Below are 56,873 nucleotides of genomic sequence, written 5' to 3' on the forward strand. Positions count from 1 at the left end.
AGAGCCTGACAGGTTCATCGTCGATCCGATCCACCAGATGCCGGGACTAAACACCTAGTCCTGTGTGCGGGTCGCAAAATCCGTGGCGTCATGGCGTTCGTGGAGTTGGCTCGCGGGATCGCCCATGACGCGGTTGACCATGCGGCCACGCTGGACCGCGGGGCGTGCGCCGATCGCATCCGCCCAGCGCTTCACGTTCGGATAGTCCTGGACCTGGAGGAACTCACCGGCGTCGTAAAGCTGGCCCTGGACCAGTGCCCCGTACCAGGGCCACGCGGCCATGTCGGCGATCGTATAGGAGGCGCCGGCCAGATACGCGCTGTCGGCGAGACGCCGGTCGAGCACGTCGAGCTGGCGCTTGGCCTCCATCGCGAACCGGTCGATCGCGTACTCGATCTTGACCGGCGCATAGGCGTAGAAATGGCCGAAGCCGCCGCCGACGAACGGGCCGCTGCCGACCTGCCAGAACAGCCAGGACAGGCAGGTCGCGCGCGCCGCGGGTTCGGTCGGCAGGAACGCGCCGAACTTCTCTGCGAGATGCATCAGGATCGCGCCGGATTCGAAGATCGGCAGCGGCGTCGTGCCGCTGCGGTCCATGAGCGCCGGAATCTTGGAATTGGGATTGATCTCGACAAAACCGCTGCCGAACTGGTCGCCTTCGTTGATCCGGATCAGCCAGGCGTCATATTCGGCGCCGGCATGGCCGAGCGCGAGCAGTTCCTCGAGCATGATCGTGACCTTCACCCCGTTCGGCGTGCCGAGCGAATAGAGCTGCAGCGGGTGCCGCCCGACCGGCAGCTCCTTGTCATGCGTCGATCCGGCAACCGGGCGATTGATCGCGGCGAACCGGCCGCCATTGTCGCGGTTCCAGGTCCAGATTGCCGGGGGGGTATAGATCGGGGCGTCGGTCATCGGGCTGCTCCGTGCATCGTAAGGGTGGGCTCGGGGTTCGGTCTTGGCAATCCTAACGCCTAGACGCCGTGATAGTCGCGATACCATCGGATGAAGCGTGGCACGCCCTCGGTGATGCTGGTGGTGGGGGCGAAGCCGAGATCGTTGCCGATCGCGCTGACATCGGCGCAGGTGCGCACGACATCGCCCGCCTGCATCGGCAGGTCCTGGCGGATCGCCTTGCGACCGATCGCCTGCTCGAGCACGTCGATGACCTCGCCGAGCTGTTCGGCGCGGCTGTTGCCGATATTGTAGACGCGGTGCGGCCCCATGCTGCCGCCGGGCTTTGCCTGGCCGTCATCCGCGGGCGGCGCATCGAGCGCGGCGACGATGCCGGCGACGATGTCGTCGATATAGGTGAAGTCGCGCTCCATCCGCCCCGCGTTGAACACCGGAATGGGCTCGCCGGCGAGGATCGCCTTGGTAAAGATCCACATCATCATGTCGGGACGCCCCCAGGGGCCGTAGACGGTAAAAAAGCGCAGCCCGGTCTGCGGAAGGCGATAGAGATGCGCGTAGCTTTCGCTCATCAGTTCGTTCGACTTCTTCGTCGCGGCATAGAGCGACAGCGGGCGGTCGGTGCGATCCTCGACGCGGAAGGGCACGCTGTCATTGCCGCCATAGACCGACGAGGACGAGGCGTAGACCAGGTGCCGGACCTGCCGCGCGCGCGCGAGTTCGAGGATGTTAAGATGCCCGACCAGATTGGCCCGGGCATAGGCCATCGGATTCTCGATCGAATAGCGTACGCCGGCCTGCGCGCCGAGATGGACGATCCGGTCGATGTCGAGGCCTGCCACCGCCGCGTCGAGTGCAGGCGTGTCCGCGAAATCGAGCTTGGCGAAGGTGAAGGCCGCGCCGTGCCGGTCGCGCAGATAGGCGAGCCGCGCCGCCTTGAGCGCGGGGTCGTAATAGGCGTTGCACTCGTCGATGCCGAACACCGTTTCGCCACGTGCCAGCAACGCGTCCGCGACATGCATGCCGATGAAGCCGGCGGCGCCGGTTACGATCACTGTCATCGCTGTTCTTTCCTGATGGGTTCGGCGGCACCGAGAAGCGATGCCGATACCAGTGTCAACCCCAACAATCCCGCATCCCTGCTGTGCCGTGCGAGGCGGCGTGGGCGCGACGTCCATCATCGGGACGGCGGCGGCGATAGCCGGTCTTCAATGTCGAGACCCGGCGAAGAACGGGCAAAGTATTGAAGCCAATCAATACTAAGCCAGATTATAGGACAACTAGCGTTTCGCTGCAAAGCAGTATAGCCATAGGCCGCAAGCGCGCGGATACTTCCGTACAGAAACGAGTAGATTGTATGAATGTAGATCAAGTTTTTGGTGGAACACACTCTCCGGGTGTATCGCCGGAAAAATTTGCGATGCCACCGGGAATGCGGATGCGGTATGACTTGCCCCAGGCAAGCCTTGCCGAATGCCTGACCGGATATGCGATCTATTCGGCCAGTGATCGCAACCCGCTCGTCAACTGGTATCTACCTGCACCGGTTATGATTTCTATCATCGCGGATGCGGGGCCGATCACCGTGGCGATCGGCAATCACCGGTTCGGGCCGCTCGAGCGCGCCAGTCTCTACGGCCCGACCAGCCGCGCGTTTCGCACCGTCACGCATGGCGGCGTCGCGGTCGGGATCGGAATCAGCGCGATCGGCTGGTCGCGGATGACGTCGCGGCTGGCGGGCGATTTCCGCAACCGCATCGTGCCGCTCGAGACGCTGCTCGGTCCGGAGGTGTCGCGCCGGCTGACGACGGGGCTCGACGCGCTGTCCGACGATGCGATGATCAAGCCGTTCCTCGACGACGTGCTGGAGCCGCTGTTCCAGCGCCGGCACCCGCAGGAGGAACTGATCCGTGCGTTCGCCGCGCTGACGGTGACCGACGGGGTGATCGAGATGCAGGATGTCGCCGACCGGCTGGGGATCGAGACGCACGCGCTCAGGCGGCTCGCCACCCGCCATTTCGGCATGCTGCCCAAGATGCTGCTGCGGCGCGCGCGCTTCCTGCGGTCGTTCATCCGGCTGATCCGGCCCGATGGCCATGTCGATTATTCGGCGATCGACAGCAGCTATTTCGATGCGTCGCATTTCCTGCGCGACGCAACGACGTTCCTCGGCACGACGCCGCGGCGTTTCCTCGCATCGGAGACGCTGTTCCTGAAATCCAGCCTGCGTGCCCGCGCGGCGGTGATCGGCACGCCGACGCAGGCGCTGCACATCCCGACGCCCCCGGTCAGCGTCAGCAGCATCATCCGCACCGTCCATGACGGCCGTGGCCGCCGCGACGAGCTGACAAGCTAGCCGCAGCGGGCACATCCGGTTGGCCCTTCGGTCGCCGATATGCGTTATGTCGAGGGGGACGCAGATCGGATACGCGGATGATGCAGGAAGTCGAATTGAAGCTCGTCCTGACGGCGGACGCCGCGGACCGGGTCGCGCGCGAACTGCCGTCGGATGACTCGACCCGTACCACGATGCTCGAGGCGATCTATTTCGACACGCCCGAGCAAACGCTACGGGAGCACGGCGCGTCGCTGCGGATCCGGCGCGCGGGCGATACGCGGATCCAGACGATCAAGATCGACCCGGCAAAGGGCGCGGGGTTGTTCTCGCGCCCCGAATGGGAACGGCCGGTCACGGACGATCGTCCGCGTCTCGACGACACCACGCCGGTCTTCGCGCTGCTCGACGGGACCACCGAACGGCTCGCGCCGGCCTTCACCGTGTCGGTGGAACGACGCAGCTGGGAGATCAGCGAGAACGGGGCGGAGATCGAACTCGTGCTGGACCGAGGGATGGTCCGGGTTGGCGAGCGGCAGTCGCCGGTCTGCGAAGTCGAGATCGAACTCAAGCGCGGCGACCCGATCGCGCTGTTCACGCTGGCCCGCCGGATCGCGGATATGGTGCCGCTGCGGCTGGGCGTCGTGACGAAGTCCGAGCGCGGTTACGGCCTGACCGGGCCAGTGCGTCGCGCCTTCAAGGCCGAGCCGGTGTCGCTCGATGGCGACGCGACGACGATCGAGGCGCTCCGGACAGTTATTGGCGCCTGCCTGCGGCACTACCGGCTGAACGAGACGATCCTGCTCGAGACGCGCGCGCCGGAGGCGCTGCACCAGGCGCGAGTTGCATTGCGGCGGACACGCGCCGCACTCGGGCTGTTCAAGCGCGTGCTGGGACGCGAGCAGACGGCGCATTTCCGGTCCGAGCTGCGCTGGCTGGCCCAGACGCTGGGGCAGGCGCGCGATCTCGACGTATTGGCGGACACGGCGGCGGCGAAGCTGGGCGCGGGCGACGTCTTTGACCGGATCGAGGCGGCGCGCGCTGTGGCTTATGGGGAGGTCGATGTGGCGCTGGAGTCGTCGCGCGTGCGGACGGTAATGCTCGATCTGACGCAGTGGCTCGCGGTTGGCGACTGGTCGACGGGGGACGCGACGCGGGCAGTGCGCGAGGCGCCCGCCCGCGAATTTGCAGCGGCGGCGCTCCGCAAGCGACGCAAGGCGCTCAAGATCGACGCGCCATCGCTCGCGCTGCTGACGGACGACGAACGCCATGCGATCCGCAAGCACGCCAAGACGCTGCGCTATGCGACGGAATTCTTCGCGGACCTGTTCGCCGATGCGGTGCAGCAAAAGCGGCAGGCCAAGTTCGTCTCGACGCTCGAAACGCTGCAGGACCGGCTCGGCACGCTGAACGACGCGGCAACGGTGCCCGCGATCCTCGCCCGGCTGGGGATTGAGGACACTGAAGCGGCGCTGGTCGACGATCGCAAACACGCCAAGCGGCTCGACCGCGCTGCCGCGGCGCACTCGGCGCTGCTCGACCGGAAAGCCTTCTGGCGCTGATCGGGTGCACGACCGGCGCATGTCGATGCAGATCAGCCTGTGCGCGATGGTCGTCGTTGTCGGGGGTGGCCTGGCCCGGCTGATCCTGCCGCCGCCGCTGCAAAGCTATGCCGGGATGCTCGGCTGACGCGTCATTGCGACGTCAGGCCGCGGCCGAATCAGTCCAGTCGCGCTCCGCCAGCGTGCGGGTTTCGGTGACGGGGAGCGCGCGGCCGAACAGATCGCCTTGCGCGTGCGTACAGCCGAGTGCCGCGACGAGCTGACGCTCGTCCTGCGTCTCCACCCCTTCCGCGGTGGTCGCAATGTCGAGGCTTTGCGCCAGCGCGACCACCGCGCGGATGATCGCCAGCGCCTCGCGGCCGCCGCGTGCTGCGGCGCGGACGAAGCTGCCGTCGATCTTGATCGAGGAAAAACGAGTGCGGCTGAGATAGCCCAGCGACGAGTGGCCAATGCCGAAATCGTCGATGCTCAGGCGTACGCCAAGGTCGAGGATACGCGCGAGGGTCGTCGTCGCTCCACGATCCTCGCGCAGGAAGACACCCTCGGTAACCTCGAGCTCGAGCCGGTCGGCCGACAGCCCGCTGTCGGCAAGCACGGTCGCGACGGTCGTGACGAAACCGTCATTCTGCAGCTGGACCGGCGACACGTTGACGGCGATGCGCAGACCCTCCGGCCAGCTCGCGGCTTCGGCGCAGGCGGTGCGCAGGACCCAGGCGCCGATCTGCGCGATGATCCGTGCGTCTTCGGCGAGCGGGATGAAGCGGGACGGCGGGACCATGCCGAACTCCGGGCTTTCCCAGCGCAGCAGCGCCTCGAAGCCGCGCAGCATGCCGCCCTGCGTGTCGATGATCGGCTGATAGGCGAGGGACATCTCACCCCGATCGAGTGCGCCGCGCAGCGCGATCTCAAGCACCCGCCGCTCCTCCGCCTGGACGTAAAGCGCGGGTTCGTAGACGCGATACACACCGCGACCGGCATCCTTGGCGCGATAGAGCGCCAGATCGGCGGACCGGATCAGCATCTCCGACGTGCGCCCGTCGCGCGGCCCGAAGGCAAGCCCGATGCTGGCGCCGATATGCAGCGTATAGTGATCGACGTCGTAGGGCCGCGACAATGCGGTGATGATGCGTCCGGCGAGCTCCTCGACCGCGCCCGTATCGCTGGCGTCGCGGACGACGAGCGCGAACTCGTCGCCGCCAAGCCGCCCGCAGGATTCGTTCGCGCTCATCATATGGCCGAGCCGTTCCGCGACCTGGCACAGCAGCCGGTCGCCGACCGGGTGGCCGAGCGTGTCGTTGACCGCCTTGAACCGGTCGAGATCGAGCATCATGAACGCGCAGCGTCCGCCACAGGCCTCCGCCGCGATCATCGCGTCGGACAGCGTCTCGGTGATCAGCCGGCGGTTGGGCAGCCCGGTCAACGTGTCGAACCGCGCCATGCGGTTGATCTTGTCCGCGGAGGCGCGCTGGTCCGTGACATCGGCGCCGACGCCGCGGAAACCGCAGAATATTCCGCGGTCGTCGTATCGCGGGGCGGCGGCCAGCTGCCACCAGCGCTCCTGTTCGGTGAAGCGGATCGGCAGTCTCAGGTTGACGAAGCTGTCCCGGTTGCGCAGCTTTTCGGCAAGCGCGCGCAGGCCGGCCGCGAACGTGCCGCTGTCCCAGGATGGTCCGGCCAGCAGTTGGAGGATCGGCATGCCGTCGATATCCGCCGGCGCGCGACCGCAAGCCCGCGCGAAGCGGGCGCTGGGCCGGATGACGCGTCGTGTCGCGTCGGTCTCCCACAGCCATTCGGCTGCGCTTTCCTCGAACTCGAGCAGGAGCACGCTGATCGTCTCGTCGCGTTCGTCGAGCACCGCCTGCGCATTGTGGATCGTGACCAGCGCGCGCGTCCGGCTGAGGCAGGCTGTCATCAGCAACAGGGTGAAGGCGAGCACCCCCCCGGCGATCGCACCCGCGTGCATCAGCATGAGCTGGACGAACGATACGAAACCGAGCGTGCCGATGAACATGAGCGTGGCGAGCGGCAGCGGTGCCATCGCGAAGGCTGCCCCCGTCATCACGATCATCAGCGTGAGCCCGAGCCCGATGCTGGTCGCGACCGGGACCTGCGGGCAGAAGAACACCGGGATGACCGACCAGGCCAAAGCGAGGCTACCCCCCTCCCACAAGGTTGCGCGGATATCCGTCCTGCCGCCATGCCCGGCAGCGCGCGAGGGAGCGAGGCGGCGGCGGACGGTCACCCACACGGTGCCGGCGATCAGGAGCGTCGACCATGACGCGACCTGCCAGAACGGCATCCGGGGATAGAGCAATGCGGCACAGACGGCTGTCGCGAGCAGGTTGGCGGCGAGGGCGAACCAGGCGAGTTGCCGGCCGGCGTCGAGCTGCGCCGCGCGAAGCCGGCCCCATTCCCTGGGATCGCACCCTTCCGACAGCGCGAGCAGCGCGCGCATGTCGATGGGCATGTGATGCGTCGACATTCGTGTACGCGCCGGCATGGTCGGCGGGGGCGTATCGGATCCGGAAGGCGACTGGCTGTTCACACCGCCGGGCTTAATGCACGTTGGTTATCGCAACGTTCCCATCCCCCGCGTTGTGAAAAATAACCGGGTTGGGGGCAGGGGCCGCGACTGTCCCGCCGCACTGGCGGGACGGTGCGGCGGGGCAGGCGTCGTCAGGCGGCGATGTCATAGGGCTTGATGTCGCCGCTCAGGTACAGGTTGCGCGCCTTGGCGCGGCTGAGCTTGCCCGACGAGGTGCGCGGCAGCGTGCGGGGAGGGATCAGTTCGATCACGCAATTCATGCCCGTCACCGAGCGGACGCGTTCGCGGATCTCGTCGCGCAGGCGCAGGCGTTCACCCTCGTCGGAGCTGCGGCACTGGACGAGGACGGCGGGGGTTTCCTCGCCCCCCGGGGTCGTGATCGCGAATGCGGCGATGTCGCCCGCCTTGAACCCGGGCAGCTGCTCGACCGCCCATTCGATATCCTGCGGCCAGTGATTCTTGCCGTTGACGATGATCATGTCCTTCGCCCGGCCGACGATGTAGATATAGCCATCCGACATATAGCCCATATCGCCGGTATCGAGCCAGCCGTCGGACATGCACGCCGCGGTGGCGGCATCGTCGCGGAAATAGCCGACCATCACCGACTTGCCCTTGCACCAGACCTTGCCGATCGCGCGCTCGGGGAGGGGGGTGCCGTCCTCTTCGCGGATCTCGATCGTCATGTCGCGCACCGGCTTGCCGCAATTGACGATCGCCCGGTAGCGCTGCGGACGATCCTCACCACGCGCGCCGCCCGACAACTGAGTTTCCTCGACCAGCTCGACGCGGATCCCCTCGCCCGGCGGCATCAGCGATACCGCCAGCGTCGCCTCGGCAAGGCCGTAGCTGGGCAGGAAGGCGGAGGCCTGGAACCCGGCATCGGCGAAGGCGTCGACGAACGACTGCATCACGTCGGGACGGATCATGTCGGCACCATTGCCCGCGACGCGCCAGCGCGACAGGTCGAACCTGTCGCTGGCTTTGGTCTGCGACGACATGCGGCGCGCGCAGATGTCATAGCCGAAGGTCGGCGAATAGCTGAGCGTGGTGCCGGTGTTGCGGCTGATGAGATCGAGCCAGGCGAGCGGACGGCGCGCGAAATCCTCGGTCTTGAGGTAATCGGTCGAGACTTGGTTGGCGATCGGCGACAGGAAGCAGCCGACCAGCCCCATGTCGTGATACCAGGGCAGCCATGACACGCAGCGATCGGTGTCGCAGACTTCCATGCCGTGGCTGTGCGCAGCGAGATTGTTCAGCAACGCCTCGTGCGTGATGACGACGCCGTGCGGGAACCGCGTCGAGCCGCTCGAATATTGCAGATAGGCGATGTCGTCGGGACGCGCCTCGGGCAACGTGGCGGCGGGGGCTTCGCGGGTCGCGAATTCGGACCAGTCGATCCCGTGCGTGCCCGCCAGACGCGCCGCCTCGCTCGCCATCTGCGCGAGCTCGGGCGGGAAGATCAGCATCTTGGGATCGCAGCTCGAAAGCTGGACGCGGAGCTGTTCGATATAGGAGTCGCGGCCGCCGAACGACGTCGGCAGGGGCAGCGGCACCGGCCAGGCGCCCGCATAGACGACACCGAAGAACAGCGCCGCGAATTCTGGGCCGGTCTCGGCGACTAGCGCGATGCGGTCGGCAGGCGCGACGCCGGCGGCGATCAGGCGGTCGGCCATCGCCAGCGCGTCACGACGCAGCGTCGCATAGGGATAGGGCTGGCTGAGCGTACCGCGCGCGTCATGGAAGTTGAGGCCGCGCTGCCCCGTCGCCGCATAGTCGAGCGCCTCGCCAAGTGTCGCGAAGTCGGCGAAGCGGCGCGGCAGCGTGTCCGCGGTGGGGGTCGCCGTGCGCTGCGCCGGCATGGGATCGGCCGACGGTGCGACCGCAGGCTTTATCAGCCCGTTCGTCGCCGTCGTCTGAAAGGTGTCGATCGTCATGTGCGTCCTGTCTTCCACGTCGCGGCCTGTCCGGGGACATTCGCCGCTTGAGACCGTGCAAAGGCCAGCCATGCACGGTCGTGGCGTTCAAAATCCTATCCCAGTGTGGCACAATGATGGCGTGACCCAGGATCGCCGCCGAGAAAGACAGGAGAAACGCCCGCCAAAACCGCTGGATGCCGCGGGACTGGAGGGGTTAGCGCTGCGCTATGTCGAGCGATTCGCGACCACGCGCGGCCGCCTGAGCGACTATCTGCGGCGCAAGGTACGCGAGCGCGGCTGGGTCGAGGCGCCCGAAACCGGCCCCGCTGTGCCGCCCGCCGATCCCGAAGGGCTGGCACAGAAACTGGCGGATCTCGGCTATATCGACGATCGCGGCTTTGCCGAGGCGCGGGCGGCAGCGATGCAGCGCCGCGGCCTGGGTGCGCGGCGTGTCGCGGGGGCGTTTCGCGAGGCGGGGATTGACGAGGCCGATGCCGATGCGCTCGCCCCCGAAATCGCGGCGCGCGACGTCGATGCGGCGCTGGCCTATGCGAAGCGCAAGCGGCTGGGCCCGTATGCCCGGTCGGAGAATAGCGACGGGGGTGGGGCCGAGAATCGTGCGCTGCGGCAAAAGCAGCTCAGTGCGATGGTGCGCGCCGGCCACGGTTTCGATCTGGCACGCAAAATTCTTGCCGCGTCCCCGTCTGAGACGATCGATACGACAGATTTTGACTGAAGACGCATTGCAGGTTGTTGCGGCTGCGACGAAGCGTGCTAGCAAGGTGCAGGGGTGCGTAACGATGCGTAGTGAAGCGCAATATGATGGGGACAGGCCGGCCACGGTACCGGACGCGGTAGCGGCTGCCGGACCGCGCGCAGTGCCGGACCTCGATCAAGGCGTCGATCAGCCCGCTTTACAAGCGACTGCACAGTCTATCGCGGAGCCGTCCGTGTTCGGCGGGGTCATCAAATGGTTCGATGTGACGCGCGGTTTCGGCTTCGCGGTCGCTGACGATACGGCGATCGGCGATATCCTGATCCATTTCTCGGTGCTCCAGCCGCATGGCCGGCGCAGCCTGCCAGAGGGCGCGCGGGTCGACGTGGTCGCGGTGCAGCGCGGGCGTGGGTTCCAGGCGCGCGAGGTCCTGTCGATCGATCTGAGCGGCGCAGTCGAGGAGACGGCGGTACGACCGGGCACGGCGGCGCCGGTCGACCGGATCGATCCGGTCGCGCTGATCGATGCCGCAGGCCCGTTCGAACCCGTCGTCGTCAAGTGGTTCAACCGGCTCAAGGGCTATGGCTTCCTGGTACGGGCAAGCGACGACAGTGACGTGTTCATCCATATGGAAACGCTGCGGCGGGCGGGGATCGACGTGGTCGAGCCCGATCAGCCGTTGCAGGCCCGAATCGTGACCGGTCGCAAGGGGCCGCTGGCCGTCACGGTGGAGCGATCCGCGCCGGCGTGGTAATCGGCCCGCCGCAACCGGGGATATATGTAATGAGTAAAACCGTCTTAGCCGCGCTTCTGGCGCTCGGCCTCTACGCGTGTTCGAACGGCGACGCTCGGGCGGGCGACGCCGCCGCCCCAGACGCTACCGTCGCGGACACGGCGACCGGCACGGGCACCGGTGCTGCACCGGGTCAGGCTGCCGCGACGCTGGCCGTGACGATCCACAGCGCGAACGGCGCGCATGTGTTCACCGTCGAGAGCGCCAAGACGGAGGCGGAGCAGGCCCGCGGGCTGATGTACCGGACCGACCTCAAGCCGAATCGGGGCATGCTGTTCTGGCCCTATCCGACCGACGGCAGCGGGCCGCGCGAGGCGAGTTTCTGGATGAAGAACACGCCGAGCCCGCTCGACATCATCTATATCCGCGCCGACCGGACGATCGCGCGGATCGCCGAGAACACGATCCCCTTCTCCGAAACGCCGATCCCGTCGGGCGAACCCGTCGGCGCGGTCCTCGAGATCATGGGCGGGCGTGCCGGGGAACTCGGCATTGCCGAGGGCGACCGCGTCGAATGGCCGGGCGCGCCGGGCTGAACCGCCATATCCGCCGCAAAGTGCCGTCTCGCGACGGCGCAGGCACTGCGTTCGAGGTTGATGGCGCGGCGTGCACCCGCTAAGCGGCGGCTATGGGATTTCTCGCATCGACCTTCACCTGGTGGAACGGCGCCACGCTCGGCACCAAATTCGGGCTTCGCGGCAAGACGCGGATGGGCGAGGACGCGCTCGGCAACGTCTATTATGAAGGCGGCAAGGATACCGCGGGTAATCCGCGTCGCTGGGTGATCTATCAGGGTGCGACCGACGCCAGCCGGGTACCGCCCGCCTGGTTCAGCTGGCTGCACCATCAGGTCGCCGACGTGCCCGATCGTGCCCTGCCGCCGGTTCGCCCCTGGCAGAAGCCCGCCCTGCCCAACCTGACGGGTACTGCACTCGCCTACCGCCCGACGGGCGCGATGGAAAAGGGTGGCCAGCGCGCTGCGGCGACCGGCGATTACGAAGCGTGGGTGCCTGAGTGATGCAGCGCCGGATCGCTGCGGCGATCCTGGTCGTGGTTCTCGCGGTCGGTGGCTGGTTCGGCTATCGCGCGTGGACGAACCGCAAGGCCGATACGACGGTCGTGGTCCAGCAGGATCTACCGGGCGGCGATCAGGGTGGTGACGGGTCGGTCGAGACGATCGACACGGGCGGCGCGGCGCTCGCCAATGGCGGGACGCCGATGGCAGAGCGCGTCGCGGTAATCGGCCTGCTCAACAAGCGGAACGGCGTGACGCGCGACGTCACGTTGAAGCCAGGACAGGCGACCCGGATGGGCGACGTCGTCCTCCGCCTGCGCGCCTGCGAACAAACCGCACCCTGGGAGCCCGAACAGCTGACGGGGGCCTTTGTCCAGGTGATCGTCCGCGGCGTCGACAAGAAATGGCGGCGGACCTTTTCGGGCTGGCTGTACAAGGAGCGCCCCGCGCTGAACGCGGTGCAGCATCCGATCTACGACGTCTGGACCAAAAGCTGCGCGATGACTTTCCCCGCGACCGGGCCGGATACGGCATCGTCGGGCGCACCTGCGGCGGCGCGGTCGAGCGCGAAGAAATCCCCGGTGGCGGCCAATGATGCAGCCGCACCGGACGAGCCGGTCGAGCCGACCACCCCATCGAGCGCTGCGGCGAGCAACGCGATATAATCGGCACGCTCGATCTCGATCGCGCCGAGCGATTCGAGATGCGAGGTCTGGAACTGGCAATCAAGCAGATCGAAGCCGCCGGCCTTCAGCCGCGCGACGAGATGCGCCAGTGCGACCTTCGACGCGTCGGTCGCGCGGCTGACCATGCTTTCGCCGAAAAAGGCCCGCCCGAGCGCCAGCCCGTATAGCCCGCCGACCAGCCGGTCGCCGTCCCAGCATTCGACCGAATGCGCAAAGCCCATCAGATGCAGCGTGTGGAAGACCCGCTCGATCCCCGCGTTGATCCACGTCTCTGGCCGGCCCTCGACGCTTTCGGCGCAGAGCGCGAGGATCTGGCCGAACGCCGTGTCGACGGTGACGCGGAAACGGTCTGCGACGATGGTCTTGCGCAGCGAGCGTGAGAGCCGGAACCCGTCGAGCGGCAGGACTGCGCGCTGGCGCGGCTCGACCCAGTAGACGTCGATCGCGTCGCGGCTGTCGGCCATCGGGAAGACGCCGGCCGCATAGCCGCCAAGCACGAGGCGCGGATCGAGAATGTCCATCGGTCGCGCCTTAGTCCGCTGCCGACCCCGCCGCCAGCCGGTGTTCGATCGTCCGCCACAGCTGATCGAACGCCGCCGCGGCGGTCGAGCGCGGTGCGAAGGCCCCGACCGCCGCGCGTTGTACGGTCATCGCCTCGATCACACTGCTCATCGGAATGACCGGCCAGTCGGGGTTGGTGGCCAGCGCGTCGGCATGCAGGCGCCGTCGGCGATCGACCATCGCATGGACGGGCAGCACGGGCACCTTGCCGCCGAGATGGCGGATCACCTCCTCATAGGCGCGTTGCGACAGCGGCGAGGGGATGACGGGGACGACGATCAGATCGGCGGCGCGCATCACCTGATCGGCGGTTTCGGTAAGACCCGGCGGGCAGTCGAGCAGGACGCGATCATAATCGGTCAGCGCGCCGATCAGCTTGCCGAGCCGCTTTTTCTTGTCGAGCGTGTGAAACAGCTGGTCGAGACCGCGGAGCGAGGCGTCGGCGGTGATCAGATCGAGCTTCGCAACCGGCGTCGGCTGGGCGCGCTTGGCGACGCTGATATCGCGGGAGAACATCGCCTGGGCCTGATCCCGCCCGGCGGTACCGTGCAGCAGGAAACTGCTCGCGGCCTGCGGGTCGAGGTCCCAGAGAATCGTGCGGCGTGCCGACCGGGTTGCCGAACACCAGGCGAGATTGACTGCCAGCGTGGTCTTCCCGACGCCGCCCTTCAGGCTGTAGATCGCGATGGTTGCCATGCCGGCCAGCGTGCCGTCGCGCGACGCCGATGGCAAGGCGTCGCGGCATAACAACGCCCCGGGCGACGCTGGCGGTCGTCCGGGGCGCGGGATCATCCGGCCGTGGCCGGCTGAACGATCAGGTGTGGCAGGTCTGGCCGGGCTTGCCCGGCTGGGTCAGTTCGATCGACTTCTCGGTGCCCGTCATCGACCAGCCGCCGTCGGCGACCAGTGGCTCACCCTCGGCAGCCGCCTTGAGCGTCGTGGCCGGACCGCCTTCCTTGAGACGAACCACGGCCTGCTTGCCCCCCTGGAAGAAGGTCACATAGGCCAGGCTGTTGTCCTTGCAGCGCATCGTCTGCTCCGACTTGATCGACGGCGGCAGCTCGACCGGCGCCGCATTGGCGAGCTGGTTCGCCATCGGATCGGGATTGCTGTCGACCACCTCAGGTGCAGCCGGTTTGGAGTTGCAGGCAGCCAGCGCAAGCAGCGCAGCCACGGCGGTGAGGGGGAGCGTCTTCTTCATATCGTCGGGGCTTCGCGCATGCAGCAAATCGCGTCAAGCCGTAGCGACCGCGATGCGCGCGCGGCGGGACGGGTCATCCCCGGGATGCGCCGGTTCGTCGCATTGGCGATGGCGCCCGGCAGTGTTGCGCCACCACATTCGGGCAGTGGCGACGCGGGAATAAAGGCACCGGGGGCGTCCGATGTCACGCATTTGCCACTATATTTCACGGAACCGTTGTAAGAGGACGTTGCATGCCGGGCCAAATTCCTGTCGCCGAGCGCCTGTCGGCGATATCGACGCTCATCACCCAGGCGCTCTGCCTGGCCGACGAGGGGGGCGAATTGCTGCTCGGCGCCAAATTGTCCGACGCACTGGATTGCGTTCAGGCCCGCATCGAAACGGTGAGGAGCGACGCGGCGTGAAAGGGGCGGCCTGACGGGGCTTGGTGCGCCGGCTTGTCCGGTGGATAGTTTTAGCGCGCTTGTGGCGGACCGGCAGTGGCGCCATCTACAGCCGATGCAGATGAGATCCGATACGCTGACCGCCCCCGATACGCTTGCCCTGATCGGGAATACGCCGCTGGTGCGACTGAAGGGCCCGAGCGACGCGACGGGGTGCGATATCTTCGGCAAGTGCGAATTCACCAATCCGGGCGCGTCGATCAAGGATCGCGCCGCGCTGTTCATCGTCGAGGACGCCGAGGCGCGCGGCCTGCTTCACCCGGGCGGGACGATCGTCGAGGGGACCGCGGGCAATACCGGGATCGGCCTGGCGCTGGTCGCCAATGCCAAGGGCTACAAGACGATCATCGTGATGCCCGAGACGCAAAGTCGCGAGAAGATGGACACGCTGCGTGCGCTGGGTGCCGAACTCGTGCTCGTGCCCGCCGCCGCCTTTTCCAACCCGTGTCATTTCGTGCACACGTCGCGGCGCATCGCCGAGGAGACGCCGGGCGCGATCTGGGCGAACCAGTTCGACAACACCGCCAATCGCCACGCGCACATCATCGGTACCGCCGAAGAGTTGTGGCGGCAGATGGACGAGCGGATCGATGGCTTCACCTGCGCGGCGGGGACGGGCGGGACGATCGCTGGCGTCGGCCTGGGTCTGAAGGCGAAGGACGAGGCGATCTGCATCGCGCTGACCGATCCGCACGGCGCTGCGCTGTATAACTATTATGCGCATGGCGAGCTGAAGTCCGAAGGGTCCTCGGTTGCGGAAGGCATCGGGCAGGGGCGGATCACCGCCAATCTCGATGGCGCGCCGATCGACACGCAGTTCCGGATCTCGGACGCGGAAGGCTATGCCTGGACCCGGCAGTTGCTCGACGAGGAGGGGCTGTGCCTCGGCCTGTCGTCGGGGATCAACGTAGCTGGCGCGGTCGCGCTGGCGCGGCAGCTCGGACCGGGCAAGCGGATCGCGACGATCCTGTGCGATACGGGGTTCCGCTACCTCTCGACGCTGTACAATCCTGAATGGCGCGCGGCGAAGGGCTTGGTGTGAGCGAGGGCGGCGCCGCGCCGCGGGATGGTGAAATTCGACAAGTGCGCGATGATCGGGTAGATGCGCGCGACAAGATGCAGACGCAACGCGCACCTTCGCAAACCATGCAGCGGATAAAGGTCGGCATGATCGGGCTCGCCGCAGTGGTGATCTTCATCGGGCTCGCCAGCGCGATCATCGGGTCGGCGACACGCGAACGACCCGTGGTCGCCGCCGGCTCGGCACAGGCCGATGTCGTCGCGAACATGGCCGTGTCGAACACGACCGCTGCCGCCGACGGTGCCGACGAGCCACTGGCGGAAATGGGCCTCGCACCCAGCGTCAATGCACAGGCACCCGCTACTCCGAACTGATCCGGGCTTCCCGCCGCTGCCGCGCCGGGGAAATCACGGGACCACGCTGACGTGCAGCGCGTCCGCATGCCAGGTGCGACTCGACCTTGCTGTGGATCAATGTGCGCGCCGCGTCGTCCCGGCAGCGCACATGGTCCCGGATCAAGGGCAATACAGCGCTTGATTCCCGGAAATCCCCAAATATCCCGTTGCGTCCCCGTTCCGCTGTGATAGACGGAGATTAACACAGGGGCACGTTCACCGTTCGCGATTGCGCGGCCGGGCCGCGGCGAAGGCTGCGGTTCGAGGCGGGAAGACGTGCGCGCCATTCGCGGGATATTGGCGTGTCGGATCGAGGGCGATATCAAGGAGATGGCATCGGCCTTGTCGACGACAAGGGCCGGGTAGCCATCCCTTCCGCCCTTCGGACGATCTTGTCGGCAAATGCCCCCAAGGCGAACGGCAAGGACGGCGGAACCATCATCATCGGCGCACACCAGAAGAACCGCTGCCTGGTCGCCTATGATCCGGGTTATGTCGCGCTGCTCGCCGAAAAGCTCGACCGCCGCGAGGCCGAGAATACCCGTGAAGACGGCGAATATGACTATAACATCAAGCGTCGCGCGGCGTCGGGCGAGGCCGTGCCGTTCGATGGCTCGGGGCGCTTCATCATGCCCGCCTTCCCGCGCTTCTATGCCGGGATCAAGGGCCACGCGTTCTTCTACGGCGTCCTAGACTATATCGAGATCTGGGACCCCGCGGCGCTGGTCGCGACCGACGACATGCCCCCCGTCGTCAAGGAAATGGCGCGCTTCTACATGGCCGAAAAGGGGGTTTCGCTGTGAGCGACACGATCCCCGCCGCCCCGCACATCCCGGTCCTGCTCGACGAGGTGATCGCCGCACTGGCCCCCGCGCCCGGCGAGACGATCGTCGACGGGACGTTCGGCGCGGGCGGCTATACGCGTGCGCTGCTGTCGCGTGGCGCTTGCGTCATCGCGTTTGACCGCGACCCCGACGCGATTGCGGCGGGTCAGGACTGGGCCGATGGCGAGGAGCGGCTGACGCTGGTTGCCGCCGACTTTTCCGCGATGGTCGCCGAACTTGAGGCACGCGACGCGTTGCCCGTCGACGGCATCACGCTCGACATCGGCGTCTCGTCGATGCAGCTCGACCAGGCCGAGCGCGGTTTTTCCTTCCAGTCGGACGGACCGCTCGACATGCGGATGGCGCAGGCGGGCATGACCGCCGCCGATTTCGTCAACGAGGCCGACGAGGACGAGATCGCCGACGTCCTCTATCATTTTGGCGACGAGCCCAAGTCGCGTCGCGTCGCGCGGGCGATCGTTGCCGCACGACCGATGACGCGCACCGGCGAGCTCGCGCATGTCGTCCGTCGCGCGCTGGGGTACAAGGCGCACGACAAGAAGGACCCCGCAACGCGCGCGTTCCAGGCGATCCGGATCCATATCAACCGCGAACTCGGCGAGCTCGCCGATGGGCTGCTGGCGGCGGAGCGGGCGCTCAAGCCCGGCGGGCGGCTCGCCATCGTGACCTTCCACAGCCTGGAGGATCGTATGGTGAAGCGCTTCCTGCGCACGCGGTCGGGTAGTGCGCCTTCAGGTTCCCGTCATCTTCCACAGGCAAAAACCGTGGTAGAACCGAGTTTTACCGATGTCGGCCGCCCCGTGCGCGCCGGCGAGGACGAGCTGGCGCGGAATCCGCGCGCACGCTCTGCGACTTTACGAACGGCGCGGCGGACCTCCGCGCAACCTTGGACGGAAGAGGTGACGACATGACGGCGGCGTATCGGTTGAAGGGTGTGGGCTGGTTCGGTGGCTGCGTTGCCGTCGTACTCGGCTTTTACCTCGTTTCGCTGCAGGTGGCCGCTGAGCGCAAGAAGCTTGAGACCGTCAACGGCCAGATCCGCTCGGCCGAGCGCGATATCCGCGCGCTCGAGACCGAGTTCGACACGCGCGCGAACCTCGCGCAGCTCGAGCGCTGGAACGGCGATACGCTGGCGCTGTCCGCGCCGACCGCTGGGCAGTTCGTCGCCAGCGAATCGGCCCTCGCCAGCCTCGACGTGAATCAGATCGGCGGGCCCGCGGGCGCCACCGTCCAGACCGCGCAGCTGCTCGTGCCGTCGCTGCCGGTTGCCGCCGCCGCCGCGGCACCGCAGGCGGTCGACGTCGCCGTGCAGGCAGTCGCTGCCGCAGCGCCGCTCAAGCCCGTCACTGTCCGCGCCACCGTCCAGACCGCCCGTGCCACCGACACGGCGATCGTCCGCGCGGCCGCCCCCGAGCGCCTCGCCGCGGTCGCCAAGGTCCGTCCGCAGGCAGTCGCGATGCTCGACCGCAAGCTGCTGTCCGACAACACGCTGGGTTCGATCCTGAGCGGCGCCCGGGCCGAGGCAGGGCGTCTGCGTTGACCACCCTCGTCGCCCGGCCGGTTTCCGAGCGGCGTACCGCAACGCAGCGCCACGCGCTGGTCGCGACCGCGCACACGCGCCTGATGATGTTGATGTTCCTGTTCGGGGCCGCGGTGCTGGTCGTGATCGGCCGGCTCGGCGTGCTCGCGATCCAGTCGTCGCTGAGCGATCCCGGTGCCCGCGCCGCGGCGATCGCCGCGCGCGGCGATATCGTCGATCGCAACGGCGCGCCGCTGGCCAGGACGATCGATGCGTGGACGATCGCGGTGCATCCCAAGAAGATGATCGGCGATCCGACCGAGATCGCCGCGCGGCTGGCAGCGCTTATGCCCGATCGCGGCAATCAGGCCTTCTTCTACGGTCTGCTGACCAAGGATGTGAATTTCAGCTACCTGCAACGCCGCGCGTCGCCTGCGCTGGTCGAGCAGGTCAACGCGATCGGCGAACCCGCGATCGTGTTCGCGCGCGAGACGCAGCGCCTGTATCCGCAATCGACCATGGCGGCGCATGCGCTGGGGTTCCTGTCGACCGACGGCCACGGCATGTCGGGGATGGAGCGCGTCCTCGACGAGCGGCTGACCAACCCCGCGCTGAACGGCGCGCCGGTCGCGCTGTCGATCGACACGCGCGTCCAGGCGGCGATGGAAAGCGAACTCGCGCGGGCGGTCGCGTCGTTCCAGGCCAAGAGCGCGGCCGGCATCGTCCTCGACGTCGACACCGGCGAAGTGATCGCGATGACGTCGATGCCGGTCTTCAACCCCAACCGGGTCGGCATGGCGGGGACCGAGCAGCTGCGCAACATGGGTACGCAGAGCGTGTACGAGCTGGGGTCGGTGTTCAAGCCGATCGCGATGGCGGCGGCGATCGACTCGGGCGCCGTCACCTCGATGGCGCGGCGCTTCGACGCGACCGTCCCGCTGCGCGTTGGCGGCTACACGATCCACGACGATCCGGGCGATGAAGAAAAGCGCTGGTTGAACATCCCCGAGACGCTGATCTATTCGTCGAACATCGCGACCGCGCGGATCGCCGACCAGATTGGTGCGGCCGGGATGCAGAACATGTTCCGCAAGCTCGGCTTCGACACCAAGCCCGATATCGAACTGCGCGAGAAGGGCCGGCCGATCTGGCCGACCTTCTGGGCCCGCACGACCCTGATGACGTCGGCCTATGGGCACGGGATCGCAGTCACGCCGCTGCATCTCGCCAACGCCTATGCGACGTTGGTGAATGGCGGGATCTGGCGCCCGACGACGCTGCTGAAGATCGATCCGGCGCATATCCCCGCCGGGCGACGCGTGATCAGCACGACGACGAGCGCCCGGATGCGGCAGCTGCTACGCCTGGTCGTGCAATACGGCACGGGCCGCAAGGGCGAGGCGCCCGGCTACCGCGTTGGCGGCAAGACCGGTACGGCCGAGATCGCGCAGGCGGGTGGCTATAACAAGCACACCAACGTCTCGACCTTTGCCGCCGCGTTTCCGATGGACGCGCCGCGCTATGTCGTCGTGGTGACGCTTGATTCCGCCAAGGGTAACAAGGAATCCTATGGCTTCACCACTGCGGCCTGGACCGCGGCGCCGGTGGTATCGCGCGTGATCAGCCGGACCGGATCGATGCTCGGCGTCATTCCCGACGCGAACCGCGACATTGACGAAAGCGACTTGTTGCCGCTGTTGTGGCATGCGCCGGGCACGCCGGCCTTTGGCGCAAAGCCGACGTCCGGTGCGGAATGAGGGGCGATACATGAGGATCGGTGCATGAAACTGGCAACGCTGATCGGTAAGGGCCCCGTCAGCGATGGCGGGGCATCAGTGCACGGATCTGCACCGCGCGACGCGTATGACGGCAACGTCACGGGCTTCGCGATCGACCATCGCAAGGTCGCACCGGGGACGATCTTCGGGGCATTCGAGGGCGCGCGCGTCAATGGCGAGGATTATATCGCCGACGCGATCCGCGCGGGCGCGATCGGCATCGTCGCGCGGCCGGGCCTCGCCGTCGAGGGTGCAGCGTACATCGCCGACGAGACCCCCCGCGAACGGTTCGCCCAGCTGGCGGCAGCATTCTTTGCACCCTTTCCCGCGACGACGGTCGCGATCACGGGCACCAACGGCAAGACGAGCTGTGTCGAGATGACCCGCCAATTGTGGCGGATGGCCGGCCATCACGCCGCATCGATCGGGACGCTGGGCGTCACGACCGCCGACGAACGCGTCACCACCGGCCTCACGACGCCCGACGTCGTCACCTTCCTGTCGAACGTCGCCGGGCTCGAGCGCGAAGGCGTGACGCATCTCGCCTTCGAGGCGTCGAGCCACGGGCTGACCCAGTATCGCACCGAGGGACTGCCCGTATCGGCGGCCGCCTTCACCAATCTCAGCCGCGACCATCTCGATTATCACGGTGACATGGCGGCCTATTTCACCGCCAAGATCCGGCTGTTTTCGGAAGTATTGGGCCCGGATGGGGCGGCGGTGGTGTGGGCCGATGATCCGCAGGCGGCGCGCGTCATCGACCTCGCGCGGGAGCGGGGCAATCGGCTCGTGACCGTCGGCACGCGCGGGGATACGCTGCGGCTGGTCGATCGCGATCCGACATTGCTGGGGCAGGGGCTGACGATCGAGGCGGCGGGCCAGACCTACCGCGTGACGCTGCCGCTGATCGGCGGATATCAGGCCGCCAATGCGCTGGTCTCTGCGGGGCTGGTGATCGCAACCGGGGGCGATATCGCGACGACCATCGCCAATCTCGCGCGGTTGCAGCCCGTGCGCGGGCGGCTCGAGCGTGCGGTCATCGCGCGCTCGGGTGCGCCGGTCTATGTCGATTATGCGCATACCCCGGACGCACTGGAGGCGGCGATCGCCGCGCTCAAGTCGCATGCGGGCGGCCGGCTGATCGTCGTGTTCGGCGCGGGCGGCGACCGCGATACCGGCAAGCGCGAGACGATGGGGCAGGTCGCGATGCATTATGCCGACCGCGTGATCGTCACCGACGACAATCCGCGTACCGAGGATCCCGCCGCGATCCGCCGCGACGTGCTGAAGGGCGCGCCCGGCGCGATCGAGATCGGCGACCGGCGCGCGGCGATCCAGGCGGCGATCGACGAGGCGGGCAGCGACGACATCGTGCTGATCGCGGGCAAGGGCCACGAACAGGGCCAGATCGTCGGCGACATGGTGTTGCCGTTCGACGATGTCGGCGTCGCACGCGAGTGTGCGGCATGAACAATGCGGTGCCCCTGTGGACGTCTGCCGAGATCGCCGCCGCGACCGGCGGGGTGGCATCGGCCGAGTTTGCCGTGACGGGCGTGGCATTCGATTCGCGCGAGGTCGGTCCGGGCGACCTGTTCGTCGCGATGAAGGGCGAGGCGAGCGACGGCCATCTGTATCTCGACCAGGCGTTCGCGCAGGGCGCCGCGGGGGCGATCGTCTCCGAACCCTGCGCGCATCCGCATGTGCTGGTCGCCGACAGCTTCACCGCGTTGCAGATGCTCGGGCGCGCGAGCCGGGCGCGCAGCGGCGCGACGATCATCGGCGTTACCGGATCGGTCGGCAAGACGAGCGCGAAGGAGGCGCTGTTCGCGGCGCTCGATCGCGGCGCGCCGGGGGCGGTGCATCGTTCGGTCAAGAGCTACAACAACCATACCGGCGTCCCGCTGAGCCTCGCGCGGATGCCGCGCGACGCGCGTTTCGGCGTGTTCGAGATGGGGATGAACCATGCGGGTGAGCTGGCCGAGCTGACGCAGATCGTCCGTCCGCATATCGCGGTCGTCACCGCGATCGCGCCGGCGCATACCGAATTCTTCCGCGACGAAAGCGCGATCGCCGACGCCAAGGGCGAGATCTTTGCCGGGCTCGAGCCGGACGGCGTCGCAATTGTCCCCTTCGACAGCCCGCATCGCGAAAGGCTGACCGCGGCGGCGGCGCCGCATGCGTCGCGGATCGTGACCTTCGGCATCGCGAAGGGTGCCGATGTCCGCGCGATCGAGACGGTTCGGCTGGCGACCGGCGCGACGTTCGTGACGGTCCAGCAGGACGGCCGTGAACTGAGCTTCACGATGGCGCAGCCGGGGATGCACTGGGTTTCGAACGCGCTGGCGGTGATCGCGTGCGTCGAGGCAGCGGGCGCGGATCTCGGGCTGGCGGGACTGGCGCTCGCCGAACTCGGCGGGCTGCAGGGACGCGGTGCGCGGTTCATGACGACGCTGGCGGACGGGCAGGCGCTCGTGATCGACGAAAGCTACAATGCGAACCCTGCGTCGATGCGTGCGACGCTGGCCGTGCTGGCCAAGGAGCCGGGGCGGCATGTCGCGCTGCTCGGCGAGATGCGCGAGCTGGGCGAGGCGTCGGCCGACTATCATGCCGGGCTTGCCGAGCCGATCCTCGCGGCAAACGTCGAAATGGCGCTGCTGGTCGGTGAAGCGATGGCGCCGCTTGCGCAAGCGCTTGAGGGTAAAGTCGAAACCGTCCATGTGGGCGACGCTGCGGCCGCGCTGACGTCGTTACGGACGATCCTGGCGCCGGGCGATGCGGTTCTCATCAAGGGATCGAACGGTGTAGGGCTCGCGCGGGTCGTGACGAGTCTCGGGGGCGGGAAGACGTAAATGCTGTACTGGATCGCCGCACATCTGGGTTTCCCGGGAATATTGAACCTGCTCCGCTATCAGTCGACGCGGACGGGCGGGGCGGTCGCGACTGCGCTGATCATCGGCCTGATCATCGGGCCACGCTTCATCGGCTGGCTGCGCGTGCGTCAGGGCAAGGGCCAGCCGATCCGCGCCGACGGCCCGCAGACGCATCTCGCCAAGCGCGGCACGCCGACGATGGGCGGGCTGATGATCCTCACCAGCATGACGCTGGCGATCCTGCTCTGGATGGACCTGAGCAATCCCTATGTCTGGTCGTGCCTGTTCGTGACGCTGGGCTTTGGCACGATCGGGTTCATGGATGATTACGACAAGGTGCGGAAGGCGAGCACCGCGGGCATTTCGGGTCGCACGCGACTGCTGCTCGAATTCGCGATCGCCGGGATCGCCGCGACGATCATCATGTCGCAGAACGGCCCGCATCTGTACCTGCCGTTCACGTCGCGCATGTATATCGATCTCGGCTGGTTCTTCCCCGTCTTCGCCGCCTTCACGATCGTGTCGTTCGGCAATGCCGTGAACCTGACCGACGGGCTCGACGGGCTGGCGACGATGCCGGTGATCATCGCGAGCGTCGCGTTCATGGTGATCGTCTATCTCGCGGGCAATGTGAAGTTCGCCGACTATCTCGGCATCCCGCACGTTCCTGGCGCGGGCGAGCTCGCGATCTTCTGCGGCGCGGTTGTCGGCGGCGGTCTGGCGTTCCTGTGGTTCAATGCGCCGCCCGCCGCGGTGTTCATGGGCGACACCGGCAGCCTCGCGCTCGGTGGCGCGCTCGGCACCATCGCCGTCGTCGCGCATCACGAGATCGTGCTCGGGATCATCGGCGGGCTGTTCGTCGCCGAGGCGATGAGCGTGATCATCCAGGTGTTCTTCTACAAGCGGACCGGCAAGCGGGTGTTCCGGATGGCGCCGATCCACCATCATTTCGAACAGCTCGGCTGGAGCGAGCCGACCGTCGTGATCCGCTTCTGGATCATCGCACTGGTCCTGGCGCTGGTCGGCCTGTCGACGTTGAAGCTGCGGTGATCGTCGCTGAGGCCTGGCGCGGAAAACGCTTTGCGGTGCTGGGGCTGGCGCGGTCGGGTGCGGCGACGGTGCAAGCGCTGGTGGCCGGCGGCGCGAGCGTTGTCGCGTGGGACTCCGACGAAACGAAGCGCGAGGCTCTGGCGGACAGCATTCAAGACCTGTCGGTCACCCTCGATGACGTCGATCTTCGGTTTGATCCGCTGGACGATCTGGCGGGGTTCGACGCACTGATCGTGTCGCCAGGGGTGCCGCTCAACACGCATCCGCTCGCCGCGGACGCGCGTGCGGCGGGCGTTCCCGTCATCGGCGACATCGAGCTCTTTGCGCAAGCCCGCGCCGACCTGCCGCGCCACAAGGTCGTCGGGATCACGGGCACGAACGGCAAGTCGACCACCACGGCGCTCGTGCATCATATCCTGCGGACCGCGGGCGTGCCGACGCTGATGGGGGGCAATATCGGGCTGCCGATCCTCGGGCAGGATTCACTGCCCGAGGGCGGGGTCTATGTGCTCGAGCTGTCGAGCTATCAGATCGACCTGACGCAGACGCTCGACTGCGACGTCGCGGTGCTGCTCAACATTACCCCCGACCATCTCGATCGCTATGACGGCTTTGCCGGCTATGCGGCGTCGAAGGCGCGGCTGTTCGCGATGCAGACGACGCCGCATCTCGCGATCGTCGATCACGGCGCAGAGGCCGACCATCGTCTTCTGGGTGATGCGCCCGCTGACCTTCCGATCCAGTTCATCGACCGTATCGACATCGGCGACCAGGCCGGCTGGCCGTCGCTCCAGGGGCCGCACAATGCTTTGAACGCACGTGCCGCCGTGGGGGTCGCGCGCGCGCTGGGCGTGAGCGAGGTCGATATCGATCGCGGGCTGGTCAGCTTTACCGGCCTGCCGCATCGCATGCAGCAGATCGCCTCCTATGACGGCGTCGCCTATGTCGACGACAGCAAGGCGACCAATCCGGAGAGCGCGGCGCCCGCGCTGGCCGCGTTCGAGCGGGTCCACTGGATCGTCGGCGGGCGCGCCAAGGGGGATGACCTCGATGCGTGCAGGCCCGGCTTCGGCCATGTCGTTCACGCCTATACGATCGGCGAGGCCGGGCCGCGGTTCGCCGAGATCCTGGCCGGGTCGATGCCGGTCGACCATGTCGGCACGCTCGACGCGGCCGTCCGCAGCGCGGCTGCCAATGCCCGGCCCGGCGACACGATACTGTTGTCGCCAGCCTGTGCGAGCTTCGACCAGTTCGCCGATTACGAAGCGCGCGGCGCGGCCTTCCGCGCGGCGGTCGAGTCGCTGGCATGAGCGATATGCGGACACCGATGATGAGCGCAGGGCAGAAGACCGGGATCGTCGCGAAGATGAAGCGGCGCGGCGGGCGTGGCGATCAGTCGCCGCTCGGCACGTGGTTCTGGGATATCGACCGGATGCTGCTGTTGCTGACGCTGTTCCTGATCGCGATCGGGCTGATTGCGGTCGCCGCGGCGTCGCCCGCGACCGCGGTGCGCTATTCGGGCGAGCATCACAAGCTGACGCCGCTCTATTATTTCTGGCGTCAGCTGATGTGGGTCGGCGTCTCGATGCCGGTGCTGTTCGGGGTGTCGATGATGCCCGTCGCGATGGCGCGGCGCATGGCGCTGACCGCGGCGGCGGTGCTGCTGCTGATCCTCGCGGTGACGCCGTTCGTCGGATCCGAAGTCAACGGTGCGCGCCGCTGGATCGGCTATGGCTTCGCCCAATTCCAGCCGTCCGAGTTCTTGAAGCCGGTCTTCATTGTTACCGTCGCCTGGCTCCTGTCGCTGCGCGCGAAGGATCCCGAACTGCCGACCGTGCTGATCACGGGCGGGCTGACCGGCACGATCGCGGTGATGCTGATGCTGCAGCCCGATTTCGGCCAGACGATCATCTACTGCACCGTGTGGATGGCGTTGTTGATGATCGCGGGAACGCCGATGCGCGTGATGGCGGGGCTGGTCGGCTGCGTGCCGGTCGGGCTGGTGGCCGCCTATATGTTCTACGGCACGGCGCGGTCGCGGATCGACGCGTTCCTGTTCCCGGGAATCGAAGGCGAGGGCGCATCGGATCATTTCCAGACCAATGCGGCCCACAACACGCTGACCGCGGGCGGCTGGACCGGCACGGGGCCCGGCGGCGGCATCGCCAAGTTCGGGCTGCCCGAGGCGCATACCGATTACATCTTCTCGGTGATCGGCGAGGAATTCGGGCTGATCGCCTGTTCGGTGATCGCGGTGATCTTCCTTGCGATCGTCGTGCGCGTGTTCGTCAAGCTGCTGGACGAACAGGATGAATTCAAACTGCTGGCCTCGGCCGGGCTGGCGACGCAGTTCGGCGCACAGGCGCTGGTCAGCATGGCGGTGAACACCGGTCTCGCACCGTCCAAGGGCATGACGCTGCCGTTCATCAGCTATGGCGGGTCGTCGATGATCGCCTTGTCGGTCGGCATGGGGTTGCTGCTGGCGTTTACCCGGCGCAATCCGTTTCTCACGCGGAGCCCCTATGTCGTCCGCTGGAGTGGTGAATGACTGTGAATCAACGTCCCCGGCATTTCGTGCTCGCGGCAGGCGGGACCGGCGGACACATGGTGCCCGCGGCGGCGCTTGCCGCTGAGCTGACGAGGCGTGGCCACCGTGTCGCGCTGGTCAGCGACGAGCGCGGCGTGCGCTTCCCCGGATTGTTCGAGGGAATCCAGACGCATGTCCTGCCCGCCGGGCGTTTTACCGGGGGTCCCCTGGGCTGGGCCAAGGCGACGCGATCGATGTGGCGCGGGCGGATGATGGCACGCGAACTCTATCGCACGTTCAAGCCGGCGGCGGTGATTGGCTTTGGCGGCTATCCCGCGCTGCCCGCGCTACTGGCGGCGTTCGCGAATCGGATCCCGACCGCAGTGCACGAGCAGAATGCGGTGCTGGGGCGGGTGAACCGGCTCGTGGCGCGCCACGTCGACGCGATCGCGACCTCGTCCGAACCGACCGAACGGCTCGCGTCCGGGCTCCTCGCCAAGACGCATCTCGTCGGCAATCCGGTGCGCGAGGCGGTACTCGCGCTACGCGCCAGGCCCTATCCGCTGCTCGAGGAGGATGGCATCTTCCGTGTGCTGGTGACCGGTGGCAGCCAAGGCGCGAGCATCCTGTCTCAGGTCGTCCCCGATGGTCTGGCAATGCTGCCGGTGACGTTCCGGCGGCGGCTGCAGGTCACGCACCAGGCGCGGATCGAGGATATTGACGCCGTGCGCGCGCAATATGCCGAGCATCACATCCCGGCCGAGCTCGCCACCTATCTGCCCGACATGCCCGAACAGCTCGCCTGGGCGCATCTGGTGATCGCGCGCGCGGGCGCCTCGACGATCGCGGAGCTGACCGCGGCGGGGCGGCCGGCGATCCTGGTGCCGCTGCCGGGCGCGACCGACGATCACCAGACCGTCAACGCGCGCGAGATCACCCGCGCGGGCGGCGCGCGGACGATCCGGCAGGGCGACTTCACTGCGGTCGAACTCGCCAAGCAGATGCAGAAGCTCGGGCTAGACCCGGCCGCATTGCAGAACGCCGCGGGACGCGCGCGCAGTTGCGGCCGGCCCAATGCGGCAAGCGATCTGGCCGACCTGGTCGAAAGCCTCGATGCGCCGGTGTCGCGACTGCCGGTCGGGCGCCCATCCAAGCCAAAGGTACAATTTGCATGAAGGGTGTAGCGACCGATATCGGCACGATCCATTTCGTCGGGATCGGCGGGATCGGCATGTCGGGCATCGCCGAGGTTATGAAGAATCTCGGCTACCGCGTGCAGGGCTCGGACGTGGCCGAGGGCTATGTCGTGCAGGGCCTGCGCGACAAGGGCATTCCAGTCGCGATCGGCCATGCCGCGGAGAATATCGGTGACGCGGCGGTCGTGGTCGTCTCGACCGCGATCGTGCGCTCGAACCCAGAGGTCGAGGCGGCGCTCAACGCGCGCGTGCCCGTGGTGCGGCGCGCGGAGATGCTCGCCGAACTGATGCGGCTGAAGTCGACCGTCGCGGTTGCCGGCACCCACGGCAAGACGACGACGACGTCGATGGTGGCGGCGTTGCTCGATGCCGGCGGCGTGGATCCGACCGTCATCAATGGCGGGATCATCAACAGCTACGGCTCGAACGCGCGGCTGGGTGCGAGCGACTGGATGGTGGTCGAGGCGGACGAGAGCGACGGCAGCTTCCTGCGGCTCGACGGGACGATCGCGGTCGTCACCAACATCGATCCCGAGCATCTCGATCATTACGGATCGTTCGACGCGGTAAAGGATGCGTTCGTCGAGTTCGTCGAGAACGTGCCCTTTTACGGCGCGGCGTTGCTGTGCCTTGATCATCCCGAGGTGCAGGGGATCCTGCCGCGCGTGCGCGACCGGCGGATCGTGACCTATGGCTTCTCGGCGCAGGCGGACGTCCGCGGGGTCGAGGTGACGCCGATCCCGGGCGGCAACCGCTTCGACTGCGTGGTGCGGACGCGCGACGGCGCGACGCGGACGATTGCGGGAATCGAGATGCCGATGCCCGGCCGGCACAACGTCCAGAACGCGCTGGCCGCGATCGGCGTCGCGCTCGAGCTGGGGATCGAGGATGCGACGATCCAGCAGGGCTTTGCCAAGTTCGGCGGCGTGAAGCGGCGCTTTACCAAGGTGGGCGAGGTTCCGGTCGAGGGTGGCGGTGTCGCGATCATCGACGATTACGGACATCATCCGGTCGAGATCCGCGCGGTGCTGGCCGCTGCGCGCGAGGGCGCGAAGGGGCGCGTGATCGCGGTCGTGCAGCCGCATCGCTATTCACGGCTCGGCAATCTGATGGAGGATTTCCAGACCGCGTTCAACGACGCGGACCGGGTGCTGGTCACGCCGGTCTATGCGGCGGGCGAGGCGCCGGTCGAGGGCGTTGATGCGGCAGCTTTGGTCGAGGGACTGAAGCGGCGCGGCCACCGGTTTGCAGGCGTGGTCGCGGATGCGGATGCGCTGGCGGCCGAGCTGGCGGCGACGATCGAGGCGGATGACATGGTCGTCTGCCTCGGCGCGGGCGACATTACCAAATGGGCGGCTGGGCTCGCCGACGCGATCGCGGTCGAGCGTTCGAAGGTGCCAGCGTGAGCTCTGCATCTCCTTGTGTCCCCGCGGAGGCGGCGACCCAGACTGGGCTTCCGCCTTCGCGGGAGACCATCAGGGGGAGCGTTGAGGCTGGCGGGTCGCTTGCGGACTTCATCTGGTTTCGGACCGGCGGGCCTGCCGAATGGCTGGTGCGGCCGGCGGATGTCGAGGATCTGGCCGGGTTGTTGAAGACCCTCGATCCGTCGACGCCGGTCCTGCCGGTCGGCGTCGGCTCCAACCTGATCGTGCGAGACGGCGGTGTGCCCGGGGTCGTGGTGCGGCTGCCCAAGGCGATGGCGAAGGTGTCGGTTGAGGACGGTCGGGTTCGCGCCGGGGCGGGGGCGATGGGGATCACGGTCGCCAGCGCTGCACGCGATGCGGGGATCGCCGGGCTCGAATTCCTGCGCGGGATCCCGGGGACGGTCGGCGGCGCAGTGCGGATGAACGCGGGGGCCTATGGACGCGACGTCAGCGATATCCTGATCGAGGCGACCGTCGTCACGCGCGACGGCGCGGTCGAGACCTGGCCCGCGGCGCAGTTCGGCTATGTATACCGGCATTCGGACCTGCCGGCGGGCGCGGTGGTGGTCGAGGCCGTGTTCTCGGGCACGCCCGGCGAGCCGGCGGTCATCGGGGCCGAGATGGACCGGATCGCCGCCGAGCGCGAGGCGTCGCAGCCACTGCGGTCGCGCACCGGCGGATCGACCTTCAAAAATCCTGAGGGGCACAAGGCCTGGGCGCTGATCGACGCCGCCGGGTGCCGCGGGCTGACGCGCGGCGACGCACAGGTCAGCGAGAAGCATTGCAATTTTCTGCTGAACCTCGGGTCCGCGTCGAGCGCGGAGATCGAGGCGCTGGGTGAAGAGGTACGGACCAAGGTGAAGGCGCATTCTGGAGTGACGTTGGAATGGGAAATCCAGCGGGTCGGGGTGGCGAAATGAGCGGTCCGCTTCACATCGCCGTGCTGATGGGCGGCTGGTCGGCGGAGCGTGATGTCTCGCTGATGTCTGGCAATGGCTGCGCCGATGCGCTCGAATCGCTTGGCCACCGCGTCACGCGGATCGACATGGGACGCGACGTCGCCGCCCGGCTAGCCGACGCCAGGCCCGATCTCGTGTTCAACGCGCTGCACGGGACGCCCGGCGAGGATGGCTCGGTGCAGGGGCTGCTCGACCTGATGGGGCTGCGCTATACGCATTCGGGGCTTGCGACCTCGGTGATCGCGATCGACAAGGTGCTGACCAAGCTGCTGCTCGTGCCCGCCGGTGTACCGATGCCGGGCGGGCGGATCGTCCGCTCGGTCGACCTGTTCGAGGGGGATCCGATGGCACGTCCCTATGTGCTCAAGCCCGTCAACGAGGGGTCGTCGGTCGGCGTGGCGATCGTCACCGACAGCGGCAATTACGGCAATCCGATCGCCCGCGACGCGGTCGGGCCGTGGATCGACTTCGACGAGCTGCTCGCCGAACCGTATATCCGCGGGCGCGAGCTGACGACCGCGGTGCTGGGCGGTCGCGCGCTCGGCGTCACCGAACTCAAGCCCAAGAGCGGCTGGTATGATTACGACGCGAAATATACCGACGGGATGACCGAGCATGTCTGCCCGGCGGACATTCCCGACGAGATCGCCGACGCCTGCAAGAGCTTGGCGCTCGAGGCGCACCGGCTGCTCGGCTGCAACGGCGCATCGCGCTCCGATTTTCGCTGGGACGACGAGCGCGGCGTCGACGGGCTGTTCCTGCTCGAGGTGAACACGCAGCCGGGCATGACCCCGCTCAGCCTCGTGCCTGAACAGGCGCGGCATATCGGCATGAGCTATGCCGAGCTCGTCCAGGCGATCGTCGACGAGGCGCTGTCGGATCACCCGCTGGCGCCGGGCGGGGCGCCATGAGCCGGACGATCAAGCGCGGCCCGCCCCCCAAGCGGCCTGCCCCGCGGCGCAAGGTCGCGGTCAAGAAGGTGTCGGTGCTCGACCGGCTGGTCGGGATGCTCCCGGTCAGCGAGGAGACGCTGAAGAAGATTGCGACTTGGTCGATCCTGGGCGCGGGCGGCGCGGTGGTGATCGCGGCGGCGACCTGGATCGGCATCCCCGGCATGATCGGCGGCGCGATGGCGGAAGGCGCCGGGCGCGCGGGGTTCAAGGTCGACCAGATCGAGGTCACCGGGCTGAAGCGGATGGACCGCATGTCGGTCTATGCGGTCGCGCTCGATCAGCAGAGCCGCGCGATGCCGCTCGTCGATCTCGAGGCGGTGCGCCAGAAATTGCTGCGCTATGGCTGGATCGCGGACGCGCATGTGTCGCGGCGGCTGCCCGATACCTTGCTGGTCGACATCGTCGAGCGGACCCCCGCGGCGGTGTGGCAGGACAATGGCAATCTGACGCTGATCGATGCGTCGGGCGTGCTGCTCGAACCGGTGCAGCCCGATGCGATCCCGAACCTGCCGCTGGTGATCGGACCCGGCGCGGACCGGCAGGAAGCGTCCTATCAGGCGCTGCTTGCCGCCGCCCCCGCGCTCAAGCCGCGCGTGAAGGCGGCGACCTGGGTCGGCAACCGGCGCTGGGACCTGACCTTCGAGAGCGGCGAGACGCTGGCATTGCCCGAGGACGGGGCGCCGCGTGCGCTGGTGAAGTTTGCCGAGCTCGATGGCGCACGGCCGCTGCTCGGCCGTGGCTGGATCCGCTTCGACATGCGCGACCCGACCAAGCTGGTCGCGCGCAAGCCGGGTGCGAGCCTGGCGCACAGCGTCGACGTGCCCGCGCCGGTATCCAGCGAGCCACAGACGACTATACCGTCGCAGACGGCGGACGCGAACGTAACGGGCGGGGAGGGATGACATGGCGAAGGTGGCACCGGAAGGGCTGATCACGGCGCTCGATATCGGGTCGTCGAAGGTTTCGGCGATGATCGCGCAAAAGGGGGACGGCGGCGAGTTGATCGTGCTGGGCACCGGCCAGCGCGAGAGCCGCGGCGTCAAGCGTGGCTATATCGCCGACATGGCGACGACCGAGGCCGCGGTGCGCGAAGCGGTCGAGCAGGCCGAACGGATCGCCGGGATCAACATCGAGAATGTCTGGGTCGGCTTCTCGGCCGGCGGGCTCGTGTCCGACGTCGCCGAGGTCGAGTTCGAACTGGGCGGCCACCGCGTCGAGCAGCAGGATATCGATGCGTTGCTCGCGGCGGGCCGCAACTCGATCGATCCGCAGGGGCGGATGGTGCTGCACGCGCAGCCTGCGCTCTACACGCTCGACGGGCTGACGGGGGTCAAGACACCGCTCGGGCTGCATGCCGACCGGCTTGGCGTGCATATCCATGTCGTCGCGGCGGACGGATCGCCGGTCCGCAATCTCGATCTGTGCGTGCGTTCGGCGCATCTCGAGGTGAAATCGATCATCGCCTCACCGGTCGCGACCGGGCTTGCGTGCCTAAGCGACGAGGAGCGCGAGCTGGGCGTCGCGCTGGTCGAGATGGGGGCTGGGATCACCAACGTGTCGCTGTTCGCGGGCGGCATGCTCGTCGGGCTGACCTCGATTCCGATCGGCGCGCAGGACATCACCGACGACATCGCCAGCGCGTTCGGCACGCGGCGGCAGAATGCCGAGCGGATGAAGTGCTTCCATGGTTCGGCCAATGCCTCCCCGCGCGACAATCACGACATGATCCCGGTCATGCCGATCTCGGCCGAGGATGGTGCGGGCGAGGGCGCGCAGATCACCAAGGCGCAGCTGATCAGCGTCATCCGCCAGCGGCTCGAACATCAGATGGGCGAGGTGCGCAATGCGCTGAGCACGCTCAAGTTCGAGGGGCCGGTGGGGCGCCAGGTCGTGCTGACCGGCGGCGGCGCGGAGCTGAAGGGCATTGCCGATTATGCGCAACAGGCGCTGGGGCGGTCGGTCCGGATCGGCCGACCGCGCGGATTGACCGCTCTGCCCGAGGCGCATGGCGGACCGGCCTTTGCGACGCTAGCGGGGTTGGCCTTCTATGCGGCGACCGATCCGATCGACCTGCGCGGTATTGCACCGCAGCGGACGATCGTTCACCGGCCGAAGGGAATCGGCATGGTCCGCAAGTTGATTCAGGCGGCACGCGCGAATTATTGAGAGTTTCGAAACGGCTGACGCTATTTCGGCTGGAACAGCCGGTAGCGTTGGTGCACACAGGTTAATCAGGGGCCCGGCCGTAGCGTATCACCGGGATGGGCGGAGAAGCAGGCGATGAGCATCGAATTTCTGAGTCCCGAAGTGGACGAGCTGGCCCCCCGCATCGCGGTGATCGGGGTCGGTGGCGCGGGCGGTAACGCGATCGCGAACATGATGAGGGCCGACGTCCAGGGCGTCGACTTCCTCGTCGCCAATACCGACGCGCAGGCGCTCAAGCAGTCGACCGCGCCGCAGCGGATCCAGCTGGGCACCAAGATCACGCAGGGCCTCGGTGCCGGCAGCCGTCCCGAGATCGGCCGCGCGGCCGCCGAGGAGACGATCGACCAGCTCGCCAAGATGCTCGAAGGCGCGCACATGTGCTTCATCACCGCCGGCATGGGCGGCGGCACCGGCACGGGTGCCGCCCCGGTCATCGCCAAGGCGGCGCGCGACATGGGCATCCTGACCGTCGGCGTGGTCACCAAGCCGTTCGCGTTCGAGGGCAATCGTCGCGCCAAGTCGGCGGATGGCGGCATCGAGGAACTGCAGAAGTACGTCGATACGCTGATCGTCATTCCGAACCAGAATCTGTTCCTGATCGCCAACGCGAACACGACCTTCAAGGAAGCGTTCTCGATGGCGGATGAGGTCCTCCAGCAGGGCGTGCGCAGCATCACCGACCTGATGGTCATGCCCGGCCTCATCAACCTCGACTTTGCCGACGTCCGCTCGGTGATGCAGGAGATGGGCAAGGCGATGATGGGCACCGGCGAGGCGAGCGGCGACAACCGCGCGCTCGAGGCAGCGCAGAAGGCGATCTCGAACCCGCTGCTCGACGGCGTCAGCATGCAGGGTGCCAAGGGCGTAATCATCTCGATCACCGGCGGCGACGACATGCGCCTGCTCGAAGTCGACGAAGCCGCGAATCACATTCGCGACCTGGTCGATCCCGATGCCAACATCATCTGGGGTTCGGCGTTCAACCAGGAGCTGGAAGGCAAGATCCGCGTCTCGGTCGTCGCGACCGGGATCGATGCGGACGCCAAGCCCGCCGTCGCGCCCGAGCCGACGCGCTCGTTCAGCTTCGGCATGGGCCGCAAGAACGACGAATCGACGTCGTTCCGTCCGAGCGAGCCCGCAGCACCGACCGGCACGACTGGCACGGGCGACGAGCCGCTCGACCTGTCGAGCGCGGACGCGGTACAGTCCGGCACCACCGACGAGGAGCTCGTTCTGGGCCAGGACAAGATGGTCCCCGCCGCACCGACCGCACCGCAGTCCTATGCCCCCGCGCCGACACAGGCGGCACCCGCACCCGCCCCGGTGCAGCCGCCGGTTCAGGCTCAGCCTGCGCCGCAGCCGACCGCGCGCACGCCACAGGCGCCTGCCTATCAGGCTCCGCCGCGCTCCTACGCGGACGATCGTTATGCCGCTCCCACGCCCGCGGCCCCGGCGCCGATGCCGGCTGCGGACGAGGGTGGTGCACGCCGTCGCTGGCTCGCTCCGGGTGCGGAAGCTGCGCCCGAGGCCGCCACGCCGGCGACGCCGCGCGTCAAGCTCGGTGGTACGCTGTTCGAGCGCATGTCGAATGCGGCGCGCGGCGCGGCCAAGGAAGACGGCGAGGCGGCTCCGACCGATCCGCTCGACATTCCGCGCTTCCTGCACCGCCAGAACAACCAGTAACGGCCTGCACAAAGGGGCGCGCCGGTTCGTCGCCGGCGCGCCCCGTCCTGGCGCGTAGCGCGCCGCGACATGTTGCCCGTTCCCGCGCGCTCGGGTCTAGCTACGGGCACCCATGATCTTCCCGACCCATCATCTCCTGACTGCCGCGCTCGCGCTGGTCCTGGTCACCGCACCGAGCGGCGCGCGGGCGCAGGAAGTCGTCCAGCCCCTGCCCGGAACGACCGACGCGGATCGTCTCGGCGACACGATGCGGCAGCTCGCGTCAAACCCCCGCAATGTCGATGCACTGGTACGCGCGGGGGATCTGTCGATCGGGCTCGGTGATCTGAGCGGTGCCGCGGCGCTGTTCGCGCGCGCCGAGAAGGTCGATCCGCGCAACGGCCGGGTGAAGGCCGGCATGGCCTCTATCCTGGTCCGCTCCGAGCGACCGGGCGAGGCGCTCCGCTATTTCGCGCAGGCCGAGGCGTACGGGCTCCAGCCGCGCTATTATGCCGCGGATCGCGGGCTAGCCTATGACCTGATCGGCGAACAGGACCGGGCGCAGCGCGACTATCGTGTCGCGTTGCGCGATGCCCCCGATGACGAGACTGTCCGGCGTTACGCCCTGTCGCTCGGCATATCGGGCAAGCGTGATCTGGCGCTGCAGCAGCTCGACCCGCTGGTCCTCAAGAAGGACCGCGGGGCGTGGCGCGCGCGTGCGTTCATCCTGGCGATGAACAATGACGTGCGCGGCGCCGAGACGATCGTCACGACGATGATGCCCGGGGCTGCGGCCCGCGGTCTGCAGCCCTTTTTCCAGCGTCTGCCATTGCTTGCGCCCGCAGACCGCGCCTTTGCGGTGCATTTCGGCGAAGTGCATGCGACGCCGCAGCGGATCGCCGATGCGCGGATGACGCCCGTCCTGCCGCAACTGGGTGCAGATCCCACCGCGCCGGTGATGCTCGCGGCGGCCGAGCCGCAGCCCGCACCACAGCCGACGGGCCGTGCCAAGGCGGCCGCCGATCGATCGGCTACCCGCCGCGACAAGACCGCACGGTCGAGTCGCGTCGAAGTCGCCGCTGTGACGCCGACACCTGCGTCAACGGCGACACCGTCGCCAACGCCTTCGCCCATCCGCCCGACTGCAACCGTGCAGGCGTCTGCGCCGATGGTCATGGTCCAGCCGCTGCCTAAGCCCCCGGTGGTGCTGGCATCGACGCAGGCGGTCCAGCGGCCGACCGATCCTGCAGCCGCCACGACGCTCGCACCGTCCGCGCCGACGTCGACCTTTGTCCAGCCCTTGCCGGCCCGGACGACGACTGTTGCGGCGGCGGACGCGAACCGGGTCTCGCAGGCGAGCGTGGCCGCGTCTTCGCCGGCCCGCGCGCCCGATACGCCCGGTGCGCTGCCCTCTGCGATCGTTGCGCAGATGGCGGCGCTGCCGACCGCTCCGGCGACGACGGCTGGAACGACGCCGCCGGTAATCCCGCGCACCACGACGGCCCCGGTGTCGTCGGCTGTCCCGACCACGCCAGCGGCGGCGGGTGTTGCCGCTACAACGGTTCCGGCGACGCCCGCCGCCGTCGCGCCCGGCATCGGGTCGACCCCGACGCAGGTCGCGGTCGCCGCCACGCCTGCTGTGACCGGGCGGACCATCCCCGTCAGCGAGGGCTCGATCCTCGCACGGATCATTGCCGGGCTGTCGATCCCGGCATCCGAACTCGGCGTCGCACCGATCGCCCGGGCAGCTCCCGTGGTGCCGGCAACGACCGCCGGGGTCGGCGCGGGCGACGACGCCGGCGCACGGGCGCTTGCCGACGCGAAGGCCAAGGCGGAGCGCGATACCGCAGCCGAGGCGGAGGCGCTTGCCGCGACCCGGCTCGCCGAGGCGAAGGCGGCACGCGCGAAGCTGGCGGCGGACAAGAAGATCGCCGACCGCAAGGCGATTGCCGACAAGAAGCTCGCCGCCGAGAAGAAGGCCGCCGCCGAGAAGAAGGCGATCGCCGACAAGGCAGCGGCAGAAGAGAAGCGGATCGCGCGCGCCAACCCCGAGCGCATCTGGGTCCAGGTGTCGACCGGCGCGACCGAGGGTGACCTGCCCAAGGCGTGGAAGGGCGTGAAGGCGAAGGCGCCGACCGTTGTCGGAACGCGTGGCGGCTGGACGGCGCCGTGGGGCGCGACGAACCGCGTGCTGGCAGGGCCGTTCAAGACCGCCGCGGAGGCGCGGACCTTCGTCAATGCGCTCGCCAAGGAGGGCGTCTCGACCTTCTCCTTCACCAGCGATGCCGGTCAGGTCGTCACGAAGTTGCCCGTCAAGTGAGCGCGCGTGCGCCCTGGGCCTCGGACCCGGCGCGGAGCAAAGGTCGGCTTCACGAGGAACAGAACGGGACCGTCCGCGGCCCGCGTGACGCATTCCAGCGTGACCGTGACCGGATCATCCACTCGATCAGCTTCCGCCGGCTGCGCCACAAGACGCAGGTCTTCATGGCGCCCGATGGCGATCACTTTCGCGTCAGGTTGACCCATAGTCTCGAGGTCGCGCAGATCGGCCGTGCGGTCGCCCGCACGCTCGCGCTCAACGAGGATCTGACCGAGGCGCTGTGCCTCGCGCATGACATTGGCCATCCGCCTTTCGGTCATGCCGGCGAGGATGCGCTGAAGATCGCGCTGACCGGGCAGGGCGGGTTTGACCATAATGGCCACACGCTGCGCACGCTTACAGAGATCGAGCGCCCGTATCCGCGATGGAACGGGCTGAACCTGACCTGGGAAACGCTCGAGGGACTGGCCAAGCATAACGGGCCGGTGCGGCACCCCGGCTGGGCGCTGCGCACCGCGGATTCGGCCTTCGATCTTGCGCTCGCGAGCTTCTCGTCGCTCGAGGCGCAGGTCGCGGCAATTGCCGACGACATCGCCTATGACAATCACGACATTGACGACGGGCTGCGCGCAGGATTGCTGACGCTCGATCAGTTGATGGCGGTCCCGCTGATCGCGCGCGGCTGGGACGATACCTGCGCGCGGTTCCCCGATGTCGAGCCGAAGCGGCTGATGGGTGAACTGGTGCGCTCGCAGATCGGCACGATGGCCAACGACCTGATCGCCGAGACGCGTCGCCGGATCGCGGCAAGCGGTGTCACCAGCGTCGAGGACGTGCGCGACGCGGGCGAATGCCTTGTCGGGTTTTCCGATGCGATGCGTGAGGAAGAGCGCGATCTGAAGCGGTTCATGTACGCGAACCTCTATCATCATCCGCGCCAGATCGCCGCGGCGGATGCCGCACACGGGATCGTGACCGGGCTGTTCGCGATCTATCGCGACGATCCCGGCACGATCCCCGAGGAATGGCGCGACCGCCTGCCCGAGTCGGACCCGGATCGCAGCCGGCACATCGCCGACTTCATCGCCGGCATGACCGATCGCTATGCCATCTCGCGCTACCGCGAGCTGGTCGGGCCTATCGATCTGCCCGAGGGGTTCTGAAGCCCGGCCGATTTCGCGGGATCAATGTCCGCGCGAAATCGGCTGAGCCGTCAGCGTCTTAGCGTGCGACGGCGGCGATACCGCCGGCCGCGCCCGATGCTTCGGTCGTCGCGAAGGCGACCGGCACGCCGCCTGCCGTACCCGACACGCGGTCGCCGCGCACGATCAGGTGAAATGCCTGGCCCGACGGGAATCGGCGGCCGTTGATGACCTGGCGGCCGTTCTCGACGCTGCTGGTGTAGACATAGGTGCTGCCTTCATACTCGAAGGACTGCTTGGCTTCCTTGGCCATGCCGATCGTCGAGGTGAGGGCGGCCGCCGCGGCGGCGAGGATGTATACGGTCTTGCGCATGATATGTGCTCCGCAGTGAAAGATCGTACCGGGCGCAATCGCGTGGTCACCCAGCTTTGATGCCCTGAAGATATTGCGGTGCAGCATAAGCAGCAATTGCAAAGGAGTCCGTCGCACTTGCACGGCGTGCACGGCAACCGTTGGTGCCGCGACTGGCATAATCCTGCGACACTCCCGGGCTAGGGCCAGACCGCAGGAGATGACGGATGACGCAGGCGAGCATCGCATTGAACCGGTTCGGAATTGGTGCGCGACCCGACGACGTGGTCGGTAACGGCAGGGACTGGCTATCGGCGCAGCTGCCGGCATTTGCGATCCGCCCGCCGGCGATCGTGGCCGCCCCTGAGAGCGCGCGCGTTGCCGCCGATCTTGCCAGTTATCAACAGGCGCAGCGCGCGGCTCGCGCGGCAGCACCGCCGCCGGATGGCAGCCGCACCGCGGCCGCGACACCGCCGGTGCGGAGCGACGCGGTGCGGGCCGCACGACAGGCGATGGGGAAGCAGGCGCGGGACGATTATGGCGCTGCGGTCGCCGCCCGCGCGATCGCCGCGCTCACCACGCAGACCCCCTTCGTCGAGCGGCTCGTGCATTTCTGGGCTAATCACTTTGCGGTGTCGGCCGACCGGCTGACGGTGGTGGGACTGGCGGGGACGCTCGAGTTCGAGGCGATCCGGCCGCACGTGCTGGGCCGGTTCGGCGACATGCTGGCGGCGGTCGAACGGCACCCGGCCATGCTGCTCTATCTCGACCAGGCGGTGTCGGTCGGCCCGAACAGCGCGCTCGGCATGCGGGTCGCGGCGCGGGGCGGGCGCAAGGTCGGGCTGAACGAGAACCTCGCCCGCGAAATCCTTGAACTGCACACATTGGGGGTGCGCACCGGCTATGGGCAGGGCGACGTCACCGAACTCGCGCGGGCGATGACGGGGTGGACGGTGGCGGGCCTGGGGCGTGGCGGCGGACGGGATCAGGGCCCGGCGGGGCGGTTCCGGTTCGCGGCGGCGGTCCACGAACCCGGCGTGCGGACCGTGCTAGGAAAACATTATGCCGAGGATGGCGAGGATCAGGCGCGGGCTGTCTTGCGCGACCTCGCGGTGAACCCGGCGACCGCGACGCACGTCGCGACCAAGCTTGCCCGGCATTTCGCCGGTGACGTGCCGCCGCCGGCGATGGTCGCGCGCTTGCGGGCCGTCTTCCTCGAGACCGGCGGCGACCTGCCGAGCGTATACCGCGCGCTGATCGCATCGCCCGAGGCCTGGATCGAGACGCCGGTGAAATTCAAGACGCCCTGGGAATGGTCGATCGCGGCGATGCGCGCGCTGGGCATGAACAGTGTTCAGCCGGGGGCGATCGCCGGCCTGCTGACGCAGCTTGGCCAGCCGGTGTGGAAGCCCGGGCAGCCGGCCGGCTATGACGATATCGCCGCGAGCTGGGCGGGGCCCGATGCGATAATGCGCCGGGTCGAGGCGGCGGAGCGGTTCGCCTCGCGCGCGGGCGGGGCGATCGATGCCCGCAGGCTGGCGGCGACGCTGTTCCCCGGATCGGTGAGCGCCGCCACGACCGCGGCGCTGGCGCGCGCCGAAAGCCCCGGGCAGGCGCTCGCGCTGCTGCTCGTCGCACCCGAATCGATGCGGAGATAAGCCATGCTCGACCGTCGTCACGTCATCACCTCCGCCATGCTCGGCGGCCTCGTCAGCGCCTTTGCACCGCGCATGGCCTTTGCCCGCGCCGCCACCGCCAAGCGGTTCGTCTTCATCATCCAGCGCGGCGCGGCCGACGGACTGGGGACGATTGGTGCGGCCGGCGACCCGGCCTTCGCGGGCGCCCGCGGCGATCTCGCCGCCGACTTCGCGTCGGGCGCCAGGCTCGACGGCTTGTTCACATTGCATCCCGCGCTTGCGACGACCGCGGGCCTCTATGCGCGCAAGCAGGCGGTATTCGCGCATGCGATCGCGTCCCCCTATCGCGATCGATCGCATTTCGATGGGCAGAATGTCCTCGAGACGGGCGGCGCCACCGCCTATCAGGTCAAGGACGGGTGGCTCAATCGCCTGCTCGACCTGCTGCCCGCCGATTCCGCGCGCGGCATCGCGGTCGCCGCGACCGTGCCGATGGCGCTGCGCGGCCGCCGGGAGGTCGCCTCCTATGCGCCGTCGAACCTGCCCGATGCGTCCGACGACCTGCTCCAGCGTGTCGCGATGCTGTATCAGGGCGACGCGCAGCTCCACGGCCTGTGGAGCGAGGCGATGGCGACGCGAACCCTGACCAGCGACCTCGCCGCGGCGAACGGCCAGAATGCGGCGGCGACGGGTACGCTCGCCGCGCGGTTGATCGCACCGGCGAACGGCGCCCGCATCGCGATGATCGAGACGGGCGGCTGGGACACGCATGCCGGCCAGCGCGGACGTCTCGCGGCTCAATTGAAGGGTCTCGATGCGATGATCGGCGCGTTGCAGGTGGGGCTCGGACCGCTCTGGGCGCAGACGATGGTGCTGGTCGCGACCGAGTTCGGGCGGACCGTCGCGGTCAACGGGACCGGCGGCACCGATCACGGGACGGGCGCGTCGGCGATGGTGCTGGGCGGCGGGGTCGCGGGCGGGCGCGTGATCGCCGACTGGCCGGGGCTGGGGGCAGGGGCGCTTTACGAGGGGCGCGGCCTCAGACCGACCATGGCGCTCGACGCGTTCATCGGCGGTGCGGTCGCGGCGCATTTCGGCGTCGAGCCCGGGCACGCGATGGCGACGCTGTTCCCGGCCAGCGCCCGGACCCTGGCGATCGAGGGGCTGGTCCGCACCTCACCGGGCCGGTGCGGGATGAATTGAGCCCGGCCCTGCTTTGGGCTAGAGCCCCCGCTTCCTTACGATACCGGAATTGTCATGACGCTCTATACCCGCTTCGCCGCGCATATCGATGCGGCGCTCGACACGCTGACCGAGGCGGGGTTGTTGCCGGCCGGGCTCGACCGCAAGAACGTGACGGTCGAGCCGCCGCGCGATGCAAGCCACGGCGATCTTGCGACCAACGCGGCGATGGTGCTGGCCAAGCCCGCCAAGACCAACCCGCGCGTGCTGGCGGATGCGCTGGTCGTCGAACTCGGCAAGATCGAGTCCGTCGACAGCGCGAGCGTGGCGGGACCGGGCTTCATCAACATGAAGCTGACCGACGATGCCTGGCGCGGCGAGCTGGCCGCGGTGCCGGTCGCAGGCGCCGATTACGGGCGCTCGACGCTGGGCGACGGGATCACCGTCAACATCGAATATGTGTCGGCGAACCCGACCGGACCGATGCACATGGGGCATTGCCGGGGCGCGGTGGTCGGCGACGCGCTGGCCAGCCTGCTCGAATTTGCCGGCCACCGGGTGATCCGCGAATATTATGTCAACGATGCCGGCGGGCAGGTCGACGTGCTCGCACGCTCGGTCCATCTGCGGTACCGTGAGGCGTTGGGCGAGACGGTGACGATCCCCGAGGGCCTGTATCCCGGCGATTACCTCGTGCCGATCGGGCAGGCGCTGGCGAGCGAATATGGCGACCGGTTCGTCGGCGCGCCTGAAAGCGACTGGCTGGCGACGTTCCGGACGCGTGCGGTCGCGGCGATGATGGTGATGATCCGCGCCGATCTCGCGCTGCTCGGGATCGAGCATGAGGTGTTCTCCTCGGAGGCGGAACTGCAGGCGCTCGGCAAGCCCGAGGCGGCGGAGGCCGAATTGCGGTCGCGCGACCTCGTCTATGACGGCGTGCTCGAGGCGCCCAAGGGCGAGATGGCGGACGACTGGGAACCGGTCGAGCTGCCGCTGTTCCGCTCGACGCAGTTCGGCGACGACCAGGATCGGCCGATCAAGAAGTCGAACGGGTCGTGGACCTATTTCGGTGCCGATCTCGCCTATCATTTCCAGAAGAGCCAGACCGCCGACCAGCTGATCGACATCTGGGGTGCGGATCACGGCGGTACGGTCAAGCGGATCGTCGCGGGTGTGGCCGCGCTGACCGGCGGCAAGACGCGGTTCGACGTGAAGCTGGTCCAGATGGTCCGGCTGCTGCGCAATGGCGAGCCGGTGAAGATGTCCAAGCGGTCGGGTAATTTCGTCACGCTCGCCGATGTCGTGAACGAGGTCGGCAAGGATGTCGTGCGCTTCACGATGCTGACCCGGCGGTCGGACGCGCAGATGGATTTCGACTTCGCCAAGGTGGTCGAGGCATCGAAGGACAATCCGGTCTTCTACGTCCAATATGCGCATGCACGGATCGCCTCGCTGCACCGGCGCGCGGACGAGGCGGGAATCGCCGCGATCGAGGCGGACCTGTCCCGGCTTGATACGGACGAGCTCGCGCTGATGAAGCTCGCCAGCCAGTTTCCGCGAATCGTCGAAACCGCCGCTACGGCGCGCGAGCCGCACCGGATCGCGTTCTATCTCTACGACTTGGCCGCAGCGTTCCATGCGCTGTGGAACGTCGGCAACGATCGGCCCGAGCGGCGCTTCCTGGTGGTCGAGGATCCCGGCGCGACTGCGGCGCGGCTTTTCTTGGCGGACGCAATCGGGCAGATCATCCGCAACGGCCTTGCCATCATGGGCGTCGAGGCGGTTTCGGAGTTGAACTGATGGCCGACGAGATGAACCTGCGCGAGGAAGATCGACTGCCTTGGCTGGAGACGATCGAGTCGGACGATCGTGACGGCCCGCCGATCGCGCGTGTCGTCGCGCTGGTCGTGCTGGGGCTGGGTCTTCTCGCGGCGATCATCTTCGGGGTTTACACGCTGCAGAACCGCGTGCCGTCGGGCGACGGCCAGCTGATCGCCGCGCCTGCTACGCCGTACAAGGTCAAGCCGGATGCGGTCGGCGGCCTCAAGGTCAATGGCGAAGGCGACAGCGCGATCGCGACCAGCGCGGGCAAGGGCGCGGGCAATGGTGCGATCGACCTGACGGGCGTGCCCGAGGCGCCGGTTGCCGGACGCCGTGCAGTAGCGACGTCGACGGGGGCGGACGATCCTGCCGGCCGCAACGCGGTGGCGCAGGTGCCGGCATCGGGCGGCCGGCTGGTCGCGGCACCCCCGCTGCAGGCGCGGCCGGCAGCGGCGGGCCCAGTCGCGAGCGGATCGCTCGTCCAGCTCGGTGCCTTTCCGAGTGCTGCGGTGGCCAATTCGGCATGGACCAACTTCGCCAAGCGCTTCAGCTATCTCGCGCCGCTGAACAAGTTCGTCGAGCCGGTCGCACGCGGTGGCAACACGCTGTACCGGTTGCGCGTCGATGCGGGCAGCGCGAACCAGGCCGCCGATATTTGCGGACGGTTGCGTGTCGCCGGCGAAACCTGCTTCGTAGCCAGCTGATCGTCACGCTGCGGCAGGTTGAACGTGACGACGCAGGGGCGGTTCGCTAGGCGAGGCGCATGAAGCCCGTCATCTTCGGCCTGTCCGGCCCCGTGCTCACCCCGCAGGAACGCGCATTCTTTGCCGAGTGCGTGCCGGCGGGATATATCCTGTTCAAACGTAACGTCGTCGATCGTGCCCAGTTGCGCGCGCTGACGGAGTCGCTGCGCGCGATGTCGGGGCGCGACGACGTGGCAATCCTGATCGATCAGGAGGGCGGACGCGTCGCCCGGATGGGGCCGCCCGAATGGCCGAGCTTTCCCGCCGGACCGGTGTTCGACGCGGCCTATGACCGCGCGCCGATGACCGCGATCCAGGCGGCGCGCGCGAACGCCCAGGCGCTCGGGGTGATGCTGAGCGAGGTCGGGATCACGGTCGACTGCCTGCCGCTGCTCGACGTCGCGCAACCCGACACGACCGAAGCGGTTGCCTCGCGTGCGTTCGGGTCCGATCCGATGCGGGTCGCAGCGCTCGGACGCGCCACGCTGGAGGGGCTGGCCGCGGGCGGTGTCGTCGGGGTCGTCAAGCACATGCCCGGCCATGGCCGCGCGCGCGTCGATACGCATCATCACCTCCCCACCGTCACCGCCACCGATGCCGAGCTCGAGGTCGATCTCGAGCCCTTCCGCACGCTCAACCAGGCGCCGATGGGCATGACGTCGCATATCGTCTTCGACGCGTGGGACGCGGATCGCCCGGCGACGCTGTCACCAATCGTGATCGACCGGATCATCCGCGACCGCATCGGCTTCGACGGGCTGCTGATGACCGACGACATCGACATGAAGGCGCTGTCGGGCACCGCGGGCGACAAGGCAGCCGGTGCGATCGCGGCAGGATGTGATCTGGTCCTCGACTGCTGGGCGCGCATGGACGAGATGGTCGAGATTGCCGGCCGGCTGGGTCCGATCTCCGCGGTTGCGCGGGCTCGTCTCGATCGTGCGATGGCGTCGGTAGGGCCCGCAGAAGGTGTGTTCGACGATCTGATCGCGACCCGGGATGCGCTGCTCGGCCGGGCCATGCAGGACCCCGCCCAAGTCTAATCGGCTCACGAGCGGGCTGCGACGGATGCGCGGATGCTGTACGCAGCGCGGATGGACGATGCACAGCTGACGCTGGATCTGGATGGATGGGAGGGACCGCTCGACCTGCTGCTGTCGCTCGCGCGCGCGCAGCGGGTCGATCTGCGGACGATCTCGATCCTGTCGCTGGTCGAGCAATATCTCGCCTATGTCGATGACGCGCACACGCTCAAACTCGAACTCGCCGCGAATTATCTCGTGATGGCGGCGTGGCTGGCCTATCTGAAATCGGCATTGCTGTTGCCCCGCGATCCGTCGGTCGAGCCCGATCCGGATGACCTCGCACGGCGGCTCCAGCACCGGATCGAGCGGCTCGACGCGATGCGCGAGGCGGGGGCGCGGTTGATGGCGTGCGACCGGACGGGGCGCGACGTCTTCGTGCGCGGCGCACCCGAGGGGCTGCGGACGATCCGCAAGGCGGTCTGGACGGCGGAGATCTTCGACCTGATTGCGGCCTACGGGCGGGTATCGGGGCGCACCCGGCCGGTGATGCACGTGGTGGTGGACCGCGCGGTCATGACGCTGGAGGCGGCGCTCGAGCGCGTGTCGATAATGGTCGGCGAGCGGCTCGACTGGAGCAGGATTGAGGCGTTCCTGCCTGCGTCCGCGGTCGCGCCCGGCGCGGAGCGGTTTCGTCGGTCGGCCCTGGCGTCGAGTTTCGTCGCGGCACTCGAATTGGCGCGGCAGGGGCGTGTCGAGCTGCGACAGGCGGCGCCCTTTGCCCCGCTCTATCTGCGCGCCACGCCGGCATGACGCGGCCCGATGCGCTCGTCCGCGCGGTCGAGGCGGTGCTGTTCGCCGCCGACGCCCCGCTCACGCTCGACGCGATCCGCGCGCATGTCGGGGCGATCGCGACGGCGCGCGACGTCCGCGCCGCGATCGAGGTGCTGGTCGAGGACTATGCGGGGCGCGGCTTCAATATCGTCCGGCGCGGCGATCGCTGGCAGTTCCAGACCGCGCCCGACCTTGCCCATGTGCTGCGTCGCGAATCCGAAGAGCCGCGGCGGTTGAGCCGCGCGGGGATCGAGACGCTGGCGATCATCGCCTATCACGAGCCCGTCACCCGCGCCGAGATCGAGGCGATCCGCGGCGTGCAGATCTCCAAGGGCGTGCTCGACGTGCTGATGGAGGCGGACTGGGTCCGGCCCGCGGGGCGGCGCGAGGTCCCGGGGCGGCCGCTGCTCTATGCAACGACCGCCGCCTTCCTAGTGCATTTCGGGCTCAAAACCCGGCGCGACCTGCCGGGGATCGACGATCTGCGCGCTGCGGGGCTGCTCGATCCGGTCGATGTCGACGTCGAGGACCGTACAGATCGCGGCAGCCATGAAAGCACTGTGGCAAAGCGTGACGATGACGCCTAGATAGAGGCAGGTTTTCAGGAGAATTGTCATGGGCGGATTCAGCCCGATCCATCTGCTCGTTCTTGCGGTCGTCGCGATCCTCCTTCTGGGCGGCGGTCGGTTTTCCAGCCTGATGGGCGACGTTGCCAAGGGCGTTAAGAACTTCAAGAAGGGCATGGCCGAGCCTGACGACGAGACGCCGGCCAAGCCATCCGCGCGTATCGAAGCTCAGAAGACCGCCGATCCGGCGTTCGATCGCGATGGCAATCGCGTCCGCGAAGACCGCTGAGCCGCGCTTGACGTTCCCAGACTCGACGGGTCCAGATAGGCGCGCCTGAATGTTCGATATCGCTCCGTCCGAATTCCTGCTCGTGGCGTTCGTCGCGCTTGTCGTGATCGGTCCGAAGGACCTGCCCAAGGCGATGCGCGTCGTCGGCTATTGGGTCGGCAAGGCGCGCGGCGTCGCGCGGCAATTCCGGTCGGGCTTCGACTCGATGGTCCGCGAGGCGGAGCTCGAGGAAATGGAAAAGCGCTGGGCGTCGGAGAATGAGCGGATCATGCGTGAGCACCCGCCGACCGACACCGCGCAGATCGTCCATTCGCCCGAACCCGACATCCATCACGATCTGCCGTCGTCCGAACCCGTGATGGTCGAGAAGCCCGTCGTGCTCCCGGCTTCCGGGCCCTCGGGTGATAAGCCGGCGCCGGCCGGCCTTGATATCGAAGCGCCGGCCCCGGATCACCGGGCAAGCGTCGACGCGACACCCGGGCAGGATCGGCACGAACACGCCGTGCCAGCTGCCACGCCGTCCGACGCGCGGACGGGCAAGTCCGACGTAGCGTCGTCGTGACCGACTTCCAGATTGCCGAGAGCATAGCGTCATGAGTGAGATCGACGAGAGCCGGGCCCCCTTGCTCGACCATCTGATCGAGTTGCGGCGGCGGCTGCTCTATTGCATCGCCGCGCTGGTCGTGACGTTCGCCGTGGCGATGTATTTTGCCGAGGATATCTTCGGCTTCCTCGTCCACCCGCTGCTGGCGGCGGGGCAGGACACGGTGATCTACACCGAGGTGTTCGAGGCGTTCTTCGTCCAGGTGAAGGTCGCGTTCTTCGCGGCGATGATGCTGTCCTTCCCGGTCATCGCCAACCAGCTCTGGCAGTTCGTCGCCCCCGGTCTGTACAAGAAGGAGAAGAACGCGCTCCTGCCGTTCATCCTCGCGACCCCCGTCCTGTTCCTCACGGGCGCGGCCATGGCCTATTATGTCGCGATCCCGATGGCGCTCCACTTCCTGCTGGGGTTCGACGGCGTGGTCGGCGGCGTGAAGCGCGAGGCGCTGCCGGCGATCGGCAACTACCTGTCGTTCACGATGCAGTTCCTGTTCGGCTTTGGGATCGCTTTCCTGCTGCCCGTGCTGCTGATGCTGCTCGAGCGCGCCGGGATCGTCACGCGCAAGCAGCTGGTCGGCGCGCGGCGCTACGCCATCGTCGCCGCGTTCGCGATTGCCGCGGTCCTGACGCCCCCGGATATCGGGTCGCAGCTGCTGCTCGCGATCCCGCTGACGATCCTTTACGAATTCGCGCTGATCGGCATCTGGTTCACCGAGCGCAGCCGGGCGAAGGCCAAGGCGCAGGATGAGACGTCGGACTCCACCGATATCGCCGAAACGCACTGAGCGAACGGCGCCAGACGTAAAAACGGGGCCCGGTGCAGCTGCACCGGGCCCCGTTTTCGTATCTCAAGCGCAAAGGCTTACTTGGCGTCGCCCGCGGTCTTCGCCACGGTACGGCCGGCCGAGCTCACGTCCTTGCCGGCGCCTTCGACCGTGTTGCATGCCGACACGATGAGCGCGCTGGCCACAACGGCCAATCCAACCAACTTACGCATAATACTTCCTCCTAGAAGGGCTTGAATGCCACCGAGGGGAGAAATGTACGGGCGCGGGTTTCGTTCCGTTGGTGCAACCAGGCACGCATCTGATTTGGAATGATAAAGGCCCGGAAGCGTCACCGGGGGGGGGAGGGTGATGCTTCCAGGCCTGTCACTTGGATAGCGAGAGCGGGGGGGCATAAAGTCGCTATCCGAACTATAGAACGGCGCTCGGGAAGGGTAGTTCCTGCCATTTACAAGTTTTTTTCGATGAGGTGTTTCGTCGTGTTCAATCGCGCCCGATGACGGCAAATGCGATCTCATAGGCGCCAACCAGCGGGTCATGATGGAGCGCTGAGCGCAACTGGCGTGAAAGGCCTTCCATTACACGGCCATAGCGCGTTGCTGCCTCGCGGAGCGCGTCGCTCTCGATCAGCGCCCGTGAGACGACGCGGAGCACTGCGCGGTCGGGCGTGGCGCCGGGCTGGATCGATACGCGGATCTGTGCCGAGGGATCGCAGGTCATTGCCAACTCGATCGTTTCGGTCGCTAGGAACGCGACCGCGACGGCGACGTCCTGATTGACGAGGAACGGAGCGACGTCGAGCGTGATGCCCAGACCGTGCGAGCGATCGGGGGCGGTGGCGCGGATGTTGGCGGACAGCTCGCCGAGCATCGTGCGCATGTTGAGCCCGCGATTTTCCTCGAGCTCGGCAAAGTGGTTGCGGTGCACGACCGCCAGCGCGTCGACCCGGCGCTGGATCGACGAATAGGCCTCGGTCGCGTCGGCGCTGCGTGCACTGCGGGCGTGGAAGTTGATCAGGCTGGAGATCACCTGGAGATTGTTCTTCACCCGGTGATGCACTTCGCGCGTTAGCTTGGTCTGTCGCACGAGTCCGGCCGCCAGGCCCGCTTCGTGTGCCGCCACGGTCCGGCTGATGACCTGGAACGTGTCGCCGAGCTCGCGGATCTCCTGCGCGGGTATGGTGCGGACGGTGCCGGTATCAATGACCTCGCCCGGCGTGAACGCAGCGACCGCGGCGCGCAATTGCCGCAAGGGACGGATCAGCAGGCGGTCGACGACGAACCACCCGATCCCCGCTGCCGCCGCCCACATCAGCAGCGGCAACAGCAGCGCGATGATCAGCGACGAGGTGATCGGTGCGCTGCGGATGCTCGTGCGCAGCGCAAGGCCCGCGACGCCAAGGTCGGTGCGCATCGTTTCCAGCCGGTCGAGCGGTGCCTCGTCGTCGATCGATTCGAGGAGCAGCGCGTCCTGTCCGAGCATCAGCGCACTGTTGAATTCCAGGGTCTGGTTGGACGGCCGGCCGATCCGTTCGATGAAGGGTTGTGGGAAATAGGCGCGTGCCGACGTCTCGCCGCCGGGGCCGGTGATCGCGAGGACCAGGCCGCGGTTCGGGACGATCGCGGCGGCAACGGGATTGCTGGTCGAATCCAGCGCGACGGCTTCGGGCAGCGCGCGCCCGCACAACACGCGGCCGGCGCGGTCGGTGATGACAAATCGCGTACCCGAGGAGGCCTGCTGCGCGAACACGCCCTGTGCGCGGGCGCAGCTCGGCGCATCGGCCGGGTCGAAGCCCAGCGCGTTCACCGCGACGCGCAACGCGGTCATGTCACCGATCAGTTCGATGGCGATCGATCGTGCGCTTTCTGCCGCAGCGACCCGCAACCGTGCACGGGCTTCCGCATCGGCGACACGCGTCGTTTGCAGGGTCGCGAAGATCGCGATCAGCGCGAGCGGCAGAAGCGCTGCGCTGAGGATCAGGAAAAGCTTGGCCCCGGTGGGGAGACGCCCGATCGCGGTGGCGATCTTCGACGGTGGACGAGCCGCTGTCGCATCGGCGTCAACAGAGCTGGTGTCGGTCGGGGTCTCTGTGGAGCCCGGGGCGGCAGGTGACGGGGTGCCGGATTTGCTCACGGAACCGGTTGGCGAGGCCATGCGGCCCGCCCTCAGTCCAGCTTGCCGAGCAGCGCCAGAAACTCGTCAGGAACGGCTTCCTCGACGGTCTGCTGATAGACCGACCGCAATGCCGTTCCCATCTGCCGATCGCGGGCCGTGTCGCGCGGCTTGCCGGTGCCCTTGCCGGCGGGAGTGCCAGCGGGAGTTTCGTTCTGCGTGTCGTGGCCCAAACTCAAAATTTCCCCCTGCACGACGCACGTAAGATGATGTTTACCATAGGCCGCGGGCGGCACATGACACAGCTAGACCTGCGTCATACACTCGCGGTGATTGTCCGTGAAACCAAATAGCCTCTCGTTAGTTCCCTGTTCGAGCGAAAAATCGATATTGTCGTGGGCGTCGGGCCAAAAGGTTCCGAGGGTCTGGCAATCGGTCGGTCGCGTCATATTCTAGTATCGTCGTCCTCACCGGGCCGGCGTAACGATCAGGGAGTTACCAATACCCATGTCGCTTGGACAGCAACTCGCACCGCATCTTCCCTTTCTGCGGCGCTACGGCCGGGCCCTGACCGGCAGCCAGAGTCATGGCGACAAATATGTTCGCGCGACGCTCGAGGCGATCGTCGCGGCGCCCGATGAATTCCCGAAGGACGTCGATCCACGTCTCGGTCTCTATCGGATGTTCCAGGCGATCTGGTCGTCGGCGAATTATGACGAAATGGGCGACGAGGGTGTCGGCGATACCGACGGTCACGCCGCGGTCGCGCGGGCGCGGATGTCGCGGATGACTCCGCTGTCGCGTCAGGCGCTGCTGCTGACCGCGATGGAGGGTTTCACGCCCGAGGACGCGGCCTATCTGATCGACGTCGATGCGAACGAGGTCGAAGAGCTCGTCGCCGCAGCACTGGCGGAAATCGAAGGTCAGACCCGCGCGCGCGTCCTGATTATCGAGGACGAGCCGATCATCGCGATGGATATCGAGACGATCGTGCGCGACCTGGGTCACGACGTGACCGGTGTCGCAGTGACTCGCGACGAGGCCGTGGCCCTTGCGATGGAAGAGCGTCCGGGTCTCGTGCTCGCTGATATTCAGCTGGCTGACGACAGTTCGGGTATCGACGCGGTCAAGGACATCCTTGCCGAATTCGAGGTTCCCGTGATCTTCATCACCGCGTTCCCCGAACGACTCCTGACCGGTGAGCGCCCCGAGCCGACCTTCCTGATCACCAAGCCGTTCCAGCGTTCGACAGTGAAGGCGGCAATCAGCCAAGCACTGTTCTTCGATCAGACGACCGTTCCCGGCGCCTGATCCGCTGTTAGACTTGGGCCGGGGTTGCCGTCGACGATATCGTCAGCAACCCCGGCATCAAGTTTTTGATAGTTACGGACCCAAAACGGCGTTCGGGGGTTTCAGTCTCATGGTTGACCCAAAAGAGCAGATTCACGTCGCCGGCGAAGACGCCCGCGCTGGCGCAACACCGCATATGACCCGCTATATCCTTGTGATATCACTGGTCCTGGTTATCGCCATTTTTGCATTTCTCGTCATTCGATAGCATATGCGTGGCGTGGCGGAGCGGCTGATGCCGATCCGTATGCTCAAGATCGCCGTCCTCTGGGCGGCGGTCGTCATTCGGGAACGATCGGAATTTCATGGTACAGCCCGCCCAGCGTGACGACGAAGTCGACGGCGCCGAGCCTCAGGTCGCGCCCGTTGAGCACGTCTCGCTTTCCGATGCCGAGTTCAAGGTCCAGCTTGCCCAGGTGATCCCGCACCTCCGTGCGTTCGGGCGTTCGCTGTCTGGCAGCCGCGACCTTGCGGATGACCTGGTGCAGGAGACCCTGCTGAAGGCGTGGGCCGCACGCCTGCGCTTCCAAGCTGGTACGAACATGCGCGCCTGGACGTTCATCATCCTGCGCAACCTCTATCTGTCGCAGATGCGTCGCGCCCGCTTCAAGGGCGAGTGGGACGATCTGGTGGCGGATCGCATCCTTGCGGCACCCGCGAGTCAGGACCGGCATGTCGAGCTGGGCGATATGCAGCGCGCATTGATGCACCTGCCGCAGCCGCAGCGTGAGGCGTTGATCCTCGTCGGCGCGGGCGGGTTTGCGTATGAAGAGGCAGCGGAGATCTGCAACGTGGCGGTCGGCACGATTAAGAGCCGGGTTGCGCGTGGCCGTGTTGCGCTCGAAACCATTCTGACGGATGGATCGCTGCCGTCGCGTCGCGATCATGAAACCGACACGACCAAGACGGCACTCGACTCGATCATGGGCGATGTCGAGGAACTGAGCCGCGGGCGTTGAAGTAGACGCTCGCCGCGGCTGGCGTTTGGATCAGTGTGGTCGCGAGGATACAGTGTCGAGTTCTCGCAGCAGCGACATGAACTCGTCGGGCATTCCAGGATCGCGATCGAACGCACCGCGCAGCGACTGGCCGATCGCATCCGTCTTGCGAGGCGCGCGAACGACCAGATGATCGGTCTGGTCACGGCGAATAGTCGGGTGCAGATGGGTCATGCAGGGTCAACGAGCCTCAAGAGCTTTTGTTGCTACCCCGGCTTGACTTTATAAAAGAATTGTGGGGTGTGGCATGGATAACGCGCATCGGGCGTCGGACATCATCGCCGCGACGCAGCGCGCGCGACGCTGGTCCCCCTTCCTCGCCATGCTCCTCGACCGCGAGCCTGTCCTTGCCGCCGCGCTGGCGGAGGGGCGACTGGATCCGGACCCGGCGCCACTCGACCTCGACATGCCGGTCGCACGACGCCTACGCCTTGAACGGCGTGCGCTCGCGCTGAGAGTTGCGATCGGTGACCTGGCCGGCGTGTTCGATCTCACCGCCGTAACGCAGCAGCTCACCCGGTTTGCCGACCACGCACTCGACACCGCGATCCGCACCGCGATCGAAGAACGCACGCCCGGCGCCGAGGCGCGCGGGTTCGCCGCGATCGCGCTCGGCAAACAGGGCAGTGGCGAACTCAATTACTCGTCGGATATCGATCCGATCCTGATCTACGATCCGGCAACTCTGCCGCTGCGGCCACGCGAGGAACCCGAAGCCGCCGCCGTGCGGATCGGCAAGCGCGTCGTCGAACTGCTCCAGGCACGCGACGGCGACGGCTATGTGCTGCGCGTCGACCTCCGCCTGCGGCCGTCTCCCGAGATCACGCCGATCGCGCTGCCGATCGATGCGGCGATCAGCTATTACGAGGCGCAGGCGCTCCCCTGGGAGCGCGCCGCCTTCATCCGGGCGCGCGCCGCGGCGGGCGACATCGCACTCGGCAGGCAGTTCCTCAACACGGTCCGCCCGTTCGTCTGGCGGCGCGCGCTCGATTTCGGCGCGATCGGCGAGATTCGCGGCATCTCGCGACGGATCCGTGATCATCATGCGCAGGGTCAGGCCTTCGGGCCGGGTTACGACCTGAAGCGCGGCCGCGGCGGGATACGCGAAGCCGAATTCTTCGCGCAGATCCATCAGTTGATCCATGGCGGTCGCGACCCCGCGCTTCGCGCGCCGGCCACCCGCGTCGCGCTTGCGCGGCTGGCGGAGGCGGGGTGGATCGGCGGTGACGAGGCGCGCGCGCTGATCGACAGCTATACGCTGTTGCGGACGATCGAGCACCGGGTGCAGATGATCGACGACCGGCAGACGCATGCCTTGCCGACCGGCGATGCGCTCGATCGGGTGGCGTGGCTGCACGGGCTCGACAGCAGCGCGGCATTGCTGGCGCTGCTCGCCCCGCATGTCGCGGCGACCGGGCGGATCTACGACGCGCTCGACGATGGCGCGCCATCCGGGCTTTCGCATGATCCGACGCGGCTCGACGTCGAGCTGGCAGAGGCGGGGTTTGCCGAACCCGAACCCGCGCGCCAGCGGATCGCCGCGTGGCGGGCAGGGGCCTATCCCGCGCTGCGCAGCAGTGCCGCGCAGGCGGCGCTCGAGGCGGTCCTGCCGACGCTGGTCCCGGCGCTCGCCGCCGCGCCTGAGCCGCAGGCCGCGATGCTTAGGCTCGATTCGATGCTCGAGCGCCTGCCGAGCGCGATCAACGTGTTCCGACTGCTCGAAGCACGACCGGCGCTCGCCACGCTCCTCGCGGCGATCCTGAGCCATGCGCCGACGCTGGCGGAGGATCTGGCGCGACGCCCCGCGCTGCTCGACGGGTTGATCGATGCGACCGCGCTCGCCCCGGTCGCGGCGCTCGACGCGCTGATCGACCGGATGCGCGCGGGCGAGGCGGGGCTCGATTATCAGGGGCGGCTCGATCACGTCCGGCGCGTGGTCGGCGAACTGCGCTTTGCCCTGGGCGCGCAGATCGTTGCCGGGACGTCGGATCCGCTCGACGTCGCGGCGGGCTATGCGCGCGTCGCGGAGGCGGCGATCGCGGTGCTGGCGGAGGCGACGATCCGCGGCTTTGCCGATGTGCATGGGCAGGTGCCGGGCAGCGAACTCGTGATCCTGGCGCTCGGCCGGATGGGCGGGGCGATGCTCACTCATGCGTCTGATCTCGACCTCGTCTATCTGTTCACCGGCGATTTCACCGCCGAGTCGGATGGCGCCAAGCCGCTTGGGGCGACGCTCTACTACAACCGGCTGGCGCAACGCGTGACCGCGGCGTTGTCGGTTGCGACCGCGGCCGGGCCGCTCTATCAGATCGATACGCGGCTGCGGCCATCGGGGGCGCAGGGGCCGCTGGTCGTGACGCTCGACAGCTTCGCACGCTATCAGCATGAGGAAGCCTGGACGTGGGAGCATATGGCGCTGACCAGGGCGCGGCCGGTCTTCGGATCCGCACCCGCCAGAGCGGCGCTGTCCGCGGTGATCGCCGATGTCCTGACCGGCGCGCGGACCGAGCGCGACGTGGTCGGCGATGCGACGCGGATGCGCGCCGACATGGCCGCGCACAAGCCTGCCAAGGGGCCGCTCGACGCGAAGCTTCTGCCGGGTGGTCTGGTCGATCTCGAATTCGCGACGCATGTCGTCCAGCTCGTTGAGCGCAGCGGCTTCGATGCCAATCTGGGGCGTGCGATCGCGCAGCTCGTCGCCGAAGGGCGGATGCCCGCGACGATGCTCGCCGCGCATGATATCCTGACGCGCCTGCTCGTGACGCTGCGGCTCGTCGCGCCCGACGCGGCGCCGCCCGGCCCGCCGACCCAGGCGTTGATCGCGCGCGCGCTCGGGCTGCACGACTGGCCTGCGGTTCTTGCGGGCCTCGCCGAGGTCCGGCAACAGGTGACCGTGTTCTGGCACGAACTGACAGGAGAGCAGGATGGATGACGGTGCGATGATCCCGGACGTCTCGGTGACGATGCCCGATGGCACGGCCGTTGCGCTGACGACGCTGGCGCGCCCGCTGGTCGTCTATTTCTATCCCAAGGACGATACCGCCGGCTGCACGCGCGAGGCGCAAGACTTTTCCGCGCTCGAGTCGGCCTTCGCTGAGATCGGGGTCGGCGTGCTCGGCGTGTCGAAGGATACGCCCGCCGCGCATGCGAAGTTCAGCGTCAAGCACGGATTGACCGTCTCGCTGGCGACCGACGTCGATGGCGCGGTCTGCGAGGGCTTCGGGGTCTGGGTCGAGAAGGCGATGTACGGCCGCAAATATATGGGGATCGAGCGCGCGACCTTCCTGTTCGACGCGGACGGCCGACTGGCGACATCGTGGCGCAAGCTCCGGGTCCCCGGCCATGCCGAGGCCGTTCTTGCTGCCGCCAAGGCGCTGACCCCGCAATAAAGACCGTTCCACGAGGCAGGGCGCGGCGTCCCCTGGCGGGGCGATTCCTTTTTACCGGTACCATTTGGTTTCAACGGCTCAACGCACGCGCGTCCCGGTCCACCCCAAGTTAGCGGCGCGGCTCTTGCCGAAGTGGGTCAAATCGGCACACATCCTGACTTGTCTGGGACGCGGAGGGGCTGCGGTTCAGGACAGAGTCTTGGCGCCGGGCCCGTTTGCGATCCGGCTCCTGTTTTTTGTCGGGGACCAATGGTCGATATCACCGTTTCCGCTGCAGCCTTAGCCAACCGCGCAGCCTTTCGTATCAAGACGCTCTTCGCCGCGCGGGACCTGACGGTTCACGACGGCCACTCGGTCCGCCGGGTTCGCCTGGGCAGCCGCAAGCAGGCAGCGATGGCGGCACTCAGCGCCGTGACGCTCGGCTTTTCCGGCTATGGTGCCGCGCAGGCAGCCTATGGCGCCGCAGCCGCGACCGGCGTCGTCGCGGCGCCCAACGCTGATCTCCAGGTCGCGCAGATGGAGCGCCGCATCGGTCAGATGCAGGCGCGCGTCGCGACCATTCGTCAGACCGCCGCAGCGCACGCTGCGCGGGTCGAACAGCGCCAGCAGCTGATCACCGCCGCCCTGACCGGCAAGGGCGATA

Annotated in this window: 54 protein-coding genes and 1 pseudogene (1 of these 55 running past the window's edge); 43 read left to right on the forward strand and 12 right to left on the reverse strand. The window is 67.7% G+C overall.

The window, feature by feature from the left end; translation table 11 throughout:
- Positions 1–54: 54 nt before the first annotated feature.
- Together yghU and IFS44_RS08755 are read right to left on the reverse strand one after the other, a co-directional pair.
- Positions 55–912, reverse strand: coding sequence for a glutathione-dependent disulfide-bond oxidoreductase (gene yghU / locus IFS44_RS08750; RefSeq protein ID WP_192098227.1), 858 nt, complete (start codon positions 910–912; stop codon positions 55–57).
- A gap of 59 nt (positions 913–971) precedes the next feature.
- On the reverse strand, positions 972–1,970 hold the full coding sequence (locus tag IFS44_RS08755; protein WP_037528139.1) for an NAD-dependent epimerase/dehydratase family protein: 999 nt from the start codon (positions 1,968–1,970) through the stop codon (positions 972–974).
- Between the two features lie 371 nt (positions 1,971–2,341).
- On the opposite strand from IFS44_RS08755, the gene IFS44_RS08760 reads away from it, so the two are divergent.
- Positions 2,342–3,265 carry a helix-turn-helix domain-containing protein gene (locus IFS44_RS08760; protein ID WP_206757828.1) on the forward strand — a complete coding sequence of 308 codons (924 nt, stop codon included), beginning with the start codon at positions 2,342–2,344 and terminating at the stop codon, positions 3,263–3,265.
- 77 nt (positions 3,266–3,342) lie between these two features.
- Positions 3,343–4,806: a CYTH and CHAD domain-containing protein gene (locus tag IFS44_RS08765; protein WP_192098229.1), complete on the forward strand. Its 1,464-nt coding sequence runs from the start codon at positions 3,343–3,345 to the stop codon at positions 4,804–4,806.
- A 142-nt stretch (positions 4,807–4,948) separates the two neighbouring features.
- Here IFS44_RS08765 and IFS44_RS08770 read toward each other — a convergent pair whose 3' ends face one another.
- Positions 4,949–7,273: a putative bifunctional diguanylate cyclase/phosphodiesterase gene (locus IFS44_RS08770; protein WP_244650116.1), complete on the reverse strand. Its 2,325-nt coding sequence runs from the start codon at positions 7,271–7,273 to the stop codon at positions 4,949–4,951.
- A 209-nt stretch (positions 7,274–7,482) separates the two neighbouring features.
- Positions 7,483–9,213, reverse strand: a complete 1,731-nt coding sequence (locus IFS44_RS08775; RefSeq protein ID WP_037528158.1) for a fatty acyl-AMP ligase — start codon at positions 9,211–9,213, stop codon at positions 7,483–7,485.
- Between the two features lie 178 nt (positions 9,214–9,391).
- On the opposite strand from IFS44_RS08775, the gene IFS44_RS08780 reads away from it, so the two are divergent.
- The 5 genes and pseudogenes from IFS44_RS08780 to IFS44_RS22185 form a co-directional block, all read left to right on the forward strand.
- The gene (locus IFS44_RS08780) at positions 9,392–10,006 is read left to right on the forward strand and encodes a regulatory protein RecX (RefSeq protein WP_342366382.1); all 615 of its coding nucleotides are present in this window, start codon (positions 9,392–9,394) and stop codon (positions 10,004–10,006) included.
- 214 nt (positions 10,007–10,220) lie between these two features.
- Entirely contained in the window at positions 10,221–10,739 is a 519-nt protein-coding gene (locus IFS44_RS08785; RefSeq protein WP_446740846.1) for a cold shock domain-containing protein, read from the forward strand.
- Between the two features lie 29 nt (positions 10,740–10,768).
- Positions 10,769–11,314: a DUF192 domain-containing protein gene (locus IFS44_RS08790; RefSeq protein WP_192098232.1), complete on the forward strand. Its 546-nt coding sequence runs from the start codon at positions 10,769–10,771 to the stop codon at positions 11,312–11,314.
- A gap of 92 nt (positions 11,315–11,406) precedes the next feature.
- The gene (locus tag IFS44_RS08795) at positions 11,407–11,796 is read left to right on the forward strand and encodes an NADH:ubiquinone oxidoreductase subunit NDUFA12 (RefSeq protein ID WP_031395586.1); all 390 of its coding nucleotides are present in this window, start codon (positions 11,407–11,409) and stop codon (positions 11,794–11,796) included.
- Positions 11,797–11,996: 200 nt separating this feature from the next.
- A pseudogene (locus tag IFS44_RS22185) lies at positions 11,997–12,230 on the forward strand (DUF2155 domain-containing protein); the annotation flags it as partial.
- A 35-nt stretch (positions 12,231–12,265) separates the two neighbouring features.
- Here the strand turns inward: IFS44_RS22185 and aat are convergent.
- The 3 genes from aat to IFS44_RS08815 all read right to left on the reverse strand — a co-directional run bounded on the left by aat (position 12,266) and on the right by IFS44_RS08815 (position 14,241).
- Positions 12,266–13,000, reverse strand: a complete 735-nt coding sequence (aat, locus tag IFS44_RS08805) for a leucyl/phenylalanyl-tRNA--protein transferase (RefSeq protein WP_166747575.1) — start codon at positions 12,998–13,000, stop codon at positions 12,266–12,268.
- Between the two features lie 10 nt (positions 13,001–13,010).
- Positions 13,011–13,736: a ParA family protein gene (locus tag IFS44_RS08810; RefSeq protein ID WP_192098233.1), complete on the reverse strand. Its 726-nt coding sequence runs from the start codon at positions 13,734–13,736 to the stop codon at positions 13,011–13,013.
- Positions 13,737–13,854: 118 nt separating this feature from the next.
- A complete protein-coding gene (locus IFS44_RS08815; RefSeq protein WP_183935229.1) occupies positions 13,855–14,241 on the reverse strand; it encodes a hypothetical protein in 387 nt (128 codons plus the stop codon).
- A 233-nt stretch (positions 14,242–14,474) separates the two neighbouring features.
- Here IFS44_RS08815 and IFS44_RS08820 point away from each other — a divergent pair, with 233 nt between their 5' ends.
- The 21 genes from IFS44_RS08820 to IFS44_RS08920 all read left to right on the forward strand — a co-directional run bounded on the left by IFS44_RS08820 (position 14,475) and on the right by IFS44_RS08920 (position 38,571).
- Positions 14,475–14,645, forward strand: coding sequence for a hypothetical protein (locus IFS44_RS08820; protein WP_192098234.1), 171 nt, complete (start codon positions 14,475–14,477; stop codon positions 14,643–14,645).
- Between the two features lie 100 nt (positions 14,646–14,745).
- Entirely contained in the window at positions 14,746–15,726 is a 981-nt protein-coding gene (locus IFS44_RS08825) for a cysteine synthase A (protein ID WP_192098235.1), read from the forward strand.
- Positions 15,727–15,830: 104 nt separating this feature from the next.
- Entirely contained in the window at positions 15,831–16,079 is a 249-nt protein-coding gene (locus tag IFS44_RS08830; RefSeq protein ID WP_107932813.1) for a hypothetical protein, read from the forward strand.
- A 413-nt stretch (positions 16,080–16,492) separates the two neighbouring features.
- Positions 16,493–16,903 carry a division/cell wall cluster transcriptional repressor MraZ gene (locus IFS44_RS08835; RefSeq protein WP_342366383.1) on the forward strand — a complete coding sequence of 137 codons (411 nt, stop codon included), beginning with the start codon at positions 16,493–16,495 and terminating at the stop codon, positions 16,901–16,903.
- Entirely contained in the window at positions 16,900–17,856 is a 957-nt protein-coding gene (gene rsmH, locus IFS44_RS08840; RefSeq protein WP_244180622.1) for a 16S rRNA (cytosine(1402)-N(4))-methyltransferase RsmH, read from the forward strand. Before IFS44_RS08835 ends, rsmH begins: the two co-directional genes overlap by 4 nt.
- Positions 17,853–18,485 carry a hypothetical protein gene (locus IFS44_RS08845; RefSeq protein ID WP_031440797.1) on the forward strand — a complete coding sequence of 211 codons (633 nt, stop codon included), beginning with the start codon at positions 17,853–17,855 and terminating at the stop codon, positions 18,483–18,485. The genes rsmH and IFS44_RS08845 overlap by 4 nt, the downstream gene beginning before the upstream one ends.
- On the forward strand, positions 18,482–20,221 hold the full coding sequence (locus IFS44_RS08850; RefSeq protein WP_192098237.1) for a peptidoglycan D,D-transpeptidase FtsI family protein: 1,740 nt from the start codon (positions 18,482–18,484) through the stop codon (positions 20,219–20,221). Before IFS44_RS08845 ends, IFS44_RS08850 begins: the two co-directional genes overlap by 4 nt.
- A 24-nt stretch (positions 20,222–20,245) precedes the next feature.
- Positions 20,246–21,712 (forward strand): UDP-N-acetylmuramoyl-L-alanyl-D-glutamate--2,6-diaminopimelate ligase, encoded by a 1,467-nt coding sequence (locus IFS44_RS08855; RefSeq protein ID WP_192098238.1) that lies wholly within the window; start codon positions 20,246–20,248, stop codon positions 21,710–21,712.
- Complete coding sequence (locus IFS44_RS08860; protein ID WP_192098239.1) at positions 21,709–23,091, forward strand: UDP-N-acetylmuramoyl-tripeptide--D-alanyl-D-alanine ligase; 1,383 nt, start codon at positions 21,709–21,711, stop codon at positions 23,089–23,091. The genes IFS44_RS08855 and IFS44_RS08860 overlap by 4 nt, the downstream gene beginning before the upstream one ends.
- Positions 23,092–24,162 carry a phospho-N-acetylmuramoyl-pentapeptide-transferase gene (gene mraY, locus IFS44_RS08865; RefSeq protein ID WP_031395401.1) on the forward strand — a complete coding sequence of 357 codons (1,071 nt, stop codon included), beginning with the start codon at positions 23,092–23,094 and terminating at the stop codon, positions 24,160–24,162.
- Positions 24,159–25,472 carry a UDP-N-acetylmuramoyl-L-alanine--D-glutamate ligase gene (murD, locus tag IFS44_RS08870; RefSeq protein ID WP_192098240.1) on the forward strand — a complete coding sequence of 438 codons (1,314 nt, stop codon included), beginning with the start codon at positions 24,159–24,161 and terminating at the stop codon, positions 25,470–25,472. The genes mraY and murD overlap by 4 nt, the downstream gene beginning before the upstream one ends.
- Positions 25,473–25,477: 5 nt before the next feature.
- Positions 25,478–26,710 carry an FtsW/RodA/SpoVE family cell cycle protein gene (locus IFS44_RS08875; RefSeq protein WP_234387761.1) on the forward strand — a complete coding sequence of 411 codons (1,233 nt, stop codon included), beginning with the start codon at positions 25,478–25,480 and terminating at the stop codon, positions 26,708–26,710.
- A complete protein-coding gene (gene murG / locus IFS44_RS08880; protein ID WP_192098241.1) occupies positions 26,707–27,864 on the forward strand; it encodes an undecaprenyldiphospho-muramoylpentapeptide beta-N-acetylglucosaminyltransferase in 1,158 nt (385 codons plus the stop codon). The genes IFS44_RS08875 and murG overlap by 4 nt, the downstream gene beginning before the upstream one ends.
- A complete protein-coding gene (gene murC, locus IFS44_RS08885) occupies positions 27,861–29,291 on the forward strand; it encodes a UDP-N-acetylmuramate--L-alanine ligase (protein ID WP_107045983.1) in 1,431 nt (476 codons plus the stop codon). The genes murG and murC overlap by 4 nt, the downstream gene beginning before the upstream one ends.
- A gap of 68 nt (positions 29,292–29,359) precedes the next feature.
- The gene (murB, locus tag IFS44_RS08890; protein WP_342366405.1) at positions 29,360–30,229 is read left to right on the forward strand and encodes a UDP-N-acetylmuramate dehydrogenase; all 870 of its coding nucleotides are present in this window, start codon (positions 29,360–29,362) and stop codon (positions 30,227–30,229) included.
- Positions 30,226–31,179 carry a D-alanine--D-alanine ligase gene (locus IFS44_RS08895; protein ID WP_192098243.1) on the forward strand — a complete coding sequence of 318 codons (954 nt, stop codon included), beginning with the start codon at positions 30,226–30,228 and terminating at the stop codon, positions 31,177–31,179. Before murB ends, IFS44_RS08895 begins: the two co-directional genes overlap by 4 nt.
- Entirely contained in the window at positions 31,176–32,123 is a 948-nt protein-coding gene (locus IFS44_RS08900; RefSeq protein ID WP_056405396.1) for a cell division protein FtsQ/DivIB, read from the forward strand. Before IFS44_RS08895 ends, IFS44_RS08900 begins: the two co-directional genes overlap by 4 nt.
- A 1-nt stretch (position 32,124) precedes the next feature.
- Entirely contained in the window at positions 32,125–33,387 is a 1,263-nt protein-coding gene (ftsA, locus tag IFS44_RS08905; RefSeq protein ID WP_031393123.1) for a cell division protein FtsA, read from the forward strand.
- 114 nt (positions 33,388–33,501) lie between these two features.
- Positions 33,502–35,109, forward strand: a complete 1,608-nt coding sequence (gene ftsZ, locus IFS44_RS08910; protein WP_192098244.1) for a cell division protein FtsZ — start codon at positions 33,502–33,504, stop codon at positions 35,107–35,109.
- Positions 35,110–35,221: 112 nt separating this feature from the next.
- Positions 35,222–37,408, forward strand: coding sequence for an SPOR domain-containing protein (locus IFS44_RS22190; protein ID WP_192098245.1), 2,187 nt, complete (start codon positions 35,222–35,224; stop codon positions 37,406–37,408).
- The gene (locus IFS44_RS08920; RefSeq protein ID WP_192098246.1) at positions 37,405–38,571 is read left to right on the forward strand and encodes a deoxyguanosinetriphosphate triphosphohydrolase; all 1,167 of its coding nucleotides are present in this window, start codon (positions 37,405–37,407) and stop codon (positions 38,569–38,571) included. The genes IFS44_RS22190 and IFS44_RS08920 overlap by 4 nt, the downstream gene beginning before the upstream one ends.
- Before the next feature lie 58 nt (positions 38,572–38,629).
- Here the strand turns inward: IFS44_RS08920 and IFS44_RS08925 are convergent, their stop codons facing one another.
- Complete coding sequence (locus tag IFS44_RS08925) at positions 38,630–38,923, reverse strand: hypothetical protein (RefSeq protein WP_031394322.1); 294 nt, start codon at positions 38,921–38,923, stop codon at positions 38,630–38,632.
- A 206-nt stretch (positions 38,924–39,129) separates the two neighbouring features.
- On the opposite strand from IFS44_RS08925, the gene IFS44_RS08930 reads away from it, so the two are divergent.
- From IFS44_RS08930 to tatC, 10 genes are read left to right on the forward strand one after another with little or no spacing between them, the layout of a single operon-like run.
- Entirely contained in the window at positions 39,130–40,560 is a 1,431-nt protein-coding gene (locus tag IFS44_RS08930; protein WP_192098247.1) for a DUF1800 domain-containing protein, read from the forward strand.
- 3 nt (positions 40,561–40,563) lie between these two features.
- The gene (locus tag IFS44_RS08935; RefSeq protein ID WP_192098248.1) at positions 40,564–41,742 is read left to right on the forward strand and encodes a DUF1501 domain-containing protein; all 1,179 of its coding nucleotides are present in this window, start codon (positions 40,564–40,566) and stop codon (positions 41,740–41,742) included.
- Positions 41,743–41,796: 54 nt separating this feature from the next.
- A complete protein-coding gene (gene argS / locus IFS44_RS08940; RefSeq protein WP_056680197.1) occupies positions 41,797–43,521 on the forward strand; it encodes an arginine--tRNA ligase in 1,725 nt (574 codons plus the stop codon).
- Positions 43,521–44,246, forward strand: coding sequence for an SPOR domain-containing protein (locus IFS44_RS08945; protein ID WP_107045989.1), 726 nt, complete (start codon positions 43,521–43,523; stop codon positions 44,244–44,246). The genes argS and IFS44_RS08945 overlap by 1 nt, the downstream gene beginning before the upstream one ends.
- A 59-nt stretch (positions 44,247–44,305) precedes the next feature.
- Positions 44,306–45,328 carry a glycoside hydrolase family 3 protein gene (locus IFS44_RS08950; protein ID WP_192098249.1) on the forward strand — a complete coding sequence of 341 codons (1,023 nt, stop codon included), beginning with the start codon at positions 44,306–44,308 and terminating at the stop codon, positions 45,326–45,328.
- 33 nt (positions 45,329–45,361) lie between these two features.
- Positions 45,362–46,120, forward strand: coding sequence for a segregation and condensation protein A (locus IFS44_RS08955; protein WP_244650118.1), 759 nt, complete (start codon positions 45,362–45,364; stop codon positions 46,118–46,120).
- A complete protein-coding gene (gene scpB / locus IFS44_RS08960; RefSeq protein WP_056680208.1) occupies positions 46,117–46,728 on the forward strand; it encodes an SMC-Scp complex subunit ScpB in 612 nt (203 codons plus the stop codon). Before IFS44_RS08955 ends, scpB begins: the two co-directional genes overlap by 4 nt.
- A gap of 28 nt (positions 46,729–46,756) precedes the next feature.
- Positions 46,757–46,996 (forward strand): twin-arginine translocase TatA/TatE family subunit, encoded by a 240-nt coding sequence (locus tag IFS44_RS08965; protein ID WP_031394888.1) that lies wholly within the window; start codon positions 46,757–46,759, stop codon positions 46,994–46,996.
- 49 nt (positions 46,997–47,045) lie between these two features.
- Positions 47,046–47,558, forward strand: a complete 513-nt coding sequence (gene tatB / locus IFS44_RS08970) for a Sec-independent protein translocase protein TatB (RefSeq protein WP_192098250.1) — start codon at positions 47,046–47,048, stop codon at positions 47,556–47,558.
- A gap of 31 nt (positions 47,559–47,589) precedes the next feature.
- The gene (gene tatC / locus IFS44_RS08975) at positions 47,590–48,381 is read left to right on the forward strand and encodes a twin-arginine translocase subunit TatC (protein ID WP_031394886.1); all 792 of its coding nucleotides are present in this window, start codon (positions 47,590–47,592) and stop codon (positions 48,379–48,381) included.
- A 77-nt stretch (positions 48,382–48,458) separates the two neighbouring features.
- Here tatC and IFS44_RS08980 read toward each other — a convergent pair whose 3' ends face one another.
- The 3 genes from IFS44_RS08980 to IFS44_RS22195 form a co-directional block, all read right to left on the reverse strand.
- The gene (locus IFS44_RS08980) at positions 48,459–48,593 is read right to left on the reverse strand and encodes an entericidin A/B family lipoprotein (protein ID WP_192098251.1); all 135 of its coding nucleotides are present in this window, start codon (positions 48,591–48,593) and stop codon (positions 48,459–48,461) included.
- A gap of 271 nt (positions 48,594–48,864) precedes the next feature.
- Positions 48,865–50,406 (reverse strand): sensor histidine kinase, encoded by a 1,542-nt coding sequence (locus tag IFS44_RS08985; RefSeq protein WP_342366406.1) that lies wholly within the window; start codon positions 50,404–50,406, stop codon positions 48,865–48,867.
- Between the two features lie 140 nt (positions 50,407–50,546).
- Entirely contained in the window at positions 50,547–50,732 is a 186-nt protein-coding gene (locus IFS44_RS22195; RefSeq protein WP_146163677.1) for a NepR family anti-sigma factor, read from the reverse strand.
- 268 nt (positions 50,733–51,000) lie between these two features.
- On the opposite strand from IFS44_RS22195, the gene IFS44_RS08995 reads away from it, so the two are divergent.
- Together IFS44_RS08995 and IFS44_RS09000 are read left to right on the forward strand one after the other, a co-directional pair.
- Positions 51,001–51,804 (forward strand): response regulator, encoded by an 804-nt coding sequence (locus tag IFS44_RS08995; protein WP_031394883.1) that lies wholly within the window; start codon positions 51,001–51,003, stop codon positions 51,802–51,804.
- 344 nt (positions 51,805–52,148) lie between these two features.
- Positions 52,149–52,802: a sigma-70 family RNA polymerase sigma factor gene (locus IFS44_RS09000; RefSeq protein WP_031439350.1), complete on the forward strand. Its 654-nt coding sequence runs from the start codon at positions 52,149–52,151 to the stop codon at positions 52,800–52,802.
- Positions 52,803–52,832: 30 nt separating this feature from the next.
- Here IFS44_RS09000 and IFS44_RS09005 read toward each other — a convergent pair whose 3' ends face one another.
- Positions 52,833–53,015 (reverse strand): hypothetical protein, encoded by a 183-nt coding sequence (locus IFS44_RS09005; protein ID WP_192098253.1) that lies wholly within the window; start codon positions 53,013–53,015, stop codon positions 52,833–52,835.
- Positions 53,016–53,088: 73 nt separating this feature from the next.
- Between IFS44_RS09005 and IFS44_RS09010 the strand changes: the two genes are divergently transcribed.
- The 3 genes from IFS44_RS09010 to IFS44_RS09020 all read left to right on the forward strand — a co-directional run.
- On the forward strand, positions 53,089–55,773 hold the full coding sequence (locus IFS44_RS09010) for a bifunctional [glutamine synthetase] adenylyltransferase/[glutamine synthetase]-adenylyl-L-tyrosine phosphorylase (protein WP_192098254.1): 2,685 nt from the start codon (positions 53,089–53,091) through the stop codon (positions 55,771–55,773).
- Positions 55,766–56,230 carry a peroxiredoxin gene (locus IFS44_RS09015; RefSeq protein ID WP_192098255.1) on the forward strand — a complete coding sequence of 155 codons (465 nt, stop codon included), beginning with the start codon at positions 55,766–55,768 and terminating at the stop codon, positions 56,228–56,230. The genes IFS44_RS09010 and IFS44_RS09015 overlap by 8 nt, the downstream gene beginning before the upstream one ends.
- Before the next feature lie 249 nt (positions 56,231–56,479).
- Positions 56,480–56,873 carry the 5' portion of a M23 family metallopeptidase gene (locus tag IFS44_RS09020; protein ID WP_192098256.1) on the forward strand. Its footprint extends 830 nt past the window's final position, so the window shows 394 of its 1,224 coding nt (coding positions 1–394); its start codon is at positions 56,480–56,482; its stop codon lies off the right edge, out of view.

The sequence above is a fragment of the Sphingomonas sp. CFBP 13706 genome, from assembly GCF_014842355.1.
In the GTDB taxonomy this organism is placed as follows: Bacteria; Pseudomonadota; Alphaproteobacteria; order Sphingomonadales; family Sphingomonadaceae; genus Sphingomonas; species Sphingomonas aerolata.

Excerpts from the sequence above, each read along its gene's own strand:
- yghU (WP_192098227.1), bottom strand. The coding sequence starts at position 912 with ATGACCGACGCCCCGATCTATACCCCCCCGGCAATCTGGACCTGGAAC.
- IFS44_RS08755 (WP_037528139.1), bottom strand. The coding sequence starts at position 1,970 with ATGACAGTGATCGTAACCGGCGCCGCCGGCTTCATCGGCATGCATGTC.
- IFS44_RS08760 (WP_206757828.1), top strand. The coding sequence starts at position 2,342 with ATGCGGATGCGGTATGACTTGCCCCAGGCAAGCCTTGCCGAATGCCTG.
- IFS44_RS08765 (WP_192098229.1), top strand. The coding sequence starts at position 3,343 with ATGATGCAGGAAGTCGAATTGAAGCTCGTCCTGACGGCGGACGCCGCG.
- IFS44_RS08770 (WP_244650116.1), bottom strand. The coding sequence starts at position 7,273 with ATGCCCATCGACATGCGCGCGCTGCTCGCGCTGTCGGAAGGGTGCGAT.
- IFS44_RS08775 (WP_037528158.1), bottom strand. The coding sequence starts at position 9,213 with ATGCCGGCGCAGCGCACGGCGACCCCCACCGCGGACACGCTGCCGCGC.
- IFS44_RS08790 (WP_192098232.1), top strand. The coding sequence starts at position 10,769 with ATGAGTAAAACCGTCTTAGCCGCGCTTCTGGCGCTCGGCCTCTACGCG.
- IFS44_RS08795 (WP_031395586.1), top strand. The coding sequence starts at position 11,407 with ATGGGATTTCTCGCATCGACCTTCACCTGGTGGAACGGCGCCACGCTC.
- aat (WP_166747575.1), bottom strand. The coding sequence starts at position 13,000 with ATGGACATTCTCGATCCGCGCCTCGTGCTTGGCGGCTATGCGGCCGGC.
- IFS44_RS08810 (WP_192098233.1), bottom strand. The coding sequence starts at position 13,736 with ATGGCAACCATCGCGATCTACAGCCTGAAGGGCGGCGTCGGGAAGACC.
- IFS44_RS08815 (WP_183935229.1), bottom strand. The coding sequence starts at position 14,241 with ATGAAGAAGACGCTCCCCCTCACCGCCGTGGCTGCGCTGCTTGCGCTG.
- IFS44_RS08820 (WP_192098234.1), top strand. The coding sequence starts at position 14,475 with ATGCCGGGCCAAATTCCTGTCGCCGAGCGCCTGTCGGCGATATCGACG.
- IFS44_RS08825 (WP_192098235.1), top strand. The coding sequence starts at position 14,746 with ATGAGATCCGATACGCTGACCGCCCCCGATACGCTTGCCCTGATCGGG.
- IFS44_RS08830 (WP_107932813.1), top strand. The coding sequence starts at position 15,831 with ATGCAGCGGATAAAGGTCGGCATGATCGGGCTCGCCGCAGTGGTGATC.
- IFS44_RS08845 (WP_031440797.1), top strand. The coding sequence starts at position 17,853 with ATGACGGCGGCGTATCGGTTGAAGGGTGTGGGCTGGTTCGGTGGCTGC.
- IFS44_RS08855 (WP_192098238.1), top strand. The coding sequence starts at position 20,246 with ATGAAACTGGCAACGCTGATCGGTAAGGGCCCCGTCAGCGATGGCGGG.
- IFS44_RS08860 (WP_192098239.1), top strand. The coding sequence starts at position 21,709 with ATGAACAATGCGGTGCCCCTGTGGACGTCTGCCGAGATCGCCGCCGCG.
- mraY (WP_031395401.1), top strand. The coding sequence starts at position 23,092 with ATGCTGTACTGGATCGCCGCACATCTGGGTTTCCCGGGAATATTGAAC.
- IFS44_RS08875 (WP_234387761.1), top strand. The coding sequence starts at position 25,478 with ATGCGGACACCGATGATGAGCGCAGGGCAGAAGACCGGGATCGTCGCG.
- murG (WP_192098241.1), top strand. The coding sequence starts at position 26,707 with ATGACTGTGAATCAACGTCCCCGGCATTTCGTGCTCGCGGCAGGCGGG.
- murC (WP_107045983.1), top strand. The coding sequence starts at position 27,861 with ATGAAGGGTGTAGCGACCGATATCGGCACGATCCATTTCGTCGGGATC.
- IFS44_RS08895 (WP_192098243.1), top strand. The coding sequence starts at position 30,226 with ATGAGCGGTCCGCTTCACATCGCCGTGCTGATGGGCGGCTGGTCGGCG.
- IFS44_RS08900 (WP_056405396.1), top strand. The coding sequence starts at position 31,176 with ATGAGCCGGACGATCAAGCGCGGCCCGCCCCCCAAGCGGCCTGCCCCG.
- ftsA (WP_031393123.1), top strand. The coding sequence starts at position 32,125 with ATGGCGAAGGTGGCACCGGAAGGGCTGATCACGGCGCTCGATATCGGG.
- ftsZ (WP_192098244.1), top strand. The coding sequence starts at position 33,502 with ATGAGCATCGAATTTCTGAGTCCCGAAGTGGACGAGCTGGCCCCCCGC.
- IFS44_RS22190 (WP_192098245.1), top strand. The coding sequence starts at position 35,222 with ATGATCTTCCCGACCCATCATCTCCTGACTGCCGCGCTCGCGCTGGTC.
- IFS44_RS08925 (WP_031394322.1), bottom strand. The coding sequence starts at position 38,923 with ATGCGCAAGACCGTATACATCCTCGCCGCCGCGGCGGCCGCCCTCACC.
- IFS44_RS08930 (WP_192098247.1), top strand. The coding sequence starts at position 39,130 with ATGACGCAGGCGAGCATCGCATTGAACCGGTTCGGAATTGGTGCGCGA.
- IFS44_RS08935 (WP_192098248.1), top strand. The coding sequence starts at position 40,564 with ATGCTCGACCGTCGTCACGTCATCACCTCCGCCATGCTCGGCGGCCTC.
- argS (WP_056680197.1), top strand. The coding sequence starts at position 41,797 with ATGACGCTCTATACCCGCTTCGCCGCGCATATCGATGCGGCGCTCGAC.
- IFS44_RS08945 (WP_107045989.1), top strand. The coding sequence starts at position 43,521 with ATGGCCGACGAGATGAACCTGCGCGAGGAAGATCGACTGCCTTGGCTG.
- IFS44_RS08950 (WP_192098249.1), top strand. The coding sequence starts at position 44,306 with ATGAAGCCCGTCATCTTCGGCCTGTCCGGCCCCGTGCTCACCCCGCAG.
- IFS44_RS08955 (WP_244650118.1), top strand. The coding sequence starts at position 45,362 with ATGCTGTACGCAGCGCGGATGGACGATGCACAGCTGACGCTGGATCTG.
- scpB (WP_056680208.1), top strand. The coding sequence starts at position 46,117 with ATGACGCGGCCCGATGCGCTCGTCCGCGCGGTCGAGGCGGTGCTGTTC.
- IFS44_RS08965 (WP_031394888.1), top strand. The coding sequence starts at position 46,757 with ATGGGCGGATTCAGCCCGATCCATCTGCTCGTTCTTGCGGTCGTCGCG.
- tatB (WP_192098250.1), top strand. The coding sequence starts at position 47,046 with ATGTTCGATATCGCTCCGTCCGAATTCCTGCTCGTGGCGTTCGTCGCG.
- tatC (WP_031394886.1), top strand. The coding sequence starts at position 47,590 with ATGAGTGAGATCGACGAGAGCCGGGCCCCCTTGCTCGACCATCTGATC.
- IFS44_RS08980 (WP_192098251.1), bottom strand. The coding sequence starts at position 48,593 with ATGCGTAAGTTGGTTGGATTGGCCGTTGTGGCCAGCGCGCTCATCGTG.
- IFS44_RS08995 (WP_031394883.1), top strand. The coding sequence starts at position 51,001 with ATGTCGCTTGGACAGCAACTCGCACCGCATCTTCCCTTTCTGCGGCGC.
- IFS44_RS09000 (WP_031439350.1), top strand. The coding sequence starts at position 52,149 with ATGGTACAGCCCGCCCAGCGTGACGACGAAGTCGACGGCGCCGAGCCT.
- IFS44_RS09005 (WP_192098253.1), bottom strand. The coding sequence starts at position 53,015 with ATGACCCATCTGCACCCGACTATTCGCCGTGACCAGACCGATCATCTG.
- IFS44_RS09010 (WP_192098254.1), top strand. The coding sequence starts at position 53,089 with ATGGATAACGCGCATCGGGCGTCGGACATCATCGCCGCGACGCAGCGC.
- IFS44_RS09015 (WP_192098255.1), top strand. The coding sequence starts at position 55,766 with ATGGATGACGGTGCGATGATCCCGGACGTCTCGGTGACGATGCCCGAT.